The organism is Actinomadura sp. 7K534, from assembly GCF_004348575.1.
GTDB classification, from domain to species: domain Bacteria; phylum Actinomycetota; class Actinomycetes; order Streptosporangiales; family Streptosporangiaceae; genus Spirillospora; species Spirillospora livida.
In genome coordinates, this window is the sequence record NZ_SMKB01000033.1 from 1 (window position 1) to 47827 (window position 47827).

General features: G+C 71.4%; 37 protein-coding genes. 18 read left to right on the plus strand and 19 right to left on the minus strand.

Translation table 11 applies throughout. From position 1 onward, the window contains the following. Nucleotides 1-84 precede the first annotated feature (84 nt). From E1266_RS09845 to E1266_RS09855, 3 genes are all read right to left on the minus strand, one after another. Nucleotides 85-762, minus strand: coding sequence for a PaaI family thioesterase (locus tag E1266_RS09845; RefSeq protein ID WP_132046001.1), 678 nt, complete (start codon nt 760-762; stop codon nt 85-87). Further along, entirely contained in the window at nt 746-1339 is a 594-nt protein-coding gene (locus E1266_RS09850; protein WP_165966006.1) for a nuclear transport factor 2 family protein, read from the minus strand. The genes E1266_RS09845 and E1266_RS09850 overlap by 17 nt, the downstream gene beginning before the upstream one ends. Nucleotides 1340-1449: 110 nt before the next feature. Further along, nucleotides 1450-2079, minus strand: coding sequence for a TetR/AcrR family transcriptional regulator (locus E1266_RS09855; RefSeq protein WP_132046003.1), 630 nt, complete (start codon nt 2077-2079; stop codon nt 1450-1452). 824 nt (nt 2080-2903) lie between these two features. Between E1266_RS09855 and E1266_RS09860 the strand changes: the two genes are divergently transcribed. Beyond that, the gene (locus E1266_RS09860) at nt 2904-3791 is read left to right on the plus strand and encodes a helix-turn-helix transcriptional regulator (protein WP_132046004.1); all 888 of its coding nucleotides are present in this window, start codon (nt 2904-2906) and stop codon (nt 3789-3791) included. A 50-nt stretch (nt 3792-3841) separates the two neighbouring features. On the opposite strand, the gene E1266_RS09865 is transcribed toward E1266_RS09860, so the two are convergent. Then, on the minus strand, nt 3842-4084 hold the full coding sequence (locus tag E1266_RS09865) for a DUF397 domain-containing protein (RefSeq protein WP_207945523.1): 243 nt from the start codon (nt 4082-4084) through the stop codon (nt 3842-3844). Between the two features lie 32 nt (nt 4085-4116). Here E1266_RS09865 and E1266_RS09870 point away from each other — a divergent pair, with 32 nt between their 5' ends. The 3 genes from E1266_RS09870 (at nt 4117) to E1266_RS09880 (ending at nt 9237) form a co-directional block, all read left to right on the plus strand. Then, a complete protein-coding gene (locus E1266_RS09870) occupies nt 4117-5310 on the plus strand; it encodes a BTAD domain-containing putative transcriptional regulator (protein WP_132046006.1) in 1194 nt (397 codons plus the stop codon). After that, nucleotides 5307-7388: a hypothetical protein gene (locus tag E1266_RS09875; RefSeq protein ID WP_132046007.1), complete on the plus strand. Its 2082-nt coding sequence runs from the start codon at nt 5307-5309 to the stop codon at nt 7386-7388. Before E1266_RS09870 ends, E1266_RS09875 begins: the two co-directional genes overlap by 4 nt. 478 nt (nt 7389-7866) lie before the next feature. After that, nucleotides 7867-9237, plus strand: coding sequence for an erythromycin esterase family protein (locus tag E1266_RS09880; protein WP_132046008.1), 1371 nt, complete (start codon nt 7867-7869; stop codon nt 9235-9237). Nucleotides 9238-9330: 93 nt separating this feature from the next. On the opposite strand, the gene E1266_RS09885 is transcribed toward E1266_RS09880, so the two are convergent. Together E1266_RS09885 and E1266_RS09890 are read right to left on the minus strand one after the other, a co-directional pair. After that, nucleotides 9331-11493, minus strand: coding sequence for a serine/threonine-protein kinase (locus E1266_RS09885; protein WP_132046009.1), 2163 nt, complete (start codon nt 11491-11493; stop codon nt 9331-9333). Nucleotides 11494-11510: 17 nt separating this feature from the next. Next, nucleotides 11511-13592, minus strand: a complete 2082-nt coding sequence (locus tag E1266_RS09890; RefSeq protein ID WP_165966008.1) for a serine/threonine-protein kinase — start codon at nt 13590-13592, stop codon at nt 11511-11513. A gap of 227 nt (nt 13593-13819) precedes the next feature. Here E1266_RS09890 and E1266_RS09895 point away from each other — a divergent pair, with 227 nt between their 5' ends. Genes E1266_RS09895 through E1266_RS09905 form a run of 3 tightly spaced genes read left to right on the plus strand, consistent with a single transcriptional unit; the run spans nt 13820 to nt 15291 of the window. After that, nucleotides 13820-14161: a metalloregulator ArsR/SmtB family transcription factor gene (locus E1266_RS09895; RefSeq protein WP_132046011.1), complete on the plus strand. Its 342-nt coding sequence runs from the start codon at nt 13820-13822 to the stop codon at nt 14159-14161. A gap of 3 nt (nt 14162-14164) precedes the next feature. Beyond that, nucleotides 14165-14671 carry an SRPBCC family protein gene (locus E1266_RS09900; RefSeq protein ID WP_132046012.1) on the plus strand — a complete coding sequence of 169 codons (507 nt, stop codon included), beginning with the start codon at nt 14165-14167 and terminating at the stop codon, nt 14669-14671. Then, on the plus strand, nt 14671-15291 hold the full coding sequence (locus E1266_RS09905; protein ID WP_132046013.1) for a dihydrofolate reductase family protein: 621 nt from the start codon (nt 14671-14673) through the stop codon (nt 15289-15291). Before E1266_RS09900 ends, E1266_RS09905 begins: the two co-directional genes overlap by 1 nt. Nucleotides 15292-15307: 16 nt before the next feature. Here E1266_RS09905 and E1266_RS09910 read toward each other — a convergent pair whose 3' ends face one another. Beyond that, on the minus strand, nt 15308-16600 hold the full coding sequence (locus E1266_RS09910) for a serine hydrolase domain-containing protein (RefSeq protein WP_243718337.1): 1293 nt from the start codon (nt 16598-16600) through the stop codon (nt 15308-15310). A gap of 119 nt (nt 16601-16719) precedes the next feature. On the opposite strand from E1266_RS09910, the gene E1266_RS09915 reads away from it, so the two are divergent. Both E1266_RS09915 and E1266_RS09920 read left to right on the plus strand, forming a co-directional pair. Continuing rightward, the gene (locus tag E1266_RS09915; RefSeq protein WP_165966009.1) at nt 16720-17325 is read left to right on the plus strand and encodes a TMEM175 family protein; all 606 of its coding nucleotides are present in this window, start codon (nt 16720-16722) and stop codon (nt 17323-17325) included. 238 nt (nt 17326-17563) lie between these two features. Continuing rightward, nucleotides 17564-17797, plus strand: a complete 234-nt coding sequence (locus E1266_RS09920) for a hypothetical protein (protein WP_132046015.1) — start codon at nt 17564-17566, stop codon at nt 17795-17797. Nucleotides 17798-17839: 42 nt separating this feature from the next. Here E1266_RS09920 and E1266_RS09925 read toward each other — a convergent pair whose 3' ends face one another. Next, nucleotides 17840-18721 carry a maleylpyruvate isomerase family mycothiol-dependent enzyme gene (locus tag E1266_RS09925; RefSeq protein ID WP_132046016.1) on the minus strand — a complete coding sequence of 294 codons (882 nt, stop codon included), beginning with the start codon at nt 18719-18721 and terminating at the stop codon, nt 17840-17842. Between the two features lie 273 nt (nt 18722-18994). Here E1266_RS09925 and E1266_RS09930 point away from each other — a divergent pair, with 273 nt between their 5' ends. The 3 genes from E1266_RS09930 to E1266_RS09940 all read left to right on the plus strand — a co-directional run bounded on the left by E1266_RS09930 (nt 18995) and on the right by E1266_RS09940 (nt 21753). Next, nucleotides 18995-20221, plus strand: coding sequence for an acyl-CoA dehydrogenase family protein (locus E1266_RS09930; RefSeq protein WP_132046017.1), 1227 nt, complete (start codon nt 18995-18997; stop codon nt 20219-20221). A gap of 89 nt (nt 20222-20310) precedes the next feature. Next, nucleotides 20311-20964 carry a helix-turn-helix domain-containing protein gene (locus tag E1266_RS09935; RefSeq protein ID WP_207945524.1) on the plus strand — a complete coding sequence of 218 codons (654 nt, stop codon included), beginning with the start codon at nt 20311-20313 and terminating at the stop codon, nt 20962-20964. A 57-nt stretch (nt 20965-21021) separates the two neighbouring features. Then, nucleotides 21022-21753, plus strand: a complete 732-nt coding sequence (locus E1266_RS09940) for a hypothetical protein (protein WP_132046018.1) — start codon at nt 21022-21024, stop codon at nt 21751-21753. Nucleotides 21754-21847: 94 nt separating this feature from the next. Here the strand turns inward: E1266_RS09940 and E1266_RS09945 are convergent, their stop codons facing one another. After that, entirely contained in the window at nt 21848-22882 is a 1035-nt protein-coding gene (locus tag E1266_RS09945; RefSeq protein ID WP_132046019.1) for an alpha/beta hydrolase-fold protein, read from the minus strand. Between the two features lie 143 nt (nt 22883-23025). On the opposite strand from E1266_RS09945, the gene E1266_RS09950 reads away from it, so the two are divergent. Next, nucleotides 23026-24327, plus strand: coding sequence for an AarF/ABC1/UbiB kinase family protein (locus E1266_RS09950; RefSeq protein WP_132046020.1), 1302 nt, complete (start codon nt 23026-23028; stop codon nt 24325-24327). 64 nt (nt 24328-24391) lie between these two features. Beyond that, entirely contained in the window at nt 24392-25210 is an 819-nt protein-coding gene (locus E1266_RS09955; protein WP_165966010.1) for a class I SAM-dependent methyltransferase, read from the plus strand. 120 nt (nt 25211-25330) lie between these two features. Here E1266_RS09955 and E1266_RS09960 read toward each other — a convergent pair whose 3' ends face one another. The 10 genes from E1266_RS09960 to E1266_RS10005 form a co-directional block, all read right to left on the minus strand. Further along, entirely contained in the window at nt 25331-26281 is a 951-nt protein-coding gene (locus tag E1266_RS09960; protein ID WP_132046022.1) for a hypothetical protein, read from the minus strand. A gap of 87 nt (nt 26282-26368) precedes the next feature. Beyond that, nucleotides 26369-26899, minus strand: a complete 531-nt coding sequence (locus E1266_RS09965) for a flavin reductase family protein (protein ID WP_243718338.1) — start codon at nt 26897-26899, stop codon at nt 26369-26371. Then, complete coding sequence (locus tag E1266_RS09970; RefSeq protein WP_243718339.1) at nt 26896-27357, minus strand: acyl-CoA thioesterase; 462 nt, start codon at nt 27355-27357, stop codon at nt 26896-26898. The genes E1266_RS09965 and E1266_RS09970 overlap by 4 nt, the downstream gene beginning before the upstream one ends. Then, nucleotides 27351-33146: a type I polyketide synthase gene (locus tag E1266_RS09975; protein WP_132046023.1), complete on the minus strand. Its 5796-nt coding sequence runs from the start codon at nt 33144-33146 to the stop codon at nt 27351-27353. The genes E1266_RS09970 and E1266_RS09975 overlap by 7 nt, the downstream gene beginning before the upstream one ends. After that, on the minus strand, nt 33143-34129 hold the full coding sequence (locus tag E1266_RS09980; protein WP_132046024.1) for an enediyne biosynthesis protein: 987 nt from the start codon (nt 34127-34129) through the stop codon (nt 33143-33145). Before E1266_RS09980 ends, E1266_RS09975 begins: the two co-directional genes overlap by 4 nt. Further along, nucleotides 34126-36126, minus strand: coding sequence for a CRTAC1 family protein (locus tag E1266_RS09985; protein WP_132046025.1), 2001 nt, complete (start codon nt 36124-36126; stop codon nt 34126-34128). Before E1266_RS09985 ends, E1266_RS09980 begins: the two co-directional genes overlap by 4 nt. Nucleotides 36127-36236: 110 nt before the next feature. Further along, nucleotides 36237-37268: a DUF1702 family protein gene (locus E1266_RS09990; protein ID WP_132046026.1), complete on the minus strand. Its 1032-nt coding sequence runs from the start codon at nt 37266-37268 to the stop codon at nt 36237-36239. A gap of 371 nt (nt 37269-37639) precedes the next feature. After that, complete coding sequence (locus tag E1266_RS09995) at nt 37640-38611, minus strand: ParB/RepB/Spo0J family partition protein (protein WP_165966011.1); 972 nt, start codon at nt 38609-38611, stop codon at nt 37640-37642. Nucleotides 38612-39310: 699 nt separating this feature from the next. Then, a complete protein-coding gene (locus E1266_RS10000; RefSeq protein WP_165966012.1) occupies nt 39311-40456 on the minus strand; it encodes a transposase domain-containing protein in 1146 nt (381 codons plus the stop codon). Between the two features lie 378 nt (nt 40457-40834). Further along, nucleotides 40835-42037 carry an aminotransferase class I/II-fold pyridoxal phosphate-dependent enzyme gene (locus E1266_RS10005; protein WP_132046029.1) on the minus strand — a complete coding sequence of 401 codons (1203 nt, stop codon included), beginning with the start codon at nt 42035-42037 and terminating at the stop codon, nt 40835-40837. A gap of 349 nt (nt 42038-42386) precedes the next feature. Between E1266_RS10005 and E1266_RS10010 the strand changes: the two genes are divergently transcribed. The 4 genes from E1266_RS10010 (at nt 42387) to E1266_RS10025 (ending at nt 47787) form a co-directional block, all read left to right on the plus strand. Continuing rightward, nucleotides 42387-42830, plus strand: a complete 444-nt coding sequence (locus tag E1266_RS10010) for a hypothetical protein (RefSeq protein ID WP_132046030.1) — start codon at nt 42387-42389, stop codon at nt 42828-42830. A 232-nt stretch (nt 42831-43062) separates the two neighbouring features. Further along, nucleotides 43063-44613 carry a hypothetical protein gene (locus tag E1266_RS10015; RefSeq protein WP_132046031.1) on the plus strand — a complete coding sequence of 517 codons (1551 nt, stop codon included), beginning with the start codon at nt 43063-43065 and terminating at the stop codon, nt 44611-44613. Further along, nucleotides 44610-45923, plus strand: coding sequence for a hypothetical protein (locus E1266_RS10020; protein WP_132046032.1), 1314 nt, complete (start codon nt 44610-44612; stop codon nt 45921-45923). Before E1266_RS10015 ends, E1266_RS10020 begins: the two co-directional genes overlap by 4 nt. 433 nt (nt 45924-46356) lie before the next feature. After that, nucleotides 46357-47787, plus strand: coding sequence for an MFS transporter (locus tag E1266_RS10025; protein WP_207945526.1), 1431 nt, complete (start codon nt 46357-46359; stop codon nt 47785-47787). Nucleotides 47788-47827: the final 40 nt, after the last annotated feature.

Below are 47827 nucleotides of genomic sequence, written 5' to 3' on the forward strand. Positions count from 1 at the left end.
GTCGGCCCCGGTCCCCGTCGAAGAGGTGCTGACCGACCAGTCCTAGAGCCCCTCGGGGCATCGGTCGTGCGCCCGGGGCAACGCTCACTGCTGTCCCGGGCGCATCTCCACGAACAGTGCGGTGGCCTCCGCGCACAGGCGCGGGCCGTCATGCAGCGTGCCTTGCAGGTACCGCTTGCGTCCGTCCTGCCCGCTCATTCGCACCCGGACCGCCAGCCGGCGCCGCAGCGGGGTGATGCCGCGGAAGTCGACGTGCAGGTAAGCGGTGCGCGATCTCGGTCTTCCGCCCAGGTCCGCGACCCGGCCGAGCGCGTCGTCGAACATCAGGGAGACCGCGCCGCCGTGGACCGCGCCGTGGCTGCCCGCGTGGAAGGGCCCGAACCAGGTGGTGGCGGTGACCTCGTCGTCCGCGTGGCGGGTGATCCACAGCGGCGGGCTGAGGGTCTGCCCGCGTCCGGGCAGCTCCAGCAGGCGGCCGAAGATCTGGTCCGCCGCGGCGGATTGGTGCGCTTCGAGCAGCTCCCGGGCCCGTGCGAGCAGCGCGCTCGCCTCCCGCACGGCGTCCGCCGGGGGGACGGCGCCGGCGGCGGCGTCCTGGAGCGCGCGCAGTTCCTCGACCATCGCGAGCCAGCCGTCCGCGGCCCGGCCGGCCGCCTCCCTGCTCCACGCGGCCCAGTCCGGGCTCAGCGCGGGCCCGCCGGCCGGGGCGTCCGCGGCGGCGGGCTCGGAAGCGGTGCCGCCGCGCTCAGCCGAAGAACTCATAGGACGCGTCGCCGCTCCCCCGGCGGCCGCCGACGTAGCCGCCCCGCTCGCTGGTGCGCTCCCATTCGGCCCCGGGCAGGTCGCCGCGCGTCCAGTCCGAGACGACGACCCGCCGCACGATGCCCCACCGGCCGTCGCGCCGTTCGAGGTGGTCGAGGTACCGCCCGGAGATGATGCCCATTTCCGGGGGCCCGTTGTCTGCGTGCGGATGGAAGGCGAGGAAGTAGACCTCGGCGCGGGCCCGGTCGCCGTCGAGCTCGATCACGGTGTTGGTGATGTGGTGGTTGCCCACGTGGTCCCACACCTTCTCGGCGCCGCTCACGACGACCTGCGCGAACTCTTCCCCGGGGCCGTCGAACGGACCGTGCCGGTCCGTCCCGCCGGGGGCGTACACGGACCTGATCAGGTCGAGGTCCGCCCGGTCCACCCCGCGGGCGTACCGGTAGAGCAGCCGGCGGATCTCCTCGTGGTCGCGCAGCCACCGTACTTCGCGGCGCAGCGCTTCGATCTCGGCGTCCATGGGCTCCGGCTCCTCCTCGGGCTCCGCCGCTCGTCCCGAGCGGTCGGCCGTGGACACGTGACGGCCCGCCGGCTCCTCTGAGGTTAGCCAACCAGCCAGTCGGTTGGCAATGCCGGAGACGAAGATGCTCTGCCGGTGAGCGAGGTGTCCCGCCGGGACCGGACGGGTCAGTTCCGCGAGTTGCGGCGGGCTCCGGTGGCCGGCTTCTCGGGCGGTGCGGCGCAGATGCCGCCCATCACGAAGTCGGTGACCTCTTCGACCAGCAGGTCGTCCGTGCCGTCCTCGGGACGGCGATACCAGTTGGGCACGTAGGCGAGGATCCCGATGATCGAGTACAGGGTCGTCGACGGCGCGAGCGGCCGGAACTCGTCGGTGCGCACGCCCTCGGCCAGGAGCGACTTCACGAACTCCTCGTAGCGGTAGATCCGCTGCCGGATCGACCGCGCGTCCTCGGCGGACAGCCGCTGGTCCATCCACGGGACCTCTTGGAAGAACACGACGAGCTCGTCATGGCTGGTGGCGACGTGTGCGACCTGCTCGCGGACGAAGAAGCGCATGCGCTCGGTGCTGCTGCCGGTCAGCGGCACCCGCGCCAGCATGTCCAGGGTCGCGTCGACCTGCTCGGACAGCAGCTCGTACAGGATCGCGCTCTTGGAGGGGTAGTAGTGGTACAGGGTCCCCTTGTTGAGCCCGACCTCGTCGGCGATCTGGTCCATGGTCGCGGCGAGGTACCCGTGCTCGCGGAAGATGCGCGCCGCGGTGGCGCGCACGTCGACCCGGCGCGACGGCCTAGGCATACCGCACCCGCCTCCGCTCCGAACTGCTGCCGATCACTGTTTCGTCCTTCCCGCGAGGATGCCCCGGTCCGCTCTGAGATGCGCCGGCGTCCGGGGCGGACTCCACGACCCGCCACTGCGAGATCAAATCGACTTGAGTGTAACCGACCACGCGGTGGGCTCGATCCGAATCCGGCGGTTCCCAGCGAAACCCACTGCGCCGCAGCACCCTCGCCTTCGCTTTCCCCCAAAGGCTTTCAAGCCCGCAGCGGCGCCGCCCTTCCAGACCACCGGCTCCCAGGCCCGCCCTGCAGCTGACCAACTGACCGGTCAGTCTCTGTGGCCACCGCGCCGCTGACCTGGCGCCGGGCGTCAACCCCTGCTCGCCGACGGATCGGCCGCATCGGGGCGTCCCGACCATGGCTGGCTGGTCAGCCGGGATCGGGACGTGGCCGGGTCAGGGTGGTCCTCAGGTGGACGAGCATGGCGGCGAAGGTCGCCGTCCAGGCGGCGAGCGCCACCCAGATCTCCGTCTCGCCGCTCACGCGGACGATAGGTAGGTCGTCGGCGGTGCCCAGGTAGTGGCCCGCGACGCCGGGACCGGTGACCGCCTCAACGTGGGCATGGACTCCTCAGCGGAACCAGGTCGGTCCGAGCGCTGGCTCGCGACGAAGCCGCGCATAGTAGCGATTCAGGTTGAATCAACCAATGTCACCGGTCACCTTTCAGGCGACCGGTACCGGCCGTTGACAGGCATGTCTTCCAGGGGTTCCCTCGTGAGGGAGATCGCCAAAGCTAGCGACGATTCAGATTGATTCCCATCGAGTCACCGAGGAGGCTCATCGGTGGACGGTCCCGACCGAACGGAGCCTTCGGTCAGCCAGCGGCGCCTCGCCGCCGAGTTGCGTCGGCTCCGGGACCTGGCCGGGCTGTCCGGGCGGGAGATGGCCCACCGCCTCGGCGTCAGCCAGTCGAAGGTTTCGCGCATCGAGTCCTGCCTAACTCTGCCCACTGCCCCCGAAGTCGCGGCATGGTCGACGGCCGTCAACGCCCCGACTGAAACTGTGGCGCTACTCGAGTCCCTAACGGAAGCGGCGTTCACCGAGGTACACCGCTGGTCGCACGTGCTGCGGAATCGCCCGCACCTGCAAGGTGACATCCAAGAGGTGGAGAGTGGGTCGCACCACGTCATGGTCTTTCAGAACGCAATCGTCCCGGGTCTGCTCCAAACCGCCGAATACGCCCGCCGCGTCTTCGCCTTCTTCTCGCCGGAGGGCACCGACGCCGACCTGTCGGCCGCAGTGGCCGGGCGGTTGAATCGCCAGCTCGTGCTCTTCGACCAGACCCGCCGCTTCGAGTTCCTGCTCACCGAGGCGGCGCTGCGCTGGCGGCCTGGGCCGGCCCGGCTGCTGCTGGCTCAACTCGACCGGATCTCCTCACTGGCGACGCTCGAGAACGTGACGGTCGGGCTTCTTCCCCACCGCGCTGAAGCCGTCACCTATGTGACCCACGGTTTCGCCCTTTTTGATCTCCGCGCTGATACGCAGGCTGGAGACGGCGAGGCCATCGCCATGGTCGAGACCGTCCACGCCAATCTAACAGTCAGCGATCCGGAGAGTATCGCGCTGTACCGCCATAGGTGGCGCCTGTTAAAAGACGTGGCCCGATACGGCGACGATGCCCGTCTCCTGCTCGACAAGATCGCCGCCGAGTTGAGAGCGGAGAAGCAATGACGGCACCCGGGACCGGGCGGGGAGCCGGTCAGCTCCCCGCCCGCGCGTCATCAGACAGAGCCGATTCGCGCCAGCACGAATCTCACCGCGAGCTGGACGTACTGGCCGATGAGCCTTCGCAGCCACACGCCCCGCCCGTTCCGCACCCGCCGGCGGAAGTCCGCGTACTCCTTGCGGCTGAAGACGAGCCCAGGCTGGTAGGGGTTCTTGGAGTCCCGGATGACGACTGCCCCCGCAACACGCTCGACGATGACACAGCCGCCGCCGTCACACCGGAAGTCGAACTCCGGCATCTCGTTCCCTCGCATCACACTTTCCCTTCTCCATGGCTTCGCGCTTTTCCGCGCTGAGACCAGCGTCCGATACGTTCCTCCGCCGCGAATCCGTCGCCGATCCGGCCGCACTCCGATCTCGGTCCTTTCTCTCTTCCACCATCGACACCTGCACGTACGCACTTGATGCGCATAAGGAGGCAGCCGTGAAATATCAAGTTCTCGGCCCCGTCGCGGCCTTGTCGGACGACTGCAGGATCCCGCTCCAGCAGAAGAGCCAGGTGCTGCTCGCAGTGCTCGTCCTAGAGCGTGGCCGACCGGTCCCGCGGCAGCGGCTAATGGAGATCATCTGGGACGAGCCCGACCCGGTCGACCGCGAGACCCGGCTTATCCGAATCGTCAGCGAACTACGCCAGCGGCTCCGCACCGCCAATCCCGAGGTGGCCGATCCGCTCCCCGACATGGGTGACGCTTACAGGCTCGTGATGCACCCGGAAGAAGCCGACGCGCATCGTTTCAGAGCCAAAGCCGCAAAGGCGAAGACGCTGGACGGGGAGGCGGCAATAAGGATGATGACCCAAGCCTTGGCTGAGTGGGCCGAAGGCCACGGCCTGTACGGCCGCCCCCTGGCGGGCCTCCGCAGCACCTGGGCTGACAGCAACCGCAAGAAGCTGCAAGACGAACACCGCGATGCCCACCTGTTCCGGCTGGAACGCATCGCACGTGACGGCGGCCACGAACAGGTGGCGGAAGAATGCCGCGTACTCGACGACGACGCGGAGTCGCTGCTGGACGAGTCGTTCGTTGCCATGTGGATGATCACGGCGTACCGCACTGGCGGCTCCGACACCCCGCTCAGTGTCTTCCGCCGCGCCGAGGAACGCTTCAGGCGTTCACTCGACCGCCCTGTCAGTCAGCCGCTCGCCGAGTTGGCACGGCGTATCGAGGCTCACGACCCCGAACTGGCCGGGTCCCATGGCAGCGCCCTCGCGCGGCTTCAACTCTCGCGCCCGGGCGGCATTCACCGCATCACCTCTATCACCACCCGAGCGAAGGAGACGACGACCATGGGTGAGCAGGCCGACCGGCCGGTTTTCGACAACAACAATTCGGTCATTGGTGCGCAGGCCGGGGAGTTCAAGGAGAAGGTCGTCATCAACCTCGGTGGTGTGTCACAGGTGGCTGACTCCGGGCAGGCCGGCCAGCCAGAGGACGACCGGAACGACACCGATGGACGCGCATCGTGAGCGATCAGCAGGCACCTGCCGGGCAGGGCGAGGCCGCCGCATTCTCCAGCACCGGAGGGACGACCGGTGCGCAGGGTGTCTTCAACGGCGAAGTCACCATCTACATTGCCGATCCGGACGATCCGCCGGGCCGCAAGCTTCAAGTCGCCAAGAATTACCTATCCGCCCTTATGCCGGGACCGGCACAAGACCTGCTGATGTCGGTGATCAGTCAGGGGTATCGCACTAGTGAGGCCGCCTATTACTGGATGCTGGCCATTCTAAGCGGCAAAGCGCTGGCAGACCTGGACACGGAGGGCCGTTACCGACTGCAAAGCGCATGGAAGCAGGTCCAGCAAAGTCGCGACCACTGGCTTACCGCCGCGACGGTGATCAAGGACTTGATCGTGCTGCTTCAAGGGCCACAAGGCGATGTGGCCGGGACCGCGAGAATGGATCAAATTCTGGCATCGTTCGACGACCTGCCCGAGGACCGGCGCGAGGAGATTCGCCGCCACCTGGACTCCCTGTTCACGACGGGGTTACGGCGGCAATTGGAGAACGCCTACTCTGAGCGAATTCGCGATCAGAGACTCGAAAACAAGCGCAAGGAGAGGGTGCCGAAGTTCTTCGAGCCAACGCCCTATCCGCCGCAGGACACTTTGTCGCCCCGGCCGACGCTCCATCCTGTTCGAGCAGCGCTCTTCACTGTAGCCGTCACCATGGGCGCGATCGGTGCCGTATGGGGGGAGTCTCTGTCACTTCGTTACGGCGGCAGCGTGGGGCCGGTGCTTGCGGTGTCGGCGATCAGCTGTACTGCACTGCTCGCCTGGTGCGCACCAGCCCGGTTCCCCGCGCGATTCTCGCCATGGCAGGAGGACCCGGCGCCTGAGGCGAAGAAGAAGATGGCAGCCGCCGTAGAGCGTGTCTTCGAGCAGGTCCGGCAGAACACCTATGACGGCGAGAGCACGGAAGGCTGGATCGCGGCGACGAGTCCCCTCCGATCTGCACTGGTCAGAGAGTACGCGAGCGTCTACGGGAGCCCCAAGGTGCCGCCGGGAGGTGTCGACTACCTGATCAAGCGGCATGCTAAGGACGCCTTGAAGCGCTTTCGGGCGGGAAGTCTCACCACGCGACCGAGAGAGGTCCATTGGTTCGACTGCGCCGCCGCCGTACTCGCGACGACCGCTCTCGGCACGATGATCCGAATATTTCTCAGCACCCCGACGAGAGCGACCGGTCCGATCGGGCTTGTGTTCTGCGCCGGCCTGCTGCTCCTCGCATGCCGTGGGGACGTCTTCCTCGTCCGGCTTCTGCGCAGAAGCGGTGAGCGGATCTTGGCCACCCGGCGGCTGCGCATTGAACAGAAATTGTATGAGGAGCGGTTAGCGGAGTTGGCCGACCGTCCTGAAGACACCGAGATGGCCCGCTGGCTGGACGACGACAAGCACTACTTTCGCACCCTGGTGTTGAACCAGTACGGCTTGGAGAGCGAGGACGTCATCGCCGAAGCCGTGCTCAGTGAACCGGCATCAGGGGCCCAACGGTCGCGAGTCCGCCGCGGCCCCTGGCGCTACTCGGCATACGTCATGTGGGTCTACCTGCTGACCAATGCCGGAGTCCGACAGATCATCGTGCACCTTGACTTCGCCAGCGGAACACTGAGCGACCAGATGCGCACGGCCTTCCGCTACGACGCGGTCGCCTCAGCGAGCATCATCGAGTTCGGGATCTGCTTCGACGAGGAAGGGCGAGGAGTTCTCCCGTCGAGGCAGCGCAAGCACCGATCACCGGCTCCGAAGCCGGACTCGGAGGCGGAGGAGAAACCGGGACCGAAATCAACGTCGGGCTCGGATTCCGAGCCGGTGATCCTGCAGCTGTTCCGGCTGGTCCTGATCAACCGGCAGCGATTCGACGTGACAGTGGAACACCTTGCCAAGGTGGACGAAGGACTCGCGGACGACACAACCTACTTGCGGCGGCTCGCACTTGACGACTCCGGCGTGAGCAGTGCTCTGCGGATCCTGGAACAGGTGGCGGCCGAGGGTGCTGACTGGGTCCGAAATGCCCGGCTGCGAGCGGACCAGAGCATTCTTTAGCCACTCGCCGCTTCACTCTCCACCGCACGGCGAGGACGGCGAAGGCGTGGGGCTCAGGCAAGGTTTGTGTTTCCCGCGCTGGGGCTGTCTGCCTTTTGTAATTCTGGTGCCCAGTGTGCAAGGCGTGACTTTCGCCTTCACGGAATGGGACGGGCTCAGCCCCACTCAGCATTTCGTGGGTCTGGGGAACTTCGCGAGGTGCTGGATGATGCGGCGGGCTGCGGCAGACGTTGATCATCGTCATGGCTGTGGCCGTCGTCCAGAAGGTCGTGGGGCTGCTGCTGGCGCTGGGCGTGCACGGCCGCAGGAACGTCGCCGTCCCGGCCGAGACCACAGGTTGATCGCTTCCCGGGCGGGTGAGGTGCGGTGTACGGCGGTGGGGGTATGCGCGGAGCCTCCTGTGGGCGGATGTGGCGGGACAGATGTTGCGGCGAGTGTGTGCGGGATCGCAGCACAGCCGAATGGAGGGAAGTCCGCCATGCAACAGCGCACAGCGTTGCGGTTCGCCGCGTCCGCCGCGGGGACCGTCGTCCTGTTCTCCGGTGTCGGCCTCACCGCGCAGGCCGCCGCCGAGACGGGCGCGCGTCCCGCGGCCACGTCCGCCGTCCTGGAAAAGCGGGCGGTGACCGAGTGGATCGAGCGGAACGCGCATCGGCTCGGCACCGTCGATCCGGGCGCGCCGCTGGACGACCTGGAGCCCCTGCGGCGTTCGGTGGGGAACGCCTCGATCGTCGGCCTGGGCGAGCCCCAGCACGGGCTGCGGGAGGTGACCGGGCTCAAGCACCGCACCATGCGCTACCTGGTGGAGCGGATGGGGTTCCGGTCCATCGCCTGGGAGGACGACTGGACGCTCGGCCTGGAGATCGACCGGTACATCCGCACCGGCCAGGGGGACGTCGACGCGCTGCTGCGGCGGACGAGCGGCGCCTGGGCCAACCGCGACACCGCCGATGCGCTGGACTGGCTGCGCGACTTCAACACCGGGCGCAAGAAGAACGACCAGGTCAGGTTCGTGGGCGTGGAGTACTACACGACCTGGCTCCCCGCCTACGACATCGTCGACGCGCACGTCGCGAAGGCCGCGCCGTCGCTCGTCCCCCAACTGCGAAGGCACATGAAGTGGCTCCGGCCGAGGAAGCAGGACGCCTGGGCCCACGCCGGCTGGTACATGCACGAGGTGACGGACAAGGAGCCCTACGTCGAGCACGCCCGCGACCTGTACGACATGGTCGAGCGGCTGCCGCACCGGCCCGGCGACCGGGCGTACTCGCTGGCGGTGCACGCCGCCAAGCAGATCCGCTCCTTCTACCTCAACTACTACATCCCGCGTGAGACCTCCTACGCCTTCCGGGACGCCCGCGCGGCGGAGAACCTGCGCTGGTGGCGCGGCCACCACCACAGCAAGGTCGTGTACTGGGCGGCCACGCCGCACACCGCCGCCGCCCCGGGCATGCGCCTGTTCAGCCCGGAGCAGGGCGAGATGGCCTTCGCGAGCGTCGGGTCGTACCTGCGCCGCTGGTTCGGGGGCCGCTACCGGTCGATCGGCTTCACCTTCGACCACGGGACCATCGCCGGGGAAAGCGGCACGGTCCGGATGCCGCCTCCGCGCGAGGAGTGGGTCGAGCACCCCTTCGGCCAGGCCACCCGCTTCGACCAACTGCTCATGGACCTGCGCGCAGCCGCACCCGCGCCGGTCCGCGAGTGGCTGCGGTCCCCGATCACCACGCGCGGCATCGCCACCGAGACCCCCGAACTGCCCTACGACTCCTACGCCACCGGCGGCACCGCGCGGCAGTGGTTCGACCTGGTCGTCCACCGCCAAGCGGTCACCCCCGCCCGACCACTCTGAGAGGGGCGGGGGGCGTTCCCGGGATTGCCATGGTCGCCGAGGCAGGGGAACGCGCCCCTGCCCCTGGCGGCAGCTGTGGGCTCATCTACATCATCACTGTCCGTGGGTGATGGTGGCTGCGCGTAGGTGGCCGTCGCCGGCGCCGAAGTAGACGACCCCGTCAGAGACCACTGCGTTGGGGGCGCGGCCGTTCGCCAGCCGCACCTTTCCCAGAGAGGTGCCGTCGTCGGCGTTCAGCAGATGCAGTTCCCCGGAATTCGTGCTGATGTAGACCGTCCCGGCCGAGATGGTGGGGGACGAACTCAACGTGGGGACGTCACTGCGCCACTTCACCGTGCCGGTCTTCGCGTCGATGGCGAACACCTGGCCTTGGTCTTCCTGGGCGTTGTTGCCGCCGACGTAGACGAAGCCATCGGCCACCGCGGGGGACGCCGAATCGTCCAAGTCGCGGAGGCCCGTCGGGGAACTCCACAGGCGCCTGCCGTCGGCCGGGTCGTGGGCCGAGACGGCGCCGTTCTCGCCCACCGCGTAAAGGACGCCGCCGAGGACGGTGAGCGATGCCGGCCTGGCGTGGACGTCCTCGGCGAAGGGGGCTTTCCACATCGGTCTCCCCGTGCGGGCGTTCAGCGCCTGCAGTTGCGGACCCGGCTTCTCTTTGCTGCTCGCGACGTAGTAGACGACGTCACCGTGGGCGGTCATCTCCCACACGACTCCGGCTTTGTGGCTCCACAGCTTCTTGCCGGTGGCGGTGTCGAGCGCGTCCACCGACGACCGCCAGTGATCGGACCCTCGGTGGTAGAAGTAGAAGCGGCGGCCGGAAAGCACCTCGCCGAGCAGCATCGCACGGGCCGGGTACTCCCACAGCCTGCGGCCGGAACCGGCGTCCAGCGCCCACACGCGGCCGTTCTCGTCATCGAGCGAGGAGTCGGTGAATCCGCTGGCGTAGATCCTGCTCCCGGAAAGGAAAAGGGAATTCCCGCTGCCCCACGCACGGTCGCGTTTCCACAGGCCGTCGCCGGTTCGGGCGTCCACGGCGTGGACGATTCCGTCGCCTTCGCCGAAGTACACCGTCCCGCCCTCGACGACCGGCGTCCAGTTCGGCTGCGCCCCGTAGGACCACAGCTGCTCCAGGACCGGCGGGCCGGGCTCGGCGGCGCGGCCAGTCCGGTCGGCGTCCGGCTCGCCGGCCGTGAGGACGAGGGTCGTGGCGACCGTGGCGAGGACGGTGACCGCGGCGAGGCCCGCCAGGACGCGGCGCCGCGTGAGCCACCGGCCCCCGCGCCGGGGAGCGGGGCCGGTGGGAGGGTCCGGATACGGCGCCGTCTGGACGGCCGTGGGAGCGGCGTCGGGTGCGGTCGGGGCGGCGGGCGGCGCCGCGAAGATACGGGTGATCTCGACCGTCAGCGGTTCGGGCAGCCAGCCGGCCCCGTCGCGCGGCCACGTCCGCGACGCGCGGCCCAGTTCCCCGACCAGGCCGGGGACGATGGGACGCCGGGCGGGGTCCTTGTCCAGGCAGCGGGCCACGACGTCCGCCAGCCCGGACGGCACGCCGGTGAGGTCGGGGTCCCCGTGGACGACCCGGTAGTTCAGCGCGTGCACCGAGCCGCCGCCGAACGGCCCCGCCCCGGTCGCCGCGTACGCCAGGACCGCGCCGAGGGCGAAGACGTCGCTCGCCGGGCCGACCGCGCCGCCGCGCAGCTGCTCGGGGGACATGAAGCCGGGCGTGCCGACCATCGCCCCGGTCACCGTCAGCCGGGTGCTCTCGGAGGCCAGCGCGATCCCGAAGTCGATCAGGCGCGGGCCGTCCGCGGCCAGCAGCACGTTCGACGGTTTGAGGTCGCGGTGCACCACTCCCGCGGCGTGCACGCTCTCCAGCGCCTCCGCGAGCGCGGCGCCGAGGGCGCGGACCGTCCCGTCCGGCAGGGCGCCGTGCGCGTCGATCGCGGCCTTCAGCGACAGTCCCGGGACGTACTCGGTGGCCAGCCATGGCGGCGTCCCGTCCGGGTCGGCGTCCACGACGGCGGCGGTGAAGGGGCCGCTCACGCGGCGGGCCGCCTCGACCTCCCGGACGAACCGGCGGCGGAACCCGGCGTCCTCCGCCAGCTCGGCCCGCACCACCTTCACCGCGACCGCGCGGCCGCCCGGCGGCGACGCCAGGAACACCTGGCCCATCCCGCCGCCGCCGAGCCGCCCGGCGAGCCGGTACGGCCCGATCCGCTCCGGGTCGCCCGCCTCCAATGGCGCGTACGCCTCCACTCCGCTTTCCCTCTCCTTCAGCCGGTGTCCGAGAGCACGCGCAGCACGCCGCCGTCCTCGACGTAGAGCCGTCCGCCGATGACGCTCGGACTCCCGCCCAGGTGCTCCTTCCACAGGCGGGTGCCGGTGCGGGCGTCCAGGGCGTAGAGGTTCCCGTCCCCGTCGTCGTCACCGTCGCCGAAGAGCACGGTCCCGTTCCGGACCGACACCAGACGGGCCTCGTCCACGCCCGGCTTGTGCCGCCACAGCGGCTCACCGGTGTCGGCGGCGAAGGCGCACACGTAGCCGTCGTTCTCGAAGTAGGCGACTCCGTCTGCGATGATCGGGGCGCCGGCCCCCTCGGCGATGGCGGGGTCCCAGTCGGCGCCCTCGAACTGCCGCTTCCACGCGTACCGGCCCGTCGCGGCGTTCACCGCGTGCAGGGAACCGTCCCGGCCGCCGAAGTAGACGGCTCCGTTCGCGGCGACGGGCGACGTGTCGAGCTGCTCCCCGACGCCGAGGCGCCAGAGGTCCGCGCCGGTCTCCGCGTCCACCGCGCGCAGGGTGCCGTCATTGACCACCGCGAAGACGACTCCTCCGGAGACGACCGGCCCCTCCTTCGAGAAGCCCTCGTAGACGTTCCGCCATATCTCGCGCCCGGTGCGGGAGTCGCGCGCGATGAGCCGGACGTCCGACGCGTAGACCTTCCCGCCGAGCGTCTCGACCGACGGATGGATGCCGTGGTCCTTCCACTTCCAGAGTTCCGCGCCGCTGCCGGGGTCCCGGGCGTAGGTGTACTCGCCGGCGCCGTAGTACACCACCGAATCGGCGGCTCCCAGGAACAGCGGGCCCGTCGGGACGTCGCCCAGGGGATGCGCGTGCTTCCAGCGCACCCGGCCGTCCTCGGCGTCCAGGGCGTACAGGCCGCCCTTCTGGTCGTCGATGTACGCCGTGCCGCCGACCACCTGCGCCAGGCGCATGCCCTCCTCCATGGGGAAGGTCCAGAGTTCCTTGCGCCGCGGCGGCCCGGTCGCCTCGGCCTGCCCGTCGTCGCCGGACGACCGGAGGGCGAGGACGACCGCCGCGGTGGTGAGGGCGACCGCCGCCGCGGCGGCCACCGCGGCCAGGATCCGGCGCCGCGCGGGGCCGGGCGCCCGCGTCCGCCCGCCCGGAACGGGCGCGCCGGGCGAGGCGGAAGGGCCGGAGGCGCCGGGCGGGAGCGGGGCGGACCGGACACGGAGGACGTCCGCGGCCACCGGGGCGGGCAGCCAGCCCGCCTCCGTGAAGAAGCCGGCGGCCTGCCCGGTCCCCGCCAGCCGGCTCAGCTCCCCGACCAGGTCAAGGACGGCGGGACGCCGCGCGGGATCCTTGGCCAGGCACCGGGCGGCGACGTCCGCCAGCGCGGGCGGCACACCGGTCAGCTCCGGTTCCTCGTGGGCGACCCGGTAGTTCAGTGCGTGCGCGTGCCCCGCCCCGAACGGGCCGGTGCCGGTCGCCGCGAACACCAGCACGGCGCCGAGGGCGAAGACGTCGCCGGCGGCGGTGACCTCGTCGGCCAGGAGCTGCTCGGGGGCGATGAAGCCGGGCGTGCCGACGACCATGCCGGTCTCGGTGAGCTCGGTGGCCTCGGCCGCCCGCGCGATCCCGAAGTCGATCACGCGCGGGCCGTCCGCCGCCAGCAGCACGTTCGAGGGCTTGAGGTCGCGGTGCACCACGCCCGCCGCGTGGACGCTCTCCAGCGCCTCCGCCAGCGCGGCGCCCAGCGCGAGCACCGCCGCCTCCGGCCAGGCGCCGTGCGCGGCGACCGCCGCCTCCAGGGAGACCCCGGGCACGTACTCGGTGGCCAGCCACGGCGGCGTCCCCTCGGGGTCGGCGTCGACCACGGCGGCGGTGAAGAAGCCGCTCACCTGGCGGGCCGCGTCGACCTCCCGGACGAACCGGCGCCGGAAACCGGGATCGTCCGCGAGCTCGGCCCGCACGACCTTCACGGCGACCGCGCGCCCGCCCGGCGACAGGGCGAGGAACACCGTGCCCATCCCGCCGCCGCCGAGCCGCCCGACGACCCGGTACCGCCCGAGCCGCTCCGGGTCGCCCGTCCGTACCGGTGCGAGACCGCTCACTCGGCTCCCTCCCCGGCCGCGGGGCCGGGGCCCGACATGGCCGTGCCCGGCATCAGGCGCAAGATCATAGTGGGGTTTCTCCATCGTCGGCGGGGCGGCGGGCGGGTTCGCGTCCCAATAGACGCGGCCGTTGGACGGAGAGTTCGCTCATACCCGAACGCGGTTCATGCGGCCGGGTCCGGCGCCTCCGCGTTGAACACATGCCGATATAGGAATATGATGGCGGCATGGCACGAGCAGCGACGACGTCGGACGTCTTCAACGCGATCGCCGAGCCGCAGCGCCGGGACATCCTGATGCTGCTGCGATCGGGTGAGCGGCCGGTGACCGAGTTGGCCCGGGAGCTGGGAATGACCCAGCCGGGGGCGTCCAAACACCTGCGGGTGCTCCGGGAGGTCGGGCTGGTGCGGGACCGCAGGGCGGGCAAGCAGCGCCTGTACGGCCTCGACGCCCGCGGGCTGCGGCCGGTCCACGAGTGGACCGGCGGGTTCGAGCGGTTCTGGAACGAGAGCTTCGACCGGCTGGACGCGTACGTGCAGGACCTGAAGCAGACAAGGCAGGAGGAATAGCTGATGAGCGCAACGGGACGGGGTGCGCCGGCGCGGTCCGCGACGGCCGACCGCGAGATCGTCATCTCCAGGGTCATCGACGCCCCACCGGACTTGGTGTTCGAGGCGTTCACCGAGGTCAGGCACCTGTCGCAGTGGTGGGGCCCGGAGGGGTTCAGCACCACCACGCGGTCGTTCGAGTTCCGCGTCGGCGGCGAGTGGGACTTCGTGATGCACGGACCGGACGGCACGGACTACGCCGAGTGGATCTCCTGGACCGAGATCGCCCCGCCGGAGCGGATCGCCCTGCTGCACGGCGAGTCCCCTGATGACCCGAACGCCTTCGAGTCGGTCCTCACGTTCGAGCCCGAAGGCGCGGCGACCCGGCTCCGGATGCGCACGGTGTTCCCCACCAAGGAGCAGCGCGACGAGGCGGTCGAGAAGTACCACGCGGTCGAGGGCGGCCGGCAGACCCTGGACAACCTGGCCGGCTACGTCGCCGAGACCGTTCGGAAGGGAGGCGAGGGCTGATGGCCGGGAAGGTGTTCTTCAGCGTGTCGATGTCGCTGGACGGGTTCATCGCCCCCGAGTCCCCCGAGGAGCTGATGGGGAAGCAGTGGGTGGAACTGCAGCGGTGGGTCTTCCCGCAGCGGTTCTTCCGGGAGAACCTGAAGCTCGGCGAGGGCGGCGAGGAAGGGCGCGACAACGACATCCTGCGGGAGACGTTCGAGCGCACCGGCGCGAGCGTCATGGGCAAGCGCATGTTCGACGCCGGGGAGCAGGCATGGCCCGAGGAGGCGCCGTTCCACACGCCCGTCTTCGTCGTGACGCACGAGAAGCGCGACCCGTGGGAGCGGCCGGGCGGGACCACGTTCCACTTCGTCAACGACGGCATCGGGCACGCGCTCGACCTGGCCCGCGAGGCCGCCGGTGACCGCGACGTCCGTGTCGCTGGGGGCGGCGCGACGATCCTGGAGTACGTGAACGCCGGCCTGATCGACGAGTTCTCGATCGCGCTGTCGCCCGTGCTGTTCGGCTCCGGGGTGCGCCTGTTCGAGGGCGTGGACGCGGGCCGGATCGCGCTGGAGCAGGTCCGGGCGGAGTCGTCCCCGCGGGTGACGCACCTGGATTACGCCGTCCGGGAGCGGTAGGGCGCACGGCGGGCGTTCAGGCTCCGGTCCGTCCGGCCGCCCGAACGTCCGCCCTGCCCGTGTGCAGGTAGCGCGCACGGCCCTCGCCGTCGTCGCCCAGGAACGCGACCGGCTTGTGTCCGGGCTCCGCGGGCAGCAGGGAGTCCCCCCGCCAGCCGAGCAGCTCCGTACGGTACGGCTCGTCGCCGAGCTCCACCGCGACGCCGAGGGGGACGTGCTCAAGCCACAGCCGGCCCTGCTCGTCGGCGCTCACCGTGGTCTCGCTGGTGCTCGACACGTACACGCCCGCGCAGCGCCCGGCGTCCGGGCGCACCGCGGGATCCGGGACGGGCTCGGCGGGCGATCCGACGACCCTGCCCAGGATCTCCTGCATCAGCGGCTTGCGGTCGCCGCCGTTGGTGAAGACCGCCACGCACACGTCGCGGGCGGGGTCGACCCGCAGGACGGCCGACTGCCCGACGGTGTTGCCGTCATGGCCGAAGACCGGGCCGCCCGGGAGGTCGTGAAGCGTCCAGCCCAGGCCCCAGGCCGTCCCCCAGTCGATGTCCGGCAGGGCGACCTGCGGCTCCCGCATGGCCCGCAGCCCCTCGTCGGTGAGATGCGCCCGGGCGAAGGCCAGCAGGTCGCGCGGGGTCATGGCGAGCATCGACCCGGCGGGCGCGTTCGAGCGCACCATCGCCCAGACCGGGACGGGCCGTCCGCCGAGGTGCCCCACCGCCGCGCGATGCAGGATCGCCTCGTACGGGTCGCTCGCCGCGTGCGTCATGCCCAGCGGCGTGAACAGGTGCTCCCGCATGCACCGGTCGAACGGCTCTCCCCGCATGACTTCGACGATCCGCCCGAGCACGCAGTAGCCCGCGTTGCTGTAGGAGAACATCTCCCCCGGCTCGAAGAGCTGCGGCACGTCGGCCAGCAGCTCCACATACCGCTCCAGGCAGTCGTCCCCCTTGCCCGTGTCGGTGAAGACGTCCCCCTCGATCCCGGACGTGTGGCACAGCAGCTGCCGGACGGTCGCCTCCCGGAACCCGGGGAGGTACCTCGCCACCGGGGCGTCGAGCTCCACCAGTCCCTCCGCGACGAGTCCCATCACCAGCGTCGCGGTCAGCGTCTTGGTGATAGACCCGATCTGGAACACCGAGTCGGCCGTGGCCTCCACCCCGGTCGCCGTGCTCAGCAGCCCGGTCGCCGCCTCGACCAGCCGCCCTCCGGCATCGACGGCGACCGCCGCGCCCGGCACCCCGTGCCGCTCCGCCAATCCCGGCAGCCGCTCTCGCAGCCACTCCTCGATCTCATCGATCCCCATTTCCATCGCCCCAACGTAGACGGCCTGGACGACAGGGCAGCGGCCCGAGAATCTGCGCCGCACCTTCCGGAGCGTTTCCAAGTCCTTTACCGGTCGTGGCGGTGCCGGCTGCCAGAGTTGTCACGGTGGCCATTCCCAGAGATCCCGACCGGCTCGTCTTCTTCACCGACGCCGTCGTCGCGATCGCCATCACGCTGCTCGTGCTGCCGCTGGTGGACGTCGTGCCCCAGGCGGCGCAAAGCGGGCTGAGCGCCACCGAGGTCGTCACCGAGCACCAGCCGGAGATCTTCGGGTTCCTGCTGAGCTTCGCGGTGATCTGCCGGCTGTGGCTGGTGCACCACAACTTCTTCCGGCACGTGCGGGCCTACTCCCGGCCGCTGATCATGTGCAATGTCGGGTGGCTGCTCACCATTATCGTGCTGCCGTTCCCGACGGAGATGGTCGGCGTCTACGGCGGCGACCGATTCACGGCCGGCTTCTACATCGCCACGATCCTGCTCGCCGTGCTGTTCCAGACCGGGCTGGAACTCGTCGTCCGGGCCGATCCCGAACTGGCGTCGGAGACGGCGCCGCCGCCGCCCGAATCCCTCCCCGGTTCGGTCACCGCCGCCGCGCTCCTCGCCGTCGCCCTCCTCCTCGCGGTGGCCTTCCCGCTTCTGAACTACTGGACGATGCTCCTGCTCTTCCTCTCCCCCACCATCGAGAAGGCCTGGCACCGCCACCGAGCCTGAACCGGCCGAGCGGCCCGCCCGCGGCCGCGACCGGATTCGCGGGGTCGCCCGCGCGGTCCGGCAAGATCGAATACCCTCGCACGGTCGACGGCCCGGACGCGCTCGCCCGTCCGGCCAGGCCCCCATTGCGAGGGAGCAGAAGCGGAATGAGGCGCCCAACGGGCGTCCCGGCTACCGGATTCGGTGGAAGTACCGAAGAGGCCCCGGGAAAGGACGAGTCCGCCTGGGATACGTGGACATGCGCGACGGCAACGGCGCAAGCATCCTCCGACACCCGCAGGTGCACGACGCCCGCGGATGCGCTCCACCGCGCACAAGGCCGTTCGAGATTCCGGCCGGCCGGATGACCACGTACCCCGGTGCCGTGTGCCTGCTCACCGAGCCCGGCCGGCCGCCGGCGGAAGTGATCTTCAATTTCTCGCACGTCAGCGGGCAGAGCCAGTACATCATGGAGGTCCCGCTTTCCCCTTGACCCGCAACGGCCGTAACGCCCGTTCAGGGAATTCGGGGATCGTCACGGGATGCGGATGGTGCGGAAGAAGTGGCGCAGCCGCCAGGGGCGCCGGCCGACGATCCGGACCTTGCCGGTGAGCACCGCCCGCGGCTTGCCGACGCGGTGGAACAGCATCAGGTTGAGCGTCGCCGGGTCGAACGAGACGCGTACGTCGGATTTGCGGCCGGGGCGTTCGACCGAGACCCGGCCGTCGTGGACGACGACGGTCACCGGTGTGGTGAAGCGGGAGCGGAACTCAGCCACCAGCCGGCCGGTCCGCACCGGTTCACCGGTCTCCGGGATTTCCAGGATGTGACCGGGACCGTAGGAGGTGACTCCGACGAAGAACAGCTCCAGGAACCATGCCGCGTCCTCCGGCGGGATCGGCCATGGCTGCCGCGCGGCACGTGCGATGTCGCGTCCGTGGATGAGGATCTCGTTGAGCAGATGGGCGAGCAGCCCGGCGACCGGTACGCGGGAGCCTCCCAGCCACGGCAGCGGCGCATCCGGTGCGGTCTCGGCGGTCGCCCGGAGCAAGGCGCCCACTCTCTCGCGCAGCAGGTCGGCGAGTTTCACGGGGTCTCGTTCGGTGAGTTCCCGTAGATCGGCCGCGTTCATTTCCGCCACGGTGTCCAGCGTGGTGTCGGCCATGCAGCCGGGCGGTGCCGTCTCCGGAGCGCGCTCAGGGTCGGTGGACGTTATCGAGACGTAGAGCCCGGCGATATTGGCGACGTGTGCTGCGACGTCGGTGACGGACCATTCCGGCGTCGCTTTCACGTTCGGGTCCGGCACTGACCTGACCAGGATCGCGAATCGGTCGGTGGCGGCTTCCAGGGCCGTACGAACTCTTGTCCATTCCTCATCGGTGATCACCGGCGGCCAGTCGGCGGACTGCCGTTCCATCGCCGCAGGACACATGGGCGTCCTCCCGTCGCGCCGCCGGCGGCGCGCGTGCGCGGACGGCGGGGTCACCGCGCATACCGCGGGTGCCCGTGTGCGATGAAACTAGCCGTGCCGGCGGGTCAGGGGCAAGTGTTCAGCAATGACCTTTTCAGAAATGCACGGGCCTGAGCTTTCTTGACGGCATTTATGGGCGCGTTCTAGGCTGCGCGATATCTCATTTCCTTGCAAAGGGTCAGCGGAAACGCCGGCCCGCTTTTGAGAAGGACGCGGATCATGACCACGACCACCGAGCGGCAGACCGGGGAACTGGGCGGCGATCCCACGACGCCCGGCGAGTGGATTGATCGCGCGCGCCGGGTGGCCGGGATACTCGCCGGCGACGCCGCGCAGCGGGACCGGGACGGAAAGGCTCCCTACCGGGAGGTCGAGCTGCTGAAGGACAGCGGGCTCGTGACGCTGCTCGGGCCAGCGGAGCACGGCGGCGGCGGGGAGACCTGGACGACGGCGCTTCGGGTGTGCCGGGAGGTTTCCAAGGCGGACGGCTCGGTGGGCCAGTTGCTGGGGTACCACTATCTGTGGTCCTGGGCTACGCGTTTCTTCGGCACAGAGGAGCAGATCGCCCGCGACGAAGAGCGTTATACGCGCAACCGCTATTTCTACGGCGGCGCCATTAATCCCAGGGACAAGGACATCGTCGCGACCGACGAAGGGGACGCTCTCCGGCTCAACGGCGGCAAGTCGTTCGCATCGGGCAGCCTGGTGTCGGACCTGACCTGCCTGACCTGCGCGCTGGAGGACGGCAGCAGGCTCTTCGTCATCGTGGACTCGAAGTCGCCGGGCCTGGTCTACAACCACGACTGGGACAACATGGGCCAGCGCCTGACGGAATCGGGCAGCATCACCGCCACGGACCTGATCGTGCCGTGGAACGACGCCATCGGCGACGCCGAGAAGAAGAGCACGCCCATGGTGTACGGCTCGCTCTCACTTCTCACGCTCCAGCTCGTCATGACGAACCTGTATCTCGGGATCGCGGAAGGCGCCATGGAGTCGGCCGCCGAATACACCCGCACAAAGACGCGGCCCTGGCCGTACGGCGGCGACGACAAGGACGCGGCGACCGACGAGTGGTACATCCTGGAGGCGTACGGGGAATTCCGCTCCAAGTTGTGGGCGGCCGAGGCGCTGATCGAGCGGGTCGACGAGCGGCTCTCCGGCCTGCTGCACGGTCCGCGGGAGGCCGTCACGATGGAGATGCGGGGCGAGACGGCGGTCCGGGTCTCCGCGGCCAAGCAGCGGATCATCCGGGACGGGCTCGACGTGTGCACCCGCATCTTCGAGGTGATGGGCGCCAGGTCGACGTCCGCGGCGTACGGGTTCGACCGGTTCTGGCGGAACCTGAGGACGCACAGCCTGCATGACCCGGTGGCCTACAAGGCGCGTGAGGTCGGACGGTACACGCTGCTCGGCGAACTGCCTCAGCCGTCCTTCTACACGTGAGCCGGCCGGTTCGGGCCCCGGTACGCGGTGCGGCCGGGAGGTCCGTGGTGGAGCATGGTCGGCAGGCGAGTCCACCGGAGGTCACGGTCGTGAAGCAGCATCGCCGGAACTACGGCCAGTACTGCGGCCTGGCCGCCGGGCTCGACATCGTCGGCGAGCGCTGGACGCTGCTGATCGTCCGGGAGCTGCTGGCCGGGCCGTGCCGCTACAACGAGCTGCTCGCCAACCTGCCGGGCATCGGCACGAACCTGCTGGCCGACCGGCTGAAGTTCCTCACCTCGTGCGGGCTCGTCCGCCAGCGGCCCCGCGCGGGGTCGAAACTCCGGGTCTACGAGCTGACCGAGCAGGGCGAGGGCCTGCGGGAGACGGTGCTCGCCCTGGCCCGCTGGGGCCTCGGCACGCTGGACGAGCCCCTCCCCGGCGACATCGTCCGCCCCCGGTGGGCGGCGCTCGCCATCGAGGCGATGATCCAGCGGGACATGGCGGGACCGGACGAGCAGTACGAGTTCCGGATCGGCGACGAGGTCTTCCACGTGCAGGTGCTCGACGGCCGGGCGGCGGTCGTCCACGGGAAGGCGACCACCGAGCCCGCGCTCGTCCTCACCACGGATTCGGTCACCTTCGTCAAGATCGGCGCCGGGCTGCTGAACCCGCTGGAGGCCACGCTGACCAACCGCCTCGTCCTGGACGGCGCCGAGGACGCGATCATCCGCTGCTCGCGCCTGCTCGGCCTGATGGCCTAGCGGAGCCGCTCACCATGCGCGCACAGGTCGCGCACGACGCGTACAAGGGAGGTACCGGTGACTGAGGCGTACGTTCGCGAGCCGGACCCGCCGAACCTCGGCGTCGGCACGCGCGAGTCCTACGCGTTCTCCGTGGAGGCCACGATCGGGCAGCGGAGCATGCGCTACCTCATCGGCCGCCGGTTCGGCGGGCACACGGCCGTCACAGTGCTGCTCGTCTCACATCCGGCGACCCTCGCCGGCACCCACGTGTGGATCACCGAGGACGCGGCGGCGGGCAGCTGCCGCGTCGTGACCTACGTGCCCACCATGAAGACGCCGATCCAGCTGGTGGAGCGCCATGTCCTCGGGTGCCTGCCGCTGACCGACATCGGCTACCTGGACCTCATGGCCTGGCGCTACCCGGGCCTCGGACCCGGCCGGGAAGGAGCCCCGGCCGACATCTCGTGGAGCCGCTGGGACGGCGCCTCGGCCCGCAGCTACCCCGGGCCGTCCTGCACCCCGGGGCTGACCGTCACCGAGGCGACCGACCGGTCCACCCGCATGGTCGTGGCGCGGGCCGTCGAGCGGCTGGGCACGCCCGTCCGGCGGTGGGAGGTCCTGGAGCTGGGCGACCCGGACGCCGGCCGGCTGCCCCGGCGCATCCAGGTGTCCCGTCCGCAGACCGGGCACTGTACGGAGCTGCGGCGCACCACCGAGCCGGCGGACGTCCCCGCGGCGGCCTTCGAGACCGGGCCGGCCGAGCTCGGCGAGACCATCGAGGCGGCGCTGGACGGTCGGGCCGGCTGAGCGCGCGGCGGGTCACGGCGACCCGTTCAACCTCGGAAGTCTCGCAATCGAGCGGCTCGCGCCACCCGGCCGGGCACGCCGCGGGACGGTCCGCTCACCGGTCCGGTGCGAGGCGGCGGGCGAGCCAGTCCAGTGACATGAGGTGGCGCCGGTCCAGGTCGCCGTGGCCGCCCGGGAAGAGCTCGTAGTGGACGGTCTCCTCCCGGACGCCCGCCCTGGTGAGGGCCCGGTCGAACGCCTGCGCGCCGAGGTCGAGGTAGTGCTCGTCGGCCGCTCCGCCGTCCACCCAGATGCCCCGCATCGACCGCAGCTCGCCGGCGTACCCGGGGACCATCCGGACGGGATCCAGGTCCAGCCAGCGCTGCCAGACCTCCGGGATCAGCATGCCGCTCAGCGGGTCGAAGGGAATCTCGGGCGTACCGTCCTGCCGCGCCGAGAAGCAGGCGGACACGCCGTACAGGATGAGCAGGGAGCGGTCCGCGGGCGCCGCGGGGACGCCGCGCTGCCGGAACTCCTTCCACCAGCGCTGGATGTCCCCGTCGTAGGGCCGCAGGAAGCGGATGCAGCGGAGGAACTTCGCCACGCACGTGTAGTCGAAGAGGGCGTCCCCGGCGTGGGTGGCGAGCCCGCCGAAGAGGTCGGGGCGCAGCATCGGGGTGATCATCGCCCCGTAGCCGCCGCTCGACTTCCCGGCTATGCCGCGGTGGTCGCGGTGGGCCAGTGTCCGGTAGTGCCGGTCGACCCACGGCACGATCTCGTCGCACAGGTAGGAGTGGTAGCGGCCGGTGCCCGGCGAGTCCAGGTACTGGCTTCCTCCGTAGGCGGTCCAGGCGTCGACGTACACGACGATCGCCGGCGGTGCGGCGCCGGAGGCGAAGAGCTCGTCCACCGCCTCGACGAACGTCTTGCGGAACGGCGCGCGGTTGCGCCACATCTCCACGTGCCCCAGGTATCCGTGGAGCATGTAGACGGCCGGGTAGCGGCGGTCCGGCATTTCCTCGTAGGACGGCGGAACGTACACCCACAGCGGGCGCCGCCATGGGTCGTCCAGCGGATTGCCGCGAAGCAGCTCGCTCTCGAATACGTGCTCATCGAGACGGCCGGACATTCCGGCTGACCACGGAAGCATTTCCATCCTCCTGGGCCGTATGCGTGCCCGGCGGGCGCTCGGCATGCCGGTCAAACATAACCGCAACATTGATGAATGGCCATTGGCGGTGTTTGACTGCAGGCCCGTGCTGTCATTGAAATCCGCCAGGGAGAGGAATTGGTATGAACGGCCGGTTGACTTACCTCCGGATCGGTCGCCGGCTGGCGCGGATCTGCGGACTGTGCCTGCTGGCCGGCGGGCGGATGGCCGTCATCGTGCTCACGGCGCGGCGGCCCGTGCGCGCCCGGCGGCTGACGGCCGAGCTGGTCCGGCTGATCGAACGGCTGGGCGGCGCGTTCATCAAGGCGGGCCAGATCATGGCGACCCGGGTGGACCTGGTGGGCCCGACCGTGGCGGGCGGGCTCAACCGGCTCCACGACGAGGTGGCCCCGATGACGGCCGCGGAGGCGGCCGGCACCGTGCGCCGCGCCCTCGGCCCGCTGCCCGGCGAGATCGCGGACGCGCTGGCCCACCCGCCGGTGGCCAGCGGTTCGGTCGCGTCGGTCTACCGGGTGCGGCTGACCGGCCGCACCGTCGCGCTCAAGGTCCGCCGCCCCGGCGTCGAGGAGGCCATCGGCGCGGACCTCGCCATCATGGGCGTGCTGGCCAGGGCCGTGACCAGGGTCCCCGCCCTCCGCAGGGTGCCGGTCGCCGAGATCACCGAGCAGATCGGGCGGTGCCTGGTCGGGCAGCTCGACTTCGCCGCCGAGGCGGGCAGCCTGCGGCGGATGAAGGAGCTGCTTGCGGAGATGCCCGAGGTGCGGGTTCCCGCGGTCGTCCCGGAACTCTGCGGCGACGGCGTGATCGCCATGGAGTTCGTCGACGGGCTGGCGCACGCCTCGATCGGGCGGCTGCCGGCGCGGGTCCGCGAGGAGGAGGTCGCGGTCCTCGTCCGGGCCGTGTACCACCTGCTGTTCTCCGGCGGCTTCGTGCACGTCGACCTGCACCAGGGGAACACGTACTTCCGGCCCGACGGGACGGTCGTGCTCCTCGACGCCGGCTTCACCTACACGCTGGGCGCCGAGGCGGCCCGGAGCTTCACCGGGTTCTTCGGCGGCATGATCGAGGGAGACGGCGAGGGCTGCGCCGACATCCTGCACGCGACCGTGCGGGGGGCGACGTCGTCCGCGGCCATCGACGAATTCCGCACCGCGGTCGCCGACCTCGTCAAGCGGAACACGGGGGCGCGGGTCCGCGATTTCAACCTGTCGGTCTTCTGCGTGGAGCTGTTCGACATTCAGCGCCGCTGCGGGCTCTTCGCCGAACCGGAGTTCATTTTCCCCATGCTCTGCCTGCTCAGTCTGGAAGGGCTGGTGAAGGAGCACCATCCGACGATGGACTTCCAGATCGAGGCGGCACCGTACGTCATGGAGAGCCTGCTCGCCGAGCCGCCGGATGAGCAGCGGAGCATTGCCTTGCCATAGGTTTTCGATAACGCGACCCTTAACTGGAAAGTCGGAAATTTATCCGATTTCAGAAGGAGTCAGGATGGCAACGCCAACGCAGACCATGGCCGAGCGCACGCGCCAGATGTGGACGGCGGTCGACTACCACCCCATCGCGGTGCAGGACCTCCTGGTGAGCGAGCTGCTGGCCCGGGCCGCGGACGTGCACAGCGGGCACCGCGTCCTGGACGTCGCCGCCGGCACGGGGAACAGCGCCCTCGCCGCGGCCAGGCGCGGCGCGCGGGTGACGGCCACCGACATCGCGGCGAGCGCGCTGGAGACCGCGTCGCGCCGGGCGGCGGTGGAGGGCCTCAGCCTGGAGGTCGAGGTCGCGGACGCGCAGGAGCTGCCGTTCGAGGACGGCGCGTTCGACGTGGTGATGTCGAGCTTCGGGGCCATGTACGCGCCGGACCAGCGGCGCGCGGCCGGCGAACTGCTGCGGGTCTGCCGTCCCGGCGGGCGGATCGCCATGGCGAACTGGACGCCGGACGGCATCGTGGCGCGGCTCCAGCGGGTCATGGCGTCGGTCATGCCGAAGCCCGCGAAGCCCGCGCCGCGGCCCGCGCCGCCGGTGGCGTGGGGCGGCGAGCAGCACTGCCGGGAGCTCTTCGGCGACCGGGTGGCCTCGCTCAGCGCCACCGTCCGGGTGCACGAGATGTGCGCGCGGTCGGCGACGGACCAGGTCGAGCTGATGGCCGGGCATCTCGCGCCCTGGCATTTCGCGACCAGGTCCCTGCCTCCGGAGGCCCTGCGGCAGCTGACCGAGGCGGCGGTCGCCGAGTACGAGCGGGTCAACCGCGCCACGGACGGAACCCTGGTGGCCCGCGCCGAGTACCTGGAGCTGGTGGCGGTCAGGGCCTGACCGGCGGCGAGGGTGCGCGCCGCGCGTCCGGCGTGACCGGACGAAGGGGCCGGGTCGTCCTACACGGACGGCCCGGCCCCGGTTCGTCGCCCGGCGGCTCCGGCGAGTTCGGCTGCGATCTCATGCCCAGGGGGCGACGGGGTACCAGATCAGCTCTCGGCGTGCCAGGAGGCGGACGTCCCAGTAGAGGAACGTGAAGACGCCCGCCACGAGGAAGGCCGCACCCGTGATGACGGCGGCCCGGGCCGGCTTGGCGGCGAACCAGCGCTGGATCCGGCTGCCCGCCAGCAGGGCGAGGGCCATGAAGATGACCGCCAGGATCAGGATGTTGCCCACGGACTGGAGCGTGAAGGCGAGGGCTCCGTACAGCGGGTTGTGGCTCTCGGCGGCGTCCCGGAAGAGCTGCCGGAACATCGCGAACGGGCGGCCGATGAGGAAGCCCCCGATCAGCACGCCCATCAGGACCATCCGCGCGTGCGGGAAGCGTTCCGAGATCCGCGCCATGGGGTCCTTCACGACGCCCAGCGCGGCGAGGCCGAGATAGATGAGGACCAGGCCGATGACACCGAACACGATCATCGACTGGATGCTCCGCGGGGACAGGCCGGTGCCGGACGGCGCCGTCGAGAACTGCGGCATGTGCGTCCCGAAGAGCCCGACGATGAAGCCGTAGGCGGCGGACACGGTGATCATGCCGGCCGACAGCCAGCCCAGCGGGCGCAGCGTCGCCAGCAGCCGGCTGCGCACCGACGGCCGCTCGCCCAGCATGGGCGCGACAGCGCCGAAGGCCGCGATGTTGCACGCGGTGAACGTACCGCCGAGGCCGGAGGCGAACGCGAACGCGATCCCGGCGAGAATGCCGGAGATCGGGGTCTCCTTCGCGTCGTGACCGAGCATCGTGTTGGCCACGTTGTCGCCGATGGTCCGGTCCACGAATTCCGCGGACCAGACGACGGTGAGCAGGAATCCGGCCAGTACGCTGAGGGCGATGATGCGGCCCCGGCGGGCCGGGAATTGTTGCGGCGCGACAACAGGCTGCCGCGTTCGCGTGCCAGATTCGCCTTTGACCATGCGAGCCTCCAGGGAGGACGTCCCGTCCGACGGTTCGGATGAATTGTAACGAAATTAGCGTGTCGAATTACTGATAAATTGCGGTGTTCACGGCTCCTCGGCGAACCGCCGGAAGCGGCCGCCGTGGAACAGCAGGGCGTCCTCGTCCGCGCGGCGGCCCATGGCCAGCGACCGGCCGAGGACGATCGTGTGGTCGCCCCCGTCGTAGCTGCGCCACAGCGCGCACTCCAGCCAGGCGGCGGCGCCCCGGATCAGCGGCGCGCCGCTGACCTCGCCGGGCGACCAGTCGACCGCTTCGAACTGGGCCCGTCCCCGCGGGCGCCAGTCGTCGGCGAAGTGCCGGGCGACGCCCTCCTGCGAGGCCGCGAGGACGGACACCGCGAAGTACTCGGCGGCCGCCATCACCTCGTGCATGACGGCCTTCCGGTCGATGCAGACGAGGACGAGCGGGGGGTCGAGGGAGACCGAGGCGAACGCGTTGGCGGTCATCCCGTGCGGGCGGGCGCCGCCCACCGTGACGACGGTGACGCCGGTGGCGAAGGCGCCCAGCACCGTGCGGAACAGCCTGGAGTCGCCCGCCACTGCCGGTGCGACGACCGGCGCGGCCCGGCCGGTCACGGAAGCACCGTCGCGCGCGCGGCCGCGGTGTACGGCGCCAGGGCCAGTGCGAGCGGCCGCGGGATGCGGGCGGGGCGGGTCCGGCCGTTCTCGCCGCGCATGCAGGCCACGCGCTGCCGGCCCCTGGCGACGGGCACCTCCCCGTTCCGCTCGATCCGCACATAGTCGAAGACGAACTCGATCTGCGTCTGGGTGAGCTCGGCGAGGCTCATCCTGATGGCGAGTTCGTCGAAGGCGGTCAGTTCGGCGAAGAACTCGCAGTCGACGCTCACCGTGAACAGCTTCAAATCCGCCCGCAGTTCATCGAGCACCGCCGGTGCGCGCTCCTTGAGGAACATCTCTCTGCACCGCCCCTGCCAGCGCAGGTAATTGACGTAATAGACGTTTCCAACGAGGTTCGTCTCTTCGAATCCGACCACGTGCCGGTGTTCGTAGTAGTGCTCCACGGTTGTCAGCACTTCCTTTTCGTCGAAACGGCGAAGACGAGCGGTTCGGCCACATCGCGCACTGTGGTCGCGAACGTGGCGACCCGGATGTCGCCCGCCGCCAGCACGCTCCACCCGTCCGCGCGCGGCGGCAGCAGCGTCAGCGGCGCGTCGGGCAGCGCGACGCCGGCCTTCTGCAGGCATTCGATCGCGCACCAGACCCGGGTCGCGGCGAGGTCCGCGTCGCCGCCGTGCCCGCCACCGCGCCTGCCGGCGTCCTCGCCGGCGAGCAGACCGGCGACCCCGTAGTGCCAGCCGAGCAGGTCCTGCCATTCGCGGCCGCTCCGGGAGACCACGGGCTCCAGGTCGCAGCCCAGGGGCTCCTCGCCGGCGACCGCCAGCGTCAGCCCGGCTCCGTGCGCCGCGGACACCGCCGGGGCGCCGGGCACCTCCGGCCGCCCGTCCGGCCGGTAGAGCACGTCGGCGCGGCGGCCGAGGACCCGGCCCACCGCGACGGCCGTGCTCCGCCGGCGGGTCTCCCCCGCGTCCGGTTCGACCGCGACGGCGAGCCCCGTCCCGAGCGCATCGGCGAGACCTCGTTGCAGCAGCGGGCCCAGCAGCGCCGGGGGCCACGGCCCGCGGCCGTCCCCGCGCCGCACGGCGCGCAGCCGCAACGCCTCCCACTGCTCCACGACGGTTCCGTCCGGGGCGCGGACGGTGACGTCGTAGACGTAGGTGTCGTCCGCGCGGCTCCGCTCGGTGGCGGTGAACGCCAGCTCCCCGTCAGCCGGTTCCCCGGCGGTCACGTACGGCCGGAGCCGCTCGATCCCGACGGGCAGCAGGGTCGCGTCGGGCACGCAGACCTGGATCCCGTGCATGACGGCATCGCGCATACCGGGGTCGCCGAGCCGCAGGTCGCCGGGGAGGAACATGCCGAACCAGCCGGAGGCGTCGCTGGTGGCCACGCCGGCCTCGGCGCGGTGCGCCTCGACCCGCCGGTAGCGCCGGAGGCGCTGGAACCGCTTGCCCTGGAACAGGACGTCGCCGTAGAGGTCGCGTCCTGGGTCGAGCGGTACCGGCGGCAGTTCCCCGTCGAGTGAGACGGGCTCTTCCGCGCCGACCGCGGCCGGTGGTGCGGCGAAGCGCACCGTGGCCCGGAAGTGGTCGGCCCCGTAGTCGGTCTCGCTGCTGCGGATGACGACGTCCACCGTCTCCCCGCCGGTCGCCAAAGCCGCGACTCTGATCGTCGTCGCGCCGTCCGGGGGCACCACGATCGGACGGGCGAACTCGGCCCGCTCGATGACGGGCGCACCCTCGTCCCCTCCGCAGGCGGCCGCGGCCTGGACCATCGCCTCCAGGCCGAGCACGGCCGGGAAGAGGAGGTTGCCGTCGAGGCTGTGGTCTTCCAGGTAGGGATCGTTGCCGGGCGTGAGGTCGGCCTCCGCGACCAGCTCCACCCCCGGGTAGTGCACCAGGGCCCGGTCGACGAAGCGGAGCAGCGGCAGGTCGGCGGACTCGTGGCGCAGGGTGTCCAGGCGCCCGGTGCGGCCGGTCACCGCGACGACGGGCGGGACGTCCGGGTCGGCCAGCAGCCGCCGCAGCACGTCGATTCCCTGGCCCGTCGTGATCGGGCTGACGCCGTCGCGCGCCAGCGACTCCACCACGGCGAGCCGCTCGCCCATGCCGACCCCGCTCCACACCGACCACTCAAGGCACAGCGCGCGGCAGCCGGGGTGCGTGCGCGGCACGTCCCGGGTGAGGGCGGCGAGCCAGTCGTTGGCGGCGGCGTAGTCCGCCTGGCCGGGCAGTCCGGCCCGGCCGATGATGCTCCCGAAGGTGACCAGCAGCCGGAGCTCCGCGGGCTCGACCGCGTCCAGCACCGCCCGGAGGCCGCCCACCTTGGGCGCGAAGGTCGCGAGCAGGTCGGGCATCTCCAGGTTGCGCAGCGCGGCGGGCTCGTTGCGGCCCGCGCCGTGCAGCACCGCGGTGACCGGCCCCAGCGACCCGCGTATCTCGCTCACCGCCGCACGCACCGCGCGCGGGTCGGCGACGTCCGCCCGCACGTACCGGACCGAGGCTCCGGTCGCGCGCATCCGCGCCAGGTTCCCGCCGAGTTCGGCGTCGCGCTCCGGGTCGGACCGGCCGAGGACGGCGATCCGCGCGCCCGTGCCGGCGGCGAGGGCGAGCGCGCACTCGGCGGTGATGCCCTTGCCGCCGCCGGTCACCAGCAGGACGTCGCCGGGGCCGAGCGGCGGCGCGCCGGCCTCGGCGCGGACGGCCAGCGGGCGGAGGACCGGAACCCGCCGCGTCCCGTCCTCGGAGTAGTGGGCCTCGGTGAACCCGGTAGTCCCGGCGACCTCGGCCAGGACGCGCTCGACCGCCGCCGGCGTCGGCGCGGTGTCGACGATCGTGGTCCGGATCCGCCGCGCCTCCAGGTGGGCGGTCTTCACCAGCCCAGCCGCGCCGGGCCCCTGCTGGACGAGGACCAGGCGGTCTCCCGGAGATCCGACCACGGCGTCCTGGGCGGCGACGAGCGCCGCCTCCAGGTCCGGCACCGCGCAGCCGGACGGCAGGCAGATGAGCACCCCGGAGCCTACGCCGCCGTTCTGCAGGGCGTACCGCAGCGGCTCGGCGATCGGATGGTCGTCGGGTGCGTAAAGGTCCCACCGCCCGTTGCCCTCGCCGCCCTCGGGTGCGGGGACGTTCTCCTCCACCAGCCCGACGGTGAACGGCCGCACCCACGGCGCCACCCCATGGATGGGGTCGTGCCGTCCGTCCGACGCGTGCGCTGTACCGGCGAGAGTGTCGAGGGTGTCGGCCAGTTCCCGCACCGACGCCGTGGCGAAATTGACCGCCGCCTGGGCGGTGGGCAGGCCCAGTCTGCGTGCGGCGTCGTTCATCACCTGGCTGACCGTTATGGAGCTCATGTGCAGGTCGTCGAGGGGACGGCTGTCCTCGTCCACGGTCCCCACCGGCAGCTCGGCCCGCTCGGCGAGGAGGCGCCGCAGAACATCCACGCTGTCGTCCGCTTCGGAACCGGCCTCGGCTTCCACCGGTTCCCGTGCTTCTTCGGCGGGCTCCTCTCGGAAGGAGGGCACCGCTTCCCCGGGCACGGCCTCACATGGGCTGGCGAAGAACGCGTGCTCGGCGTCCAGGTCCAGCGGACGTACGAAGCGGCCCGCGAAGAGGGCGCCATGGTCCATCTCCGCGCCCATGGCGTAAGCGGCCCCCAGCGCGCCCAGGAAACCGGCCAGCGACTCGTCGTCGGTGTCGGCGGCGATGGCCGGTACATCCGTGATGTCGCTCGTCATCGCGGTGAGCACCCGGCCGGGCCCGACCTCCACGAAGAGGTCGGCGTGGTCGGCCGCCGCAAGGATCGCGGGCCCGTACTGCACCGGGTGGGTGATCTGCCTGCGAAGGAGCTCGGGCACGTCGGCGTCCGCCGAAAGCTCCGCGCCGGTAACCGTGGAGACGACCCGCCCGGTCAGCGGGCCGAACCGCTCACCGGAGAGGAACTCCCCGAAGGCGTCGGCGGCCGGGGCCACCAGCGGCGAATGGAAGGCGTGCGACACCTTCAGCCTGGCCCAGACCAGGCCCTCCGCGGCCGCGGCCCGGCCGGCGCGCTCCACCGCCTCGGCCGGACCGGCGATCACTGTCTGCCGGGAGCCGTTGTAGCCGGCGATCACGACCGGTTCCGCGCCGATCAGCCGCTCGACCGCCGCCGCCCCCGCCGCGATGCCCGCCATGGCGCCCGTCCGGCCGTGCCGCTCCATCGCGGCGCCGCGGCGGACCGCCACGCGCAGCAGGGTGTCCTCGTCCATGACGCCCGCCCAGTGCAGGGCGGAGATCTCGCCGAGGCTGTGCCCGACGGCGACGCTCGCGCGCACCCCGAGCCGCGCCAGCACCCGGAGGGCCGCGGCGGACCCGGTCACGATGCGCGGCTGGGCCACCGAGGTGGCGACGAGATCCCCGCCGGACGGCAGCGCCGCGCGCGCGTACACCTCCGCGGCCTCGGCGAACCGCCGTCCGAGCGCGCCGCCGGTCGTGCCCTTACCCGACCCCTGCCCGGGGAAGAGGAAGCCGATCCGCGCCGGCCGGGTGACGTGGCCGAGGAAGACCGGGGAAGCGGGGTCGACCAGGTCGAGGCGGCCCTCGTCGAGCGCGCCGACGGCGCGGGCGAGCTTCCGCTCGGCGTCCGCCGGCGAGGAGACCACGAGCGCCGCCCGGTACGGACGCTCCCGCAGCTCGCGCTGGAGCACCGCGGCCAGGTCGGCGAGCTCGGCGTACGCCAGGCGGGGGACGCGTCGAAGCAGCCGGCCGAGCCGGTCCCGCAGTTCCGCCGGGCCGTCCGCGTCCAGCAGCAGGAGCTCGGCGTCCTGGACGGACGACGCCGCGGCCCGGGTCGGCGGATCGAGGGCGGCGGACCGCGCCGGGGCTCCGCCGTCCAGCACCAGGTGGGTGTTGATGCCGCCGAAGCCCATCGCGGTCACGCCGGCCCTGACCGGCAGTCCGGACGGCCACGGCTCGGCCTTGCGGAGCACGCGCAGCGCGGGCCGCTCGCCGGTCAGCTCCTCGTGCGGGTCGACGCATCCCGTCGAGGGCGGCACGACCCGGTGGTGGACGGACAGCGCCGCCTTGATCAGGCCCGCCACGCCCGCCGCCGCCTTGGTATGGCCGATCATGCCCTTGATCGAGCCGATCGCCGCGGGCCGCGCCGCCGGATCGGCGGCGCGGCGGGCCATGGACAGCGCCCGGAGCTCGATCGCGTCCCCGACCGGCGTGCCGGTGCCGTGCCCTTCGAACATCGCGACCGTGTCGACGCCGAATCCCGCCCGCTCGTAGGCCCGCCGGATCGCCAGCCGGTAGCCGCCGATCTCCGGCCGGGTGATGCCGCCCTTCCCGTCCGAGGAGATCCCCCACCCGGCGATCGCGGCGTAGATCCGCCGTCCCGCCGCGCGGGCGTCGGCCTCGCGCATCAGGACGACCATGCCGCAGCCCTCACCCGGCCAGAAGCCGTTCGAGCCGCGGTCGTACACCCGCATCTCGTTCCTCGCGAGCGCCCCCGTCTTGGCGAAGCCGATCATCTCGAAGGGGTCGATGGACAGGTCGACTCCCCCCGCGATGGCGACGTCCACCTCCCCGTCCACGAGGCTCCGGGCCGCCGTGGCGACGGACAGCAGCGACGAGGAGCACGCGCCGTCGACGGTGTAGCCGCCGCCCTTGAGGTCGAAGTAGTTGCAGATGCGGCCGGCGATGGTGTTCGACAGCCCGCCTGCGAGAGTGTCCTCGTCCACCGGCGCGAAGGGGCTCTTGTACGCCCGTTCGTAGGAGTCGAGGAACGGGACCAGCCGCGCGTCGTCCCAGCCCTCCCCCTTGAGCGCGGCGGCCAGGGTGCGGCGGACGTACGGCCAGCGGAGCCGCATCATCCCGGCCCGGCTGAACTCGCCCGTGAGCGTGTTCCCCACGACGACCGCCGTACGTTCCCGCGGCACGCCCTCCGCGCGCGGGAACCCCGCGTCGGCGAGCGCCTGGGCGGCGACGTCCAGCGCCAGCCAGTGGGTGAGGTCCGTCGACCGGTACGTGCTGCCGGCGATCTGGAACCCGATCCGGTCGAACTCGTACCCCTCGATGACCGCGGCCGTCCGGGCGTAGAACCGGTCCGGGGCCGCGGGGTCGTCCGACCAGTAGTCGTCGAGGCGCATCCGCTCCCCGGGCAGCCCGCGGAAGGCGCGCCGCCCGGCGAGGACGTTCTCCCAGAGTTCCCGCGGCGATGCGGCGTCCGGGTACCGGCACCCCATCCCCACGATCGCCAGCCTGGTCATGCCCGGACCTCGGCTTCCCGTTCGTTCGGCGAGGGAACGGGGACCGCGGGCTCGGCGGCGCCGGACAGCACGGCCGCCGCCCGCCGCTCCTCCTCCGCCGCGCGCTCGTCCCTCGCGCGGGCTGCGATGTGGAGGGCCCACAGGAAGGCGCCGCGGGTCAGGCACACCAGGACCGTGGCGAAGAAGAGGCCGTACACCATGTGGAATCCGGTGACGAGCCCGTAGAAGGCGGCCGCCCCGCCGCCGAAGGCGACCTGCGAGAGCGGGCGGAGCGGGGTCGTGCCCGGATCGGGGAGCATGTAGTTCGTGAAGAGCACGAACGCCACCCCGGTCATCGTGCCCAGCGCCGCCGGTATCGAGGTGTCGAAGAGCACGCCGCGCACGACCGCCTGGAGGGCGAAGACGGCCACCCATGCGCCGATCAGCCACATCCGCTTGGTGAGCATGCCGTTCAGCATCGTGCCGAGCACGATGATGCCGATCGGGATGATCCAGTCGACCGGGTTCGCGACGTGCTCGGTGAACTGGTAGGGCGGCGCGACGCTCGCCCACGGGGCGACCAGCAGGATGGCGACGATCCCGAAGTTGGACGGGTTCATGAAGTGCCGCATGCGCCCCCGGACGGGCGCGCGCAGCAGCCACTTCCCGGAGATCGCCACCACGACGCCGAAGATCATGAGGGACACGCGGTCGTTGACGTAGACGAGCATGTTCACGGCGAGCGCCGTGATGTGCGCGGGGTAGAGGAACTCCACGAGCCCGCGGAGACCGTTCCCCAGGAACCGCGGAGCCCGCTGCTCGCCGCGCGCCCCGATCGTCTCCAGCAGGAGTTCGAGCGCGTAGGCCGTGGCCATCGCGATGAACGGCCATGCCGGGGGCTGCTCGAAGCCGAGGAGGAGGTATCCGAAGACGTTGAAGACCGAGATCGAGGCGGCGAAGTTCCGGAGAGCGATGATCCTGGGGTCACGAGCCGGCTTGGTCATGACGTCACCTCCTGGGCGTGCGCGCCCAGCTGGAGCACGTGCTGCCCCGGGGCGAGCGTGAGATCCTGTTCGCGGACCCGGCCTGTGCGATCGCGCCACGCCAGGTGCGCCGTGACCGGGCCGTGCTCGTCGCCGAGGCCGATGAAGACCTCGTGGCTGCGTTTCCCGCCGTGCCCGCTGGCGCCGTCGACCCTGCCCCGCAGCGTGCGCCCGCCGGCCTTCACGGTGACCTGGGCACCGACGACGGGCGAGCCGGGAGCCGGCAGCGCGTCGCCCTCCGCCCCGGACGCCGCCCCCGACGCCGCCTTCTTCGCCGGGCCGGGCGGGTGGATCAACTTCAGGGCGAGGGAGGCGCCGGACGCGGGGCCGTCGTTGCGGTAGAAGAGCGGTTCGTCCCACTGGCGGGCGATGGCGAGGTCGAGCCTGCCGTCGCCGTCCGCGTCCCCGGTCGCGACACCGCGCGTGGGAATGGGAATCGCCATGCCGAGCTCGTCGCTGATGTTGGAATAGCGGCCGTCGTCGCCCTGGGCGAAGAACGCGGGCGCCTGGTCGCCCGCGATGTCGTCGCCCTCCCGCACGTGGGGCCACCAGTACGGCGACGCGACGAGCGCGTCATTGGCGGTCGCGAGTTCCTGCAGCTGCGCCCACCGGTTGACCTTGCCCTTGACGAAGCCGGTCGTCTGGACGACCTCCAGGACGCCGTCGTTGTCGAAGTCGGCCGTCTTCGCGTCCCACCCCCAGCCGCTCCAGGCGAGCCCGAGCGGAACGCTCCGGTCGGCGAACGGCGCCGTACCGGCCCGCAGCCGCCTGCGCAGGTCGGCCTGGTTCCGGGTGGTGTCGACGAAGGCGAACTGGCTTTCCTGGAGGGCGTACGAGGTGGTGATGTTGCTGACGAAGATGTCGTAGCGGCCGTCACCGTCCAGGTCGCCGAAATCGACGCCCATGCCCTTGAAGGAGTCCCTGCCGAGCACCTTGGACTTCGGCGTCATGGCGGTGCGCTTCCCGTTGACCGCGATGAGCCGGATCTTCCCCGGGGTCGAGCGGTTGTGGCGCAGCCGGTCGGGGCCGAAGTCGTTGGCGACGTAGAGCTCCGGGCGGAGGTCGCCGTCCAGGTCGGTGGCTCCCGCCGCGAGCGGCCAGCCGCGGGACGGGACGTCGCCGAAGGCGTCGGCGGCCTCCGCGTAGCGCACGCCCGGGGCCGCGCCCGACGTGGCGCCCGTCCACCGCAGGACGTGGTCGCCGCCTCCGTTGTAGGCGCGGGACATGGAGTCCTGCATGGTCACGCCGCCGCTGACCCGGTCGTCCAGGACCGGGCCGTCCGGGAAGTAGTTGCCGACGAAGATGTCGTCGTGCCCGTCTCCGTCGAAGTCGGCGACCACGAAGGCGTTGCTGTTCCAGCGCGGCCCCCGGTAGCCGCCGCCGGCCCTCGGCGGTACGAGCTCGACCGGGCGGTAGGCGCCGGCGGACAGCTCGGCAGCGTCCTCGCGGGCCAGGAACAGGATCGGGGTGCGGCCCCAGTAGTAGACCGCGAGATCGATGCGCCCGTCCTCGTTGAAGTCCCCGGGGACGCAGCCCATCGGCGCCATGATCCGGTCCATCGGCAGGCCGGCCGTGTCGAGCATGAACGGCTGGTAGCGGCCCGCCGACGCGGCGCTCGGCGCCGGGGTGACCGCGACACGGTCCGTGCGCGGGTCGGAGACGCAGAGGTCGTTGGCCAGGCCGTCGCCGTCGAGGTCGTTCATCGCGACCCCCGCGCCGACGGAGGAGATCCACGCCTCGATGTTCTTGTAGTCCTTGTTGACCCGCCGGACGGTCTGCTGCGGATACCCGGCGGGCATCGCCACCGAGAGCGCCGCGAAGCGGAACGAGTCGGCGATGCTCCTGGTCCGCGCGGCGGACTCCGGCGGCAGCCGGGAGAGGTGGAACATGACGAGGACGAAGACGATGGCGACCAGGCCGGCGCGGTTCCGACGAGCCCACCCGTTGAGCAGGGACATCACGTACTACCTCTCCACATGCGCGAATCCGCGGGTGTCAGTCGTCGTTCCTTGCCGGCGGCGGGGCCGTGGCGTTTCCGGACGCGCCCCATCGGCAGCTCCGGGCGCCTTCACGATTCGGGTCGGGCCGGGGCGGGCAACTCCGCGAAGCGGCGGCGGATCCGGCGGCGCCAGGTCTGGTAGGCGTCCGCCGCCGCCGGGTCGGCGGGCAGGGCCTCGTCGGTGCACCGCGCCGCCTCCGCGACCTCCATCCCGCACAGCGCCCGCACCGCCGCGACGGTGTGCGGAGTGACCGCGCCCGCCCGCTCCCGGGCCTTGGCCGCGAACGCCGCGCCCTGGGCCGCGTCCGGCAGGTGGCGGCCGGCGCGGGCGGCCAGTTCGCGCAGCGACGCCTCGGCCGCCCGGATCGCGGCCGGGTCCTCCTCCCCGCCGGCGGGGCCGGCCGCGCCGCGGAAGCCGGCGTACGTCGCGGCCAGTCCCGCGCCCGCCCACAGATCGGGCTGACGGGCGGGGGCGAAGCCGTCGATGGTCCCGGCCAGCCGGTCGGCGTCGGCGCCGCTGACGAACCAGAGGGCCCGGCCTATCCCCTGGTCGACCACGTGCGCGGCATCGCGGGCGGCTCCCGGACCGCGCCGCAGGATCCGGGGCGGGCGCTGCTCCCCCACGACGACCGGAGTCCGGAAATAGGCTTCGTGGAAGCCGTAACCGTCCAGGGCGAGCCGGCGCAGCAGCGGATCGCCGAGCCGGACCCGCGGCCGCAGCGGGGCCGGCAGCCGGGCCAGCGCCCAGCCGGCCCCGATATGCGCCGTATAGACATGGTGCGCCGCCGGGCCGGCGATGAACCTGTGCAGACGTCCGCCGCGGCCCGGAAGAAGGCCGTCGAGAATCGCCAGCGCCATTGCGGCGCCTTCATAGGCGAAACCGCGCCCCTCCCGGGCGACCGTTTCCAGGCGGGCCGCGATCTCGTGCTCTCCCGGCACCGTCATGCCGTATTCCAGGCCGGTGAGGAACCAGCGGCCGATCTGCTCCAGATAGTCGCGGGCCTGCGGTTGCCCGGTATGGAAGCCGCGCACCGCAAAGGTGACCTCGGTCGGCGGCGGCGCCAGCATTTTATGGAGGGCACGTCCCGTGGCGAAAGTCATCGATTTCTCTCAGACGTGGAGACCAACTTACCGGGCGATTTTACGTTGCCCCCGGCAGATTATCTGCACCCTTTCGAGCCTTCGATCTCGATCACGGCGGGCGAACAGGAGGCGGGTTCCCAACGCAATTGCCGGTCGTCCATTCAGCGCATTAAGGGACGATCCGAGCGGGCCGGCGGCTTCGGCCGCGCCGCGGTCCTGAGACGCGGGCGCGGCCGAATCCGGCACTTATCCCCCCGCCGGTCATGGGTTGGATGCACCGGCTCCCGGGCACCGGTCAGCAGGGTTCCGGTCCGGCGTTCCGGTGCCGGTCCGATGATGGCGGGAGGGGGCGGGGCGGCCCGGTCGGGCGGCCCATCGGGGCGGCCTTGTCAGGCGCCGGGGTTGTCGTGCGGGTGCTGCTTGGCCGCCAGGCGGTCGGCCATGGAGTGCCACACCCCCGCGCAGTGCTCGGCGAAGGTGATGAGGCAGTCGGCGCGGTGGGGCGGGACCGCGTCGACGAGCTGCTCGACGTCCGTCTCGCGGACCACGTGCTTGTGCAGCCACCGGAGCATGCCGCGGCCGGACTCCGACTGCCGGATCGCCGGGTCCTGGAGGAAGCTCTCCAGCAGCGGTCCGGGATCGAAGCCGGCGATGTCGCGGGCGGGCCGCCGCACGGCGATGACCTGGCGGGACGCCGGGGAAGGACCGGGTGGAGCGGTCCCGGACGGCCTGGCACCGGCCGGGTGGGAGCGGATAGGGTCTTCGCCGCGCCGCAGCTGTTTGCGGACGTCATGGGCGGTGCCGACCGAGATGCCCGCGCCGGCGGCGATCTCCCGCAGCGAGGCGTCCGGATGGGCGGTGAGGAACTCCATCGCGCGCCGCCTGCCCTCGGTGCTGTTCAGCGGGCGGGCCCGGCCGTCCACGCCGATGCGCTTGCTCGACTGCGGGGTTTCCGCGCTTGAGCGTTTCCGCAGGGCGCTGATCGTCTTGTCCGACAGCCCGGTCCACCCGGCGATGGCGCGGTCGGAGAGGTTCGGGTTGGCGGCGATGATCCGCCGGGCGGCGCCCCTCCGGTCGTCCAGGCTGAGCGGGAGGCCGTGCGTGACGTTCTCCCTGACGGCGTGCAGAAATGCCTCATTTTCATCGCCGTCGAAGAAGCGGACCCGGATTTCTTTCCTGCCGCTCGCGTGCGCGGCGCGAAGGCGGTGCATGCCGTCGATTACCCGCATGGTGCCGCGGTGGACGAGGATGGGCGGCAGTTCGGCCTCGATCTCGATGAGCCGGCGCGTGTGCTTCTCGTCCTCCCCCGCGAGCCGGGGCGAGTCGGCTGGTAAAAGCGCACTCAGCGGAACGGTCTGCAAGTCCGGGTCGGAGGCGGAAAACCGGGCCGGCGCTTCGGCTCCGGCGGGCTCCACGGCCGGACCTTCCACCTGGAGGCGTATTTCGCGGTTCGCCGGGGAGTCCCTCCTTCTCCCGGCGGGCGGTCGGGTAATCGGGCGGCCGGCTTCGGTACTGGACAATGTCATCGTCCCTCCAAGACCTTGACGCCTTGCTCGCGAGCCCACAGCGATTATGCGCAGGGCCGTTGCCGGGTGGAACCCGTGCCCAGCGCCTTTTTCGGACCTGCCGCGTCCCCCTGGTCAAAGGGTCTTAAGTTAGCCACCGGGGCCACTGGCAGGCATGATCCGCCGCTTCCTGATCCCGCTGAGCCGCAATGGCCTACGGCGCCGGATGTGACTCATGTGATCAGGGACATGGGGAGCGGCCCACGGGTTTCTGCATGTCACGGCTGCACCTCAGGTACCACCCCGGCGACGGCAGGCGCCGGGCCGTTCAGGCGCAGGTAGATCACCTTGGCGAGCCCCGCCTGATCCCCATGGCAGACCGGGGGCAAGGCATGCCGGCCGTATCTTCAGAGGTAGCTCGGCCGGGCTTCGGCGTGGCGGCGGCGAGGATGGGGGCCGGAGGGCCGGGGCACCGCCGAGCGGCCGGACACCGTCCGGCATCTACCGGTCTGAACTGGTATCAACCTGTATCGACCTGTAGAGACCGCAATGGCGTTAAATTAACGGGATCAGCGGGGAACGGCTCCGGCCGGCCGACCGGTCGTCGACCAGGAGCCGTACCGCCTGGTAGCAGCACAGGATGGCGAGCGCCTCCTGGTGGATGAGGTCCGGGTCCCGGGACCGCAGCGTCACCGCGGCTCCCTCGGGTGGCAGCAGGTCGAGCGTGCTGAAGCAGTCCTCCAGGCGCCAGCGGGAGCGGTACGCCGCGGCGCCCTCCCCCGCTGGCAGCGTTCCGGGATCGAGGACGTCGGTCACCAGGGGGCGCCCCGCGTCCTGCGCCCCCGGCCCGCCTTCGGCGGTGCCGGGGATGACGCGGACCACGAGGCCGGCGACGGAGCCGCCGCCGCCGTCCGGGACGGCGATGCGGGAGAGGTAGGTCCCGTCCGGGAGCGTTCCCAGCCGCGGCAGCTCCTCCTCGGGCCCCGCCCGGCACAGCACGTGCGCGCCGGCCGCGATGACCTCCTCCAGCAGGTCGTAGGGGAAGCCCGCGCCGCCCGGCAGCAGCAGGTCACCGGGGGCAAGCTTCCGCAGGAGTCGGCGGACCAGCGGTGCTCCGTCGGAGGCCGTGCCGGAGACGCCCGCGCCGAGGATCGCGGACGTCCCGCACTCGGCGAGCGCCACCACGCGGACCTGCGGGAGCGGACCGGCCCCCCGGCCGCCGAGCGGGGGACCGAACACGCTGACGTTCCCGGGCGTGTTCGGCACGTTCAGCGGTACCTGGTCCAGGGCCACCGGCCGCATCCCGCCGACGCGCGGGCGTCCCGGCTCCCCCTGGACGTCCCGCCCGCTCACCTCCTCCAGCAGCACGGCCATCACCCGCCAGCCGAGCCTCTTGCGGGCGTAGGTGATCGCGGCCGGGGTGGGCTGCGTCCCGCGCGGCGGCACGGCGGCGAACGGGTGCGCCCAGCTGAGCCCGGCGACCAGCCTGTCCCAGACCTCGCTGTAGCCGAGGTGGAAGAACACGACCATGCTCAGCACGTAATAGACCATGAGCCTGGCCGGGAGCGCGCGGGTGCGCCGCTCCCGCACGCCGAACCTGTCCACCACGCGATCGACGAGCTCCGGCGGAAAGCCGCTGGTCAGTACACCGACGGCAATCCGGTCCGCGAGCAGGTCGCCGACCTGTGGGGGCCTCGCCATGTAAACGATATTGCTCGGCGGCGCCACTCGCGAACCGCGATCTTCCGCGGGCGATTCGCTCGGCCCGGTCCCGGCGCGTGAGCCATTCGTGCACGTCACCGCCCAAGTGAAGATTTCTTTTGGGCAGTCAAGGGCAAGTTGTGGCCAGATGTGCGGTGAGCTACGTGGACGTTCGCGCGACACGAAATCGGGACGCGAGTGAGCCCCGGGGAAACTTCGGGCGTTCGACCAGACGAAAATGAAGATCATTCAGGCGGGGGGCACACCGCCGACCCCGGGGGAATGCCGGATCGGTTCACCTCGGTGACCGCTGTGAAATTGGTCGCCGATTCGGGGTGACCATGTGGCCCGAGCAGTAGTCCACCGGGAGAGCGGCGCCTACCGCTCGTCGGCGACGGCTTCCGCCATCCTGTTCAGGATCTCGGACAGAATCGAGGCGGAGGTGGCGAAGTTCAGCCTGGCGAATCCCGTCCCGCCCGGCCCGTAGCTTTCGCCCGAGCTGAGCTCGACCTTCGCCTTTTCCCGGAAGAAGACGCCCGGGTCGGTCGCGGTCCCGAGACTCCGGCAGTCCAGCCAGGCCAGGTGCGTCGCCTGCGGCGGGCGGTAGCCGATGCCCGGGGCCCGGGCCGCCAGGGCGTCGGCGATCAGATCCCGGTTCGCCGCGAGGTGGTCCATCAGCGCGGCCAGCCAGGGGCCGCCCGCGTCCCACGCGGCCCTGGTCGCCTCAACGCCGAGCACGTCGACGATGCCGAAGTAGTCGGGCGGGAGGCCGTCGAGGGTCTCCCGCAGCCCGGCCGGGCCGACGTGCGCGACCGCGCAGCGCAGGCCGGCGATGTTGAACGCCTTCGTCGCCGAGGTCAGGGTGACCGTCCGGGCGGCGATGTCCGGACTCAGGGACGCCAGCGGGACGTGCCGGTGCGGCGGGTAGGCCAGGTCGGCGAAGATCTCGTCCGCTATGACCAGCATGTCGTTGCGCAAGGCGATCCCGGCTAGGGCCTCCAGTTCCGCCGTCGTGTAGACGCGTCCGGTCGGGTTGTGCGGGTTCACGACGATCAGCGTGCGGCAGCCGGCCGCGGCCACCTCCCGCTCCAGCCGCTCCGGATCGAAGGCCCAGCCGTCGCCGCTCCGCTCCAGCGGGCTCGGGAGCACTCGCCGCCCCATCATCGTGATCGACTTGAGGATCGGCGGATAGTTCGGCGTGTGCAGCGCGATCGCGTCTCCGGGCCGGGTGGTCAGCCGGAGGACGACCTGTATCGCCTGGACCACATCACCGAAGTTGCGCACCCATTCGGGTCGCGGCCGCCAGTGGTGAAGTTCGATCATCCGCCGCGTGAAGGGCTCCGCCAGCGGGCTGGCGCCCATCCAGTTCGACCAGGTCGGATATCCGAGATCGCCGCGCAGGACCGTTTCGGATATGGCCGCTCTGATCGGCTCCGCGACGGGGAAATCCATGTCGGCTATCCAGGCGGGGAGCACATCGCGCCCGACCCGGCGCCATTTGACACCCTCCTTGCGCCGGAGCCAGGAGATGTCCAGGTCCTCGAAATCGTGGTCAGCCGCAACGGCAGCAGGTTCTCGCATCTCCCAGCCCTTCTGGCCGGCTACCAAATTAGCGGTCGCTTCATTGCGCGTCCAGTTGTGCACAGGCGTCCGGACCGCACAAGTCGCCGCCGCGGGCCGACCGGCCGTTCAACCTCGAAAAGAACGCGGTTGAGCACCCCGGGCCCGGCCGCCGCCGGACGCTCCTGAAACGGATAGCCACCGCGCGGACATGCCGATCGGCAATCAGTGCCGGCGGCCCATCTTCCTGCCAGTCCGAGCCTATCTCCGCTCACGGAGCGGCGCGCGTAAGGCCCATTGATTATCCCTTCTTAAAGTGTTTGCCTGAAAGCCAGGCGAGCCCGCCGCCAGCCCACGATAGGAGAACACCATGACGATGACGGCCCCCCAGGTTCAGGCCGGCCCCCCGGATATCGGCCCGCTGCTGGCCGAGTACCGCGCCACCGTCATACCGGCGACCGCCGAATTCCTGGACAACGCCATCACGGCGACCCGGCTCCGCGACCGCTGGCGCCCGTACTACTTCGACGCCTTCCGCCGCTACGACCTCACGGTCGAGCGGTCGTGGCGCGAGGCGTCCGGCACGGACGGCCGGATCGACTCCGGTCCGCCGACCGCCGACCCGCGGCTGACCACGCCGCTCACGCACTTCCCCGTGAGCATCGCCCACAACAACCTCGACCGGCTCATCGAGGTCCTGGCCGTGGAACTCGGCGACCGGACCGCGGAGCACACCGAGATCCACGAGCGCCTGGTCGACTACGCCCACATGGTCAGCGGGCTGACGAAGCTCATGGAGTCGCTGACCGACTAGCCGGGACGCCCTCGTCCCGGAGCGCGGCATGCCCGCGGCCCGCCGGTCCGCCGGCCGCCGCCGGATGCAGAGAAGCCAGGAGTGCGCCGATGACCACAGCCAGTTCTTCCAGTTCTCCGCCGCAGGGCGGAGGCCGCCGCCGCGCCGTGTGGCGGGCAGGGGCCTTCGCGGCTTCCGGAATCGGCACCCGTGGGCACCGGCGGCCCGGTCCGCGGCGGGGGGTCGGGATCTGATGCCCGGCCCCACCGCCGGCCCGGTGACCGGGCCCGCGCGCGGCGGAGCGTCCGCGCCCGGCCCGCCGCGCGCCGCGTCCGCCTGGTCGGACGAGTCGGTCGCGGCGGCCGGGCTCCGCGCCGAGGACGCGGACTTCGTGACGGTCGGCGGCGGCCTGGCCGGCTTCGCCGTGGTCGACGCGCTGCGGATCCGCGGGGTCGCGGCGGCGCGGATCCGGGTCGTCAGCCCCCAGCGCCGGCCCTTCGAGAACCTGGGCCGCCTGATCAGGACGAGCCAGATCCGCGACGACGACCCGCTGCGCTCGGACTCGGGGGCGCGGGCCGACAACGTCTGGGGGTTCCCGGGGTACGCGCTGCACGAGGCGATCGGCCGCCGCACCCTCCGGCCGCTGTGGAAGGTCCTCACCGAGCCGGTGGGCGCCGAGTTCTACAACCCGTCGCCCCGCCAGGTGGCCCGCGGTCTCGACCGGGAGGCGGACCGGATCGGCTGGTACTCCATGCTGGCGCCGGGGCAGGCGATGCTCATCAGGCGCCGCACCGAGGGCGGGTTCTTCTGCCTGGTGCACCCGGCCGATCACTCGCCGCCGTACGTGCTGCGCACCCGCCACCTGCACCTCGGAACCGGGTACCCGGCGCTCGGCTACGCGCCCGAGCTGATCGGGTACCGGCTGCGGCACGGGGAGTACTTCAGCGCCGTCAACGCCTACGAGCCGCACGAGCACGTCTACCAGGTGCTGCGGCGCCGGGCGGGGACGGTCCTGCTCCGCGGCGCCGGCATCACCGCGTCCCGGGTCCTGCAGCGGCTGATCGAGGACCGCGACCGCTCCGGCCGGGACGTGCGGATCCTGCACCTGTTCCGCGATCTCGACGCCCGGCCGCCGGGCCGGCACGGCCCCGGTCCCGCCACCGAGCACGGCTGGCGCTACCAGGCGTTCAGCTTCCCGAAGTCGGCGGCCTCGGGACAGCAGCGGGAAGAGCTGGCCGCCATGAGCGCGGCGGAGCGGTCGGCATGGATCTCGACGATGGGCGGTGCGACGACGGCCAGGCGGCGGCTCTGGCGCCGCCAGCTCGACAGGGCCCGGTCGGCGGGCTGCTACCGGGCGCTCGGCGGCGAGATCACGCTGCTGGAGCCGTCCCCCCGGCAAGGGGTGCGGGTGCTCGTCGCCGAACCCGGCGGGGACGGCCCGCTGCGGCTGGACGTCGACTTCCTGATCGACTGCACCGGGATGAGCCCGCGGCTGCGGGACAACCCGCTGCTGGCCGACCTCGTCGACAGCGGCTGCGCCGGCGTCAACGCCGCGGGCGGCCTCGACGTCGGCCCGCACTTCGAAGTCCGCGGCCCCGGCCTCGCCGACGGGCCGGGCCGCCTCTACGCCTCGGGCGCGATCGCGCGCGGCGGCCACCTCGCGACCGTCGACTCGTTCGCGGGGCTCGTCGACGCGGCGCAGCTCATCTGCGACGACCTGGCGGCGCGGGGGGTGTGCACGCCGCTGGGCCCGGCGTGCTCGGCCGCCGCCTGGGTCAAGTGGCTGGCCCACCGGGCGCCATGACTCCCACACTGATAGGCCGAATCCAGACGCGGATCCTGCTGGCCGCCACGGTCGGGGTGCTGTGGACGGCCCTGATCGCGCCGTTCCTGCCCGATCCCACCGGGGTGACGGCGAGCATGTGGACGGTCGGCATGCGGTACGCGATCGCGTTCACCGGTCTCCTGCTGACGACCGTCTACGGGCTGGTGTGGGAACACCTCTACCACCGCCTGCAGCAACGGCGCTGGGACAAGGACTGGCCCTCGGTCTTCGGCCTGCTGACCATTCTCAACGAGGCGCCCCTCGCATGGCTTCTGGTGAACCTCTTCTTCCCGGTCATGTCGGGCCCGTCGCCGGACATGCTCAATCTCCACAACGGCGGAATCGCGGGTCCCAAGCCCGGCATGTTCGACCCGACGCCCGACATGCTGGGCCCCTTGGACACCTCGGGGTGGGGGCTCTGGGATTCACCATTCCTGCCCGCCTTCATCGTCCATATCTCCACCACGTGGTTGATCATGTGGTTGGCCGGCCAGGGCCCGCTCCGCGTGATCCTCATTCGGTGGCGTTTCGAGGGCGGGCGGGTCGTACGGTCCCGGCTCGCGGACGTCCCGGCACCCGGCGCCCGGCCCGGACTCCGCGCTGCGGAAGGCGCCGGGATCCCGGTGCGGGAGACGTCACCGAGCACGGAGATCGCCGCGCTCGCGCGCTCTCCCCGAACCGCCCGGGGCAACGGGAGCCCCGCGCCCGCGCCGAACGGAAACCCGCTCGACGGGAACCTGGTCGACCGAGATCTGGTCGACGGGGGCATGTGCGGCCACGGTCACCTCGGGAGCCCGGGGTCGCGGTACTGCGGGACATGCGGGCGGCCGTTGCAGCAGCCGAACGGCACGCGGATCCTCGGTCGGCGGCCTCCGCTGGGAGTCCTGATCTTCGATGACGGCACCATGCACGTCCTCGACGGGGAGGTCCGGCTGGGCCTGGTGGAGGAGACCGGGGCGCTCACCGCGGGGCACCGCGAGGAGATCCCCGCCGCGTCCGCGCTCGCCGATGTCCGGACGTCCGGATGGCGGACCGGCGTGTCGAGCGAGGTCCACCGGATCGCCCTGGAGCTCCCCGGCGGCGGGCACGCGGACGTCGCGCCGGGCGAGGTCGCCTGGCTGGTCCCGGGTGCGGAGTTCACGATCGGGCCGTACCGGATCAGGTACGAGAGCCCGTATCAGCCCCCCGACCCCGGCCCGGACGGCGCGGGTGACGCCGGTGCGGAGTGGGCACCTGGCGACCGCGCATATTCGCAGTACAGCGGGCTTTTCACGCATTACGAACGGTGATAGGATTCGGCGCGCTTCTTCATTGTCCGCAGCGGTCGCCACCTCGGCGAAAGCGCGAGCCGAGCGCGCTGACCAGGATACAACGCACGATTTGTGCAATATCTGGATATCAGTGCGCAATGTCCCGGAGGCGGATCCGGAACGCATCGCGCAGGACGAATGCGAACCGCTCCCCAGCTCCCTCCGCCATATCCCCAAAAAAGGTGTACGGACGGTTTCGCCCCGTGGCGGCTGCGACGAGGCGGCACCCCGCCCGCCGGACGGGCACGTACGCCCCCGTGCCCCACGTAAACCCTCGTGATCACCGTGCACGCGCTCCGAGATGGGAGGAACCAGGCCAGTGGGCAGCAAAGGTTCCGATTCACGTGATCCGGCTCCGGCCGCAGCCGTACCCGACCCGCGGCGGTGGAAGGCCTTAGCCGTCCTCGCGGCGATGCAGTTCATGCTCGTCCTCGACGCCACCGTGGTGAACGTCGCCCTCCCCGAGATGCAGAGCGAGCTGCACTTCTCCTACCAGGGCCTGTCGTGGGTCCCCAACGGGTACGTGCTGGTGGCCGGCGGGTTCCTGCTGCTGGGCGGCCGGCTGGCCGACATCTTCGGACGCCGCCGGATGTTCATCGTCGGCCTGGTCGTCTTCGGGGTGACGTCGGCCGCGTGCGGCGCCGCCGTCTCCTCGTCGATGCTGGTCGCCGGCCGCTTCGCCCAGGGCATGGGTGAGGCGCTGGCGGGCCCGGCCGCGCTCGCCATGATCCCGCTGCTGTTCCCCGACCCCCGGGAGCGGATGAAGGCGGTCGGGATCTGGGGCGGCCTCGGCGGCCTCGGCGGAACGCTCGGCCCGGTGATCTCCGGACTGCTCACGGACGTGGACTGGCGGTGGATCTTCTACATCAACATCCCCGTCGTGCTCATCGCGCTGCTGCTCGTGCCGCGCGTCCTCCCGGAGAGCCGGATGGCCCGCGCGGAGCACCGGATCGACGTGGCCGGGGCCGTCACCGTGACCGGCGGCTCACTCGCCATCGTGTACGGGGTGCTGAACGGCTCGTCGCATTCGTGGGGCTCGTGGCAGGTGCTCCTGCCGCTGCTCGGCGGCTTCGCGCTGCTGGGCCTCATGGTCGCGGCCGAGTCCCGCTCCCCCGATCCGCTGATCCCGCTGCGGTTCTTCTCCAACCGCACGCGCGTGACGTCCAACGTCCTGACCGCGGCCCTGTTCGCGGTGTTCGTCAGCTACGCCTTCATGCTGACCCTGTACATGCAGCAGATCCTCGACTACTCCGCCCTGCGCACGGGGCTGGCGTACCTGCCGCTCGGCATCGCGTTCGGCGCGGGCGTCGGGCTGAACGGCGCCCTCATGCCGCGGCTGGGCGTCAAGGTGGTGCTGACCATCGGCTTCTTCGGCACCGGCGCGGGGATGTTCGTGGCGAGCCTCATCGATTCCGACTCCGCCTACGTCGGCGGCCTGCTGCCTGGGCTGATCATCGTCGGGCTGTTCACCGGCGTCTGCCTGCCCGGACTGATCAACGGCGCGCTGCACCAGGTCACCGCCGAGGACTCCGGCCTCGGCTCCGGCGTGCAGACCGGCATGCAGCAGATCGGCTCGGCGCTCGGCCTGTCCATCCTGCTCACCAGCGCGCTGAACTACGCCGGCGACCGCATCGGCACCGGGGTGCCGCCGGCGGTGGCGCAGACGGACGGGTACTCGCTGGCGTTCCTCATCAGCGCCGCCATGCTCGCCGTCGCCGCCGTGGCCGTACTGGCGCTGCTGGAGAACGTGACCGCCAAGCCGCGCACCGCGCTCGCCGAGGCCCCCGCCGGTGAGGAACCGTCCAGCGGAGAGCCGTCGAGTGAGGAGCCGTCCAAGCCCTGAGTCATCGGTGCCGGGCGCCGGCCGCGGCGTGTCCCGCGGC

Bases quoted from the DNA above. Each gene is read 5' to 3' on its own strand.
- E1266_RS09955 (WP_165966010.1), top strand. From the start codon at position 24,392: ATGGCAACGCCAACGCAGACCATGGCCGAGCGCACGCGCCAGATGTGG.
- E1266_RS10000 (WP_165966012.1), bottom strand. From the start codon at position 40,456: ATGGCGAGGCCCCCACAGGTCGGCGACCTGCTCGCGGACCGGATTGCC.
- E1266_RS09925 (WP_132046016.1), bottom strand. From the start codon at position 18,721: ATGGAACGGCAGTCCGCCGACTGGCCGCCGGTGATCACCGATGAGGAA.
- E1266_RS09990 (WP_132046026.1), bottom strand. From the start codon at position 37,268: ATGACTTTCGCCACGGGACGTGCCCTCCATAAAATGCTGGCGCCGCCG.
- E1266_RS09870 (WP_132046006.1), top strand. From the start codon at position 4,117: ATGGCTTCGCGCTTTTCCGCGCTGAGACCAGCGTCCGATACGTTCCTC.
- E1266_RS10025 (WP_207945526.1), top strand. From the start codon at position 46,357: ATGCAGTTCATGCTCGTCCTCGACGCCACCGTGGTGAACGTCGCCCTC.
- E1266_RS09980 (WP_132046024.1), bottom strand. From the start codon at position 34,129: ATGACCAAGCCGGCTCGTGACCCCAGGATCATCGCTCTCCGGAACTTC.
- E1266_RS09945 (WP_132046019.1), bottom strand. From the start codon at position 22,882: ATGCTTCCGTGGTCAGCCGGAATGTCCGGCCGTCTCGATGAGCACGTA.
- E1266_RS09905 (WP_132046013.1), top strand. From the start codon at position 14,671: ATGGCCGGGAAGGTGTTCTTCAGCGTGTCGATGTCGCTGGACGGGTTC.
- E1266_RS09920 (WP_132046015.1), top strand. From the start codon at position 17,564: ATGCGCGACGGCAACGGCGCAAGCATCCTCCGACACCCGCAGGTGCAC.
- E1266_RS09910 (WP_243718337.1), bottom strand. From the start codon at position 16,600: ATGGAAATGGGGATCGATGAGATCGAGGAGTGGCTGCGAGAGCGGCTG.
- E1266_RS10005 (WP_132046029.1), bottom strand. From the start codon at position 42,037: ATGCGAGAACCTGCTGCCGTTGCGGCTGACCACGATTTCGAGGACCTG.
- E1266_RS09960 (WP_132046022.1), bottom strand. From the start codon at position 26,281: ATGGTCAAAGGCGAATCTGGCACGCGAACGCGGCAGCCTGTTGTCGCG.
- E1266_RS10015 (WP_132046031.1), top strand. From the start codon at position 43,063: ATGCCCGGCCCCACCGCCGGCCCGGTGACCGGGCCCGCGCGCGGCGGA.
- E1266_RS09855 (WP_132046003.1), bottom strand. From the start codon at position 2,079: ATGCCTAGGCCGTCGCGCCGGGTCGACGTGCGCGCCACCGCGGCGCGC.
- E1266_RS10010 (WP_132046030.1), top strand. From the start codon at position 42,387: ATGACGATGACGGCCCCCCAGGTTCAGGCCGGCCCCCCGGATATCGGC.
- E1266_RS09895 (WP_132046011.1), top strand. From the start codon at position 13,820: ATGGCACGAGCAGCGACGACGTCGGACGTCTTCAACGCGATCGCCGAG.
- E1266_RS09950 (WP_132046020.1), top strand. From the start codon at position 23,026: ATGAACGGCCGGTTGACTTACCTCCGGATCGGTCGCCGGCTGGCGCGG.
- E1266_RS10020 (WP_132046032.1), top strand. From the start codon at position 44,610: ATGACTCCCACACTGATAGGCCGAATCCAGACGCGGATCCTGCTGGCC.
- E1266_RS09975 (WP_132046023.1), bottom strand. From the start codon at position 33,146: ATGACCAGGCTGGCGATCGTGGGGATGGGGTGCCGGTACCCGGACGCC.
- E1266_RS09845 (WP_132046001.1), bottom strand. From the start codon at position 762: ATGAGTTCTTCGGCTGAGCGCGGCGGCACCGCTTCCGAGCCCGCCGCC.
- E1266_RS09880 (WP_132046008.1), top strand. From the start codon at position 7,867: ATGCAACAGCGCACAGCGTTGCGGTTCGCCGCGTCCGCCGCGGGGACC.
- E1266_RS09900 (WP_132046012.1), top strand. From the start codon at position 14,165: ATGAGCGCAACGGGACGGGGTGCGCCGGCGCGGTCCGCGACGGCCGAC.
- E1266_RS09865 (WP_207945523.1), bottom strand. From the start codon at position 4,084: ATGCCGGAGTTCGACTTCCGGTGTGACGGCGGCGGCTGTGTCATCGTC.
- E1266_RS09930 (WP_132046017.1), top strand. From the start codon at position 18,995: ATGACCACGACCACCGAGCGGCAGACCGGGGAACTGGGCGGCGATCCC.
- E1266_RS09985 (WP_132046025.1), bottom strand. From the start codon at position 36,126: ATGTCCCTGCTCAACGGGTGGGCTCGTCGGAACCGCGCCGGCCTGGTC.